Origin of the sequence: Apibacter mensalis (assembly GCF_001418685.1) — a bacterium.
GTDB lineage: Bacteria > Bacteroidota > Bacteroidia > Flavobacteriales > Weeksellaceae > Apibacter > Apibacter mensalis.
In genome coordinates this window covers 173015-230685 of sequence record NZ_LIVM01000001.1, presented here as the reverse complement: position 1 = coordinate 230685, position 57671 = coordinate 173015, and the positions used below count along the sequence as shown (strand labels likewise).

The following is a 57671-nucleotide window of genomic DNA, read 5'->3' as shown; positions in this document are numbered from 1 at the left end:
TCACCTTGCTGTTGCTACAAATAAATATTTCTTAATTGGTATGACTTTTGCGAATTTAAAATGTTTTAAGAACAAAAATATAATAAATATATAAACTACTAAAAAAATATCATGAAGAATATCAGTTGTAATTTAGGACGAGTTTTCATGAAGGTTGGTGCTCTGTTATGGGTGTCGGGTTTTTTAACATCATGTTATGTTGGCCAAACTTCTTATGCCGGTGAAGATAGTGTATATTATTCAGATAAAATTCGAAAAAGCAGTAATAAACAAAATTCTTATGGTTATATCTATGATCAGACTACAAGCTCATCCAATTCATACAATGAAAGTCAGGGTCAAAACAAGGTAAGAATAGGCAAAAAATATATTGACCCAACTGCTAATGCAAGTGATTTATTATATGAGGATGAAAAAACTACTGATAATAATAGTATCAATTCTTCCAATAATGTTAATCGTTACAAGGCTGATGACAATCAATCGTATACTTACAATTATAATAGAGATGGATGGGGAGAGGATGGAGGAACTGTAATTAATAATTATTATTACGGAGGCTATAGTCCCTATTATTCCTATTATTGGGGAACCCCATACTGGGGATGGAGAAGTTATTGGAGCCCTTATTACGGCTGGAATTGGGGCGTTTCAGCAGGATGGGGCTGGGGTTGGTCCGGTTGGGGCTGGGATTATCCTTCATATTGGGGACCTTCCTGGGGTTGGAACTATCCTGGTTATTGGAGACCTCATCATCATTATTGGGATAATGGTTGGTGTTGCCCAAGATATTATGCCAATTACGGATCAAGATCTGCGTACTTGAATAGTTCAAGAGGAAATTCATATATATCAAGATCATATGGTACTTCTCGTTCAAGACAGATGCAAGAAATTCAAAGACAAAATAGTAGAAATGCCATTATTTCCGGAAGTCGAAACACTGTTATCGGTAATTCAAGAATAAATAATGGGTCTGTATCTAATATTTCAAGAAATAACGAAGGAAGAAGGAACGGTGCAATTATAGGCGGTTCGAGAGCTAATTCAAGGATAATTACTACTGATAACTCAAGAAACAATTCAGGGGCAGTAATTGGAGGCTCAAGAAACAATAATGTGGCTAATACTGATGGATCAAGATCCGGTGGAATAATAAGAGGTTCTAGAAATAATGTCGGGATACAAGGGGGATCAAGAAATCAGGTGGGTATTGAAAACTCTGGAGTTAGCAGAGAGTCAACTAATAATAATACCGGTACAATAAGAGGATCAAGAAATAGCACCGGAATTTTTGGTGGATCAAGGAATTATAAATCAGGATCTTCTAGAATATCTTCTCCAAATTACCAATCAGGTAACCGCGAAAGTTCTCGCGGATCCATAATTGGAGGAAGTAGTCGTGGCGGCTTTGGAGGAGGCTCCATTGGAGGAAGTCGCGGTGGCTCTATAGGTGGTAGAAGATAATATATAATAATAAAACTTAAATTATGAACAAGAAATTGTTATACGGATTTATCCTTTCATCAATAGTTTTGATAGGTAAATCTCAAACAAGCAGATTTTATCCCAATGATGTATTCGATGCTTTTAATATATTTGGTGATAATTCTAATAATACATCAGGTACAGCTCGATATATTGGAATGGGTGGATCTATGGGAGCTTTAGGGGGTGATTTAAGTGCCGTAGAGACAAATCCAGCCGGTTTGGGTATTTTTAGAAACTCCGTAGCAAATATTTCTATGAGTGTTTTGTCAAATAAAAATAAAGCTACTATGGGTAATGGGGTAAATTCCAATACCGATACCAACTTTAATATACCCGGAGCAGGTGTAGCATTAGCCTTAGGTGATGAATCGGATATGTTTAAAGTAAATGTTGGAGTAAATTTTTCTTATCAAAGAGTCGATAATGACGTAAACTTCTCTAGAAATACCCAATTAAATTATTTATACCCTAATAAAGATAAAGTAGATCAAATGTATGAAATGGTCAATTATGATCAATATACCAATGGATATAAATCAAAAATGAAATTTAGTCTTGCCACAAATTACATGGACAGATTATATTTCGGTATTGGTTTAGATTGGCATTATTTGAATATTGATCGAAATTCTGAGTATGGTCATAGAAACACAATGGATGGGGAATATATGAGATTTAACGAGCAATTAACACCTTATAGTCAAGAAGCCAACGGTTTTGGATTAAATGTTGGGGTAATTGGTAAAATTACACCTGAAATTCGTTTAGGGGCAGCATATCATTCACCTATTTGGTGGTCAGATATGGAAGATTACAGATGGATATATGGTTATAATGATAAAGGACAATTTGTAAAAGATTATGTATATTACGACCATTATAAAAATGTATCTCCCGGAAAATTAGTACTGAGTGGGGCATTTGCATCCAATATTATGGATGACGACAATTCATTGGCATTTAATTTCGATTTCATTAATTACTTCAATAAAGATATGGAATTTAAAGGTGATGTTGACTATAGGTTAAATAATAACTTTGTAAATGACTATGTAAGAAATTCTCAAGAGTATCGCGCAGGTATTGAATATAGATTTAAAGAGCTTAAATTAAGGGCAGGATATGCCTATGCCTCTTCTCCTGTAAAAAATAACTCTATAGCAGGAATATGGGATACAGATGCTAATCCTGTATATGTTAAAAATTACTTAGTCGGAGAAAAAAATAAGTTATCATTTGGAGCTGGATATGATATAGGACAATTTTTTGTAGATTTAGGATATCAATATATGAAGACTGATTATCGCACCACTTTATCAGGAGACTTTTATACTATGGATGGCTCAAATCTTACGATCAGCTTAGATAAGCCTTACTTTGGAAAAGTTAATAACATACAGAATAATTTTATATTAACCTTGGGTATGAGGTTTTAAAAAATATTTACATAAAAAAAATCCTAACTTCTGTTAGGATTTTTTATTTATTTATTTTTAAGTAAATCTCTGATTTCGGTTAATAGCTCTTCTTGAGAAGGTGGTTTAGGGGTACTATCTTGTTCTTTTTCATCTTTATCTTTCTTATTAAGTTTATTGATAATTTTGATCATCATAAATAAACAAAAAGCTATAATTAAAAATGAAATACAAGTGGATAAAAAGTTTCCATATTTAATAGCTGTTCCGGGAATTGTCAATTTAGCCAAATCAGTTAAATCTGCCATTTTAAGTGCAGGATTGAGAACAAGAGGGGTAATAATATCTTCCACTAAAGATGTGATAATTTGATTAAATGCACCACCGATAATCACACCGACTGCCATGTCAACGACATTTCCTCTCAGGGCAAATTCCTTAAATTCTTTTATTAAACTCATAAATAATAATTTTAATTACGATTGCAAAAATAAATTAAATTTCAAAATAACATTATAAATGCTAACTAGGTGAATTTTCAAATACTATTCCGAAATTTTCATTAAATAATAAACTACCCTCCCTTTTCTCATTAGATTCCGGAAATATAAAACCTTTTATTTTGGATGTTTTACCTTTACCTATTATATCGGATATTTGTTTGAAGGTTAATTTTTTACCATAAACTTCGAAAGGAATAGTGAAGTTGCAATTTTTAAAATCTGAACAACCATAAGCAGATTTTCCTTTTAATAACTTATGAGTTTTGCATTTAGGACAGAATAGATCTTCCACAGACCGTAAACTTTGGCTTTGCTTTTTAGAGTTATCGCTTATTTCCATATTTTTTTTCTCCTGGATAGAGATTCGCCTGTATTGACTATTTTTTACTTCTTGGATAAGACCTGTTACCATTTCAATAAGCTCTTTTTTAAAAAGCTCATAAGAATATTCTCCTTTTTCAATAAGTCTGAGCTTTTTTTCCCACAGGCCTGTAAGCTCAACACTTTTCAAAATTTCACTTGGTATAATATCTATTAAATCTATTCCGGTTGAAGTGGCGTAAATATGTTTTCTTTTTTTCTCAATGTACTTTCGATGAAGTAAAGTTTCAATAATATTTGCTCGAGTAGAGGGACGTCCAATTCCATTATCTTTTAATAATTCTCTCATTTCTTCATCTTCCACATGTTTACCGGCTGTTTCCATGCTTCTTAGTAGTGTGGCTTCGGTAAAATATTTAGGAGGGGTAGTTTTTCCTTGATGTATGAATGGATCATGAGGGCCAACTTCTCCAGATTCAAAAATTGGAATTAAATTTTCCTCTTTTTCATTTTTTTTATCTTGTTCATATATTGTTTTCCATCCTGGTTCCAAAATTTGTTTACCACTTGCTTTAAAGATAATTTCACCAACTTTCGAAGTTACGAATGTATTGGAAATTTTACATTCAGGATAAAATACGGCGATAAATCTTCGGGCTACTAAATCATAAATCTTTTTTTCATCGGACGAAAGACTTTCCGGAAGTATATCGGTGGGTATAATAGCATGATGGTCTGTGACTTTAGAATCGTCAAAAACTGCTTTTGATTTGGGAATTGGATTTTCTAAAAGGGGAGAGATAAGATTTTCATAATATTTCATACTGGAAAGAATTCCATATATTTTTGGATACAGATCTTCAGAAAGATAGGTAGTATCTACCCTTGGATAGGTAACGTATTTCTTTTCATACAGGTGTTGAATATATTTTAAAGTATTATCAGCGGAATAGCCGTATTTCTTATTTGCCTCTACCTGTAAAGATGTTAGATCGAATAAGCGGGGATTCTTTTCTTTTCCTTCTTTCTTTTCAAAAGATATAATTTCAAAAGAATAGTTCTGTAAATATTCTAGCCCTTTTTTAGCTCTTTCCTCGCTTTTCAAACGGTCCATATCTGCAGTAAATTCTACATTTTTGTAAATGGTTTTTAATTCCCAATATTCTTCCGTTACAAAAGAATCAATTTCTTTCTGACGTTGTACAATCATTGCTAACGTAGGCGTTTGAACTCTACCAATTGATAATAAAGTTTTATTTGTGGCAAATTTTTTTGTAAAAAGTCGGGTAGCATTTATTCCCAAAAGCCAATCACCTATGGCACGAGCACTTCCCGCAACATATAGATTTTCATAGTGTGAAGAATCTTTGAGATTTTCAAAACCTTCTTTTATCGATTCTTCGGTCAGGGATGATATCCATAATCGTTTTACAGGAACTTTACATTTCGCTTTAAGCAATACCCACCGTTGAATCAGTTCTCCTTCCTGACCGGCATCCCCGCAATTGATAACCTCTTCACATTCAGCAATCAAACTTTCTATCACTTTAAATTGTTTTTCCACTCCTTTGTTAGAAATAAGTTTAATTCCAAAATTGGCAGGGATGATAGGAAGGTCTTCCAAATACCAGTATTTCCAGTTTGGGTTATAATCATGAGGTTCTTTCAAGGTAAACAAATGGCCAAAAGTCCAGGTAACCTGATATCCATTACCTTGGTAGTATCCGTCTTTTCTTTCTTGAGCACCTACTATTTGAGCAATATCTTTGGCGACGCTTGGTTTTTCAGCTATACATACAATCATTAATTATGGAAATTTTTACCTGCAAAATTGCAATTTTAGTATATAATATGTAATAAATATTTTAAAAATAGTCTGTTTAAAATTTGAAAAAATTATACATAAAATTTTGCCTAAATCATAGTAGAATCCACTTTAAATTTACATTAAAAAAATAAATAAGAGTTTTAAAGATTTTTTTAGTATTAATATTTTAAATTTGTGTAATTATGCTTAACCTATTATAATAAGTAAGTTTTAAAATCATTTGAGCATACTTAAGAATTTTACAAACAAATCTATATGTTAGAAGTTAAAAATCTATTTTTTTCATATACAACAGATAAAAAAATAATTGAGTCTTTGTCTTTTACCTTAAAGCAAGGGAATATGTTAGCTTTAGTAGGCGAAAGTGGAAGTGGTAAAAGCACCATTTTAAAGTTAGTTTACGGTTTATTAGAATGGGAGAGTGGAGAAGTTTTTTATAAAGGAAGAAAATTAGAGGGATTTAAAGGAAATTTAGTTCCGGGTGAGCCCGAATTTAAGTATTTGGAGCAAGATTTTGGACTTATGCCTTATGCTACAGTTGGAGAAAATGTAGGAAAATTTCTCTCCAATATTGATTTAACAGAAAAGCTAAACCGAATTATGTTCTTGCTTGATTTAGTAGGTATGGCGAATTATATTGATAAAAAACCTATATCATTAAGCGGAGGACAAAAACAAAGAGTAGCGTTGGCTAAAGCTTTAGCTCAAACTCCTTCTGTGTTATTGTTGGATGAACCCTTTTCTCAAGTCGATACCTTTAAGAAAAATATCCTAAAAAGAGCGGTTCTAGATTTTGCCAAAGAAAATAATATTTCCATTATTTTAGCAACTCATGAAATAGAAGATGCTCTAGCTTATGCAGATGAAATGATGATTGTAAAAGAAGGGAAAATTATACGACGCGGTAATCCTTATCAAATATATCGAGATCCTCAAAATACATATGTTGCAAATTTATTTGGTGAAAATACCATTTTAACAAGACGAGATTTTCCGGAAATATTTGAAGATATAGAAACAGATAAAATTTTAGTCTATCCCCACCAATTTATAATATCTCAAACGGGAATACCCGTTAAAGTTATAAGAAGCTATTTTCTGGGTAGTCATTATCTGGTGGAAAGTATTTCTCAATTTAAAAGGTTTTGGTTCGTTAGTGATGAATCGTTTTCAATAGGAAAAGAATGTTTCCTACAACTTTATGAATATCAGAAACTTTCTTAGGCTGAATTTTTTTTAATATAATTTCTAATAGTTTTAATCATTTACCCTAAAAAAACTAATATTTTTATCCAAAGTAATCACAAGCCTCATTCAGCTTAAATTTCAATTTCAGTCATATATAGCAAGAAAAGTGATTCTTGAGCATTTATGTTTTTTAAACTTATTAATAAGGATAAAAAAATATAAAATGTAACAATTTTGCTAAAAAAACAATGATATTTTTGCTATTGATTTTTTATGTGCATTTAATAGCAGTATATTTGTATAAATCAAATTAATATGAAAAGAATATTATTTACTTCTTCTTTTTCAATTCCGGATGATTATGATCAGGAATATGAAATTGATTATATTCCTTTTATATATGTAGAGATATATCCTTATTATGAAATCATTAAATATATTCCTCTCGATGTAGATTCGTTTATTGTAACCAGTAAAAATTCTGCAAAAGCGATAAAGGATATAAAGTTGGAAGGAAAATTTTTTGTGGTAGGGAAAAGTACTGCAAAAGAATTATACGGACAGAATAGGGAGATTACATTTATATCGAATTATGCTGAGGATTTGTTGGAGAGAATGCTTGAAACTGATATAAAAAAATATGTATTCTTTAAAGGAAACTTGTCACTTACTATTTTACCGGATACTTTACGAAAGAATGGAGTGGAAGTTATCGGAATTGAAAGTTATAAAACAATTTTGACTCCCCATAAAATAGATAAAATATATGATGCTATTGTTTTTACAAGTCCCTCTGCAGTAAGATCTTTTAGTTCCATGAATGAGATTCCAAAGGAAACCATTATATTTACAAGCGGTAAAACAACAGCAGCAACTGTTAGAACATTGGGAGAATACAAAATATATTATCCGGAAGATTCCACTAAGGAATCCATACTTGAACTAATAAAAAAGATAATAAATGATTAAAAATACTTTATTTCTAGATGCTTTAAAAGGTAAACATGTTGAACGTCCACCGGTATGGATGATGCGCCAGGCAGGAAGATTTTTACCTGAATTTAGAGCATTGCGAGATAAGTATGATTTTTTTACCCGTTGTCAAAATCCGGAATTGGCAGCAGAAATTACTCTAATGCCGGTAAAAAGATTTCCTATTGATTCGGCTATTTTATTTTCAGATATTTTAGTTGTTCCCCAAGCTATGGGATTAAATTTTGAAATGAAGGAATCCATAGGACCTTATTTGCAAAATCCTATAACTTCTCAATCAGATATTGATAAATTGATAACCCCCCCGATAGAAGAAAGTTTAGGGTATGTATTAGAAGCCATTACTATTACTAAAAAGTCATTGAATGATGAAATTCCCTTGATTGGCTTTTCCGGAGCTCCATGGACGATTTTATGTTATGCAATAGAAGGAAAAGGCTCTAAAACTTTTGATAAAGCAAAATCTTTTTGCTTTAAAACCCCGGAAAAGGCTCATTTATTACTGCAAAAGATTACCGATTATACTATTCAATATTTGTTAAAAAAGGTAGAGTATGGAGTAGATGCCATACAAATTTTTGATAGTTGGGGAGGTTTGCTATCACCTAAAGACTATGAAAAATTCTCATGGAAATATATAGATCAGATTGTTGAATCATTAGCACCCAAAGTTCCGGTGATAGTTTTTGGAAAAGGGTGTTGGTATGCATTGCAAATGATGTCCCGCTCAAAAGCTTCTGCTATAGGTGTAGATTGGACAATCACTCCGCAACAAGCTAGAGAGTTTACAGGAGACATCATTACACTGCAAGGAAATTTTGATCCGGCTAAGTTGTTATCTACTCCTGAAATAATTTATTCTGAAGCTCAACAAATGATTCGCGATTTTGGTGTTCAACGATATATAGCCAATTTAGGCCACGGAATTTTACCGAACGTTCCATTGCAAAATGCTGAAGCTTTTATTAAAGCAATAGTGGAATTTAAAGAATAGAAATCAGCTGAAATTCTTATGTTATCTAAATATTGTTTTTAACTATATTTATTGTTCAGGAATAGATAAATCAAACATCAAATAAAAAATAATTATTTGGATTACAAATTATAGTAATAATTTTTTATTTATACTTCATATTATTTATTTAATTGGTCGTAAATAATTTATACATAGTAATTAAGGGTACAATATTTGTAACTTATTTTATAACCCCCTACATCTAAATTATCTGTCTGGAAAGTTTTAAGACTTTCTACTTTTATCTACAATAGCATATTTAAATTTAACATTATGAAGAGAATGGTATCAATTTTTGTTTTTGTTATACATGCAGTTATCCTTTTTGGACAAGTAGGTATAGGAACAGAAAATCCGGATAGTTCATCAATTTTAGAAATAAAATCAAGTAATAAAGGTTTTTTACCTCCTCGAGTAAATATTAAGTCTATTATTGATACCGTTACAATTAAAAATCCGGCAACCGGTTTGATCATTTATGAACCTGATGGATTTACAGAAATGATAAATAATAAAGCTTATACTAGAGAGGCAGGAGTATATATGTTTAATGGGCATGAATGGCAACGTCTTTATGCCAGTAATACCAGTAATAGTATTGATAGTATTTCACCTTCTGATGGAAAAAACTTAGTTGGGGTAAAAATAAGAGTTAATCAGTCGGGTTATATTCCTCTTTCAGGATTTCAATCTTATGGATTATTACTTCAAAATAATTTAGTCACAGTAAATCCCCAGTATGCAAACGGTATTTGGCCTCCTCAATCAAGTTCGCCATCGGATATACTTAGTCCTGGAAACGGTGATTCAGGAAATCTACTTTTAGAAAATAAAGTATCACAACAAGCTAACTTTTTTCGAATTAATTTTGAATATGTAATTTTGAACAGACAACCGATTTCAAACGGTATTTTTTATGTTTCCATTGTTTCTAATGCTACGCAAGAAACTATTTATTCAGATGCAGTTATTGTTCCCTCCGGAACCAATGTCGGAAGTAATGTAAAATTTCAAATAGCTTTTCCTACACTTTCTGACAGTGAATCAATAAATCAGGGATATAAGATTATGTTTCGTGCCGATACGGCTTTGCCCGTAATGGCCGGTAACGTTGGGGTAAAAATTATCGATATTGTAAGGATAAATTAATCAAAAATAGATACAGGATAAAATATAAAGTCCTTTTTTCAAATTTTATCTTCGATGATGTTTTAAGTATGATATCAATTTTTTTACGCTAACGTTTGGCGTATGCTTTGAACTACGGTAGTATAACTGTGGTTATGATAGCAAAAAAACGTTTTTGTTTATTTATTAATGTATAACAATTAAATATTATTTAGAATTCTGATTTTCAAATGTTTGTTTTAAGTATAGTTCCCGTAAGCCTTTTATGGTGTGAAAACGATCATATATATGAATTTTAGTTGTTAGTGGTGCGAATAGATGACCGAGCCCACCGGTTGCTATTACAAAAGTGTCTTCTCCAAGTTCTTTGTTTATACGGTCAATTAAGCCTTCCACCATACTTAAAAAGCCAAATACCATTCCGCTTTGCATAGACTCTTCCGTTGTTTTTCCAAGAACACTTTTAGGGGTCCTCATTTCAATATCAGAAAGCTGAGCGGTCGCTCCTATTAAAGAATTTAAAGAAGTGATGACACCTGCAGCAATAATAACGCCTTTAATATCTCCGTTTTTATCAACACAGGTTAAAGTTAGAGCAGTCCCAAAATCAACAATGATTTTAGTGCCTTTATATTTTTTATAAGCATAGTATGCATTAGCATATAGATCGGTACCCATTTGCGGAGTACTTGAAGTTAATTCAGTAGGGGTATTTCTGTTAACTTGAACTGTTTTTATATTATGTAAACGGGTTAACGATTTTCTTACGGGATATGTAAGATGTGGTACTACGGAACCTACTGCTATTTTTGTAATATCGTTAGGATTAATTCCATAGTTTTGATAAGTCATTTTAAATTGAGAAAATAGCTCATCTTCACTTTTATAGGGTTTGGTATTCATTACCCAGGAATTAATACACTCTTCACCCTGAAATATTCCAAAACGAATATTACTATTTCCAATGTTCACGACTAAAAGCATACTTGTATATTATTTAGGATAAATATTGTTTTCTCTGTTGATGTCTGCCATGCGATAGGTAGCATCAATTTCAATAGTTTTAATGTTTTCAGGAGATACATTAAGACTAAATTCATATTCCTTTTGCGTCCATTTCCAGTAAGGTAAATTTATTTGATTAAGATCAGATTCTTGTTTCTTGTAATTATGCATCATATTTAAAGGAATATTATATATTTGTTTGGATCCATCCGTATATGTTACATAAACATCTATTGGCATTGGGAAATTACCAAGATTTTCAAGTGTTACCTTTGTGTTTTCTCCTTTTTTTTCTACACTTTTAATAGCATAATCAATGGATCTTGTGGTATAAGTCATATAATTCCAATACCATTTTAAATCCATTCCGGATATTTTTTGAGCAATGTGTATAAAATCTCTGTCGGTAGGATGTTTAAATTTCCATGTATCAAAATAATTTTTCATTATTTTAGAAAAAGTTTGTTTACCTACTATATATTCCAATTGCAATAAAAATAACTCTCCTTTTATATATGCAGCAGTACTATAGCCTTTATTGGTTTTAAAATGATCGGAAAATATTCCCATCACTTCCTCTTGTCCGGATTTGTTGAAAACAGTATATAGTTCAACACTGTTAATGTGTGGGTTAGGATAATTTTTTGCACTTTCAGGAAGTATTTTTGCCATCATCCTATGTTCTGCATAAGATGTAAATCCCTCATCCAACCAAGCTCTCATACTTTCATTACTGGCAAGTATATGCTGAAACCAGGAATGAGAAGCTTCATGGAACATCAACCCTATAAGTGATTCAAGAGATTTTGCATTGCCTAATATCATGCTGCACATTCCATATTCCATGCCACCATCTCCGCTTTGAATAAAAGAATAAGTGGGATATGGGTATGCTCCGAAGTTTTCCTTCATAAGAGCAAAGTATTTTTTGATATAAGGCTTAGCTTGATGCCAGTATTTTGTTTGCCCGTTATTTTGATAAATTAGATACACTAAAGGACCGTTTGATATAGATATTGAATCAACCGAATAATCAGGATCGGCGGCCCATGCAAAATCATGAATATTTTCAGCTTTAAAAATCCATTGAGTCTTATTTTTTTTTACCATCGGTTTAGCATCTGTAAGATACCCTTTGACATCTTTTGGGTTTTGGAGGACCCCACTAGCTCCTATTATATAGTTTTGATCAATAGCTATCGTTACATGATAATTTCCAAAAACGCCTTGAAATTCTCTTGATATATAATCAAAGGTATGCCAACCTTCATAGTCGTATTCAACTACTTTCGGATACCATTGAGTCATGGTCAGGTCAACTCCTTCTACATTGTTTCTACCTGCCCTCCTTATGATTGTTGGAATTTGAGACGTCCATTCCATTTCAAATTGAGTGGTTGTATAGGGTAGTATAGGTTTTGCCGGTTGTACTTTTAAAATAGTCTCTTCTACTGTGTACTTCACTGGAATACCCTCTTGCTTTAAAGATTTTATTTTTTGATATCCTATTTCATTATTTTTCAATAGTGAAATTCGTGAAGTTCCTTCAGGTGTAATCATTCTTTTATCAGCAGTTTTACTTAACTCTTGTAATTTCTGATCCATCATTGAGTTAGGTTGAAATGCATTCCAATACAGATGGAAATAAAAAACAGAAAGAGTATCCGGAGAATTATTAGTATAGGTAATTTTTTGATGCCCCGTATATTGATAATTTTTAACATCAACATCAATATTCATTTTATAATCTGCCTGTTGTTGATAGTATTTATTTATTTGTGAATTAGATAATATTCCTAAAGTTAGGAAGTAAATAAAAAATATTTTTTTCATTAAAATAAATTTAACGCAAGTTAAAGATTAATTTCATTATTGGTAATAATAAATACTATTGAATTGTTTTTCAAATAAATATAAATTAAATTTATGCATAGATATTTGAAATTTTATTGTAGATGTATTTTTTAATAATCAGAGAATATTTAATTCAGAAAGTAAATACTTTCATAAAATACAGCTAATATTTCTTGATCTTACCACCAATGATAATCAATGAATATAAAAGCCGCATTTTTTGGTGCTTTGAAATATTTAATTGTTTGGTTATTAAATTCTAAATCTAGTGTTGGAAATAATATCATTTCGGAAATTACATTTCTTATAACAGGAAAGGGGGAAAATAGAATTCAACTTTTTCATTGGTAGGATTAATAATTTCTTTTATTTTAATTCGGAAAACTTTTTTATATTTTTGAGTATAACCGGTTAATGCCTTTCTTCTTGTATTTATTTTTTATATTTTAACACAGCTTGTTACTTTTATTTATTCATGGTAAATGGTTATATGATTATTTTATATTGTAAAAATATGTGTTTATTCGATATCAATTATTAGTTTATAGTAAAGGGGAATCCAACTAATACAGTAATTTCGGTTTTATACTTAAATTAAAAACTATTAAATGTAGATCCACCTATAGTTAAAATTGGGATGAGTTTTAATATATAACGGGGATAAACTTAACGAATTGATGATTGAGTGTATGGATAGATTTTAATTCATTTTAATTATATTAAATAAATTTATTGACTTGTTAATAATGATTTATGAGAAAATTAAAATAATAGTTTATAATAAATTATTAATACATATTTATAAATCCATAAATTCAGAATCAGAATTATTATTTAGGGATCGATTCTTTTTTTCATTTCTTTTTTCCTTGTTTAACCTGTATGTAAATGATAAGGTAAATTGTCTTGGTCTCCATTGCATTTCTGAATATCTGTAGAAATTGTCTCCGTACGTATTGGTTTTTCTTTTTTTAGAATTGAAAATATCCTGTACGTTAAAGAGAAAAGTACCTTGACCTTTTAATATATCTTTACTGAGGCCTAAATCCATTCCGTACATTTCTTTACGTTTATTTTGCCCACTTTTAAAAGGAGCCATATAATTTCCTTGTAATTGAAAATTGAAGTTTTCAGGGAGTTTTAATGTCATATTCATACGAGTTCTCCATGTAAATCCTTTCTTATCTAAATTCTCAGTGATCAAAGTTGTATTCTCAGTTAATGAATTTATTTTTTCATACCTATAATTTCCATAGCTCTCGTATTGGAAAAGATTTACATTTCCAAAAATTCTCCACCATTTGTATGGGTTTACGGAATAAGACAATTCTCCCCCATAGCGATTTTCATGGCCTAAGTTGGTAGGTATTGTATTTAAATTCCCTAACGGATCTGAGGTAGTTACAAATTGTAATGGGTCTTGGGTTCGCTGATAATATAAGGAAGGAGTTATGTCCCAATTACTGTGTTGAAGGTTGTAACCAATTTCGAAAGAATTGGTATAAGAAGGGTCTAAATCAGGATTTCCTTGACGAGTATTTCTGTCATCAGAAATGTTTTTATACGGGATAAGCATTCTGCTGTCTGGTCGAAAAATCCTTCTGCTGTAACTGATTTGCAATTGGCTTTTTTCTGTTATATCATAAGTAAGGTGAAGAGTAGGGAAAAAATCCGTATAATTTTTAGTAGTGGTTGAATTAGCTTGACGAGAAACAACTTTGATAATTGACGTTTCTTCTCTTAATCCGGCTAAAAATGAAAATCCCCTCCATTTATTTCCATATTGCAAATAAGAAGACAAAATGTTTTCTTGATATACTGTATTGTCTGTTTGGTTCGGGTTCATTATCCATGAATTATTTTTAAATTCATTTAGAGAAAAATCTGATTTAATTTTAGAATAATCTGCTCTCATTCCGGCTTCTAATTGAGAACCTTCTTCAAAAGGCAGTACATAATCAGACTTCAACATTATTTTAGTTTGCGTATTGTCGTTGGTATTTAAACCAGGAATTCGGTCAAAAATTTTAGAATCTGAGTCTTTAAGATTATAGGAGTAGAATCCGTCAACCGTTAGTACATTCCCTTTTTTTAGAAAATTATGCGTAAAATTTAGGTTTCCGTCGATTCCGTAATTATTTTTGTTTTCTCGTTCTTTTCTTTCTGTAAGGCTTTGAATAAGCGAAGGATATACGGTAGTATTATAGTGAGTGGTACTTAAATTGTTGCTGGTATTATAATTATAACCTATAGATGTAGATAATGAGTTTTGTTCATCAAAAGTAAAGTTAAATCCCGTACTTGCATTTATGGAAGTTCTTTCTCTATTCCTTTTAGAATCTTGTAAGGAGTTTTCATCCATTATCTTGTTTATATCATAACCGATATAATTTTTTTTCTCTTTACCTTTATTTTTACCATATCTAAAACTTACATTAGTAAACCAATTCCATTTTTTTTTCCCATAACCCAGATTAATGGAAGTACCATACGATTGCGGTGATCCCCCAGATACCAGAATGCTTCCGGTTAACCCTTTTTTTCTATTTTTTTTGGTGATAATATTAATAATTCCTGCTGTTCCGGAAGATTCATACCGAGCAGAAGCATTGGTAACCACTTCGATTTTTTCAACCATATCGGCAGGTATGGATTTTAATGCTTCGGCAGTATCATTAATTCCCAGCATGGCAGAGGGTTTCCCGTCCAGCAAAATTTTAACATTTTCATTTCCTCTTAAACTGACTGTTCCGTCTACATCTACATTAACAGAGGGTACATTTTGCATTACATCCGAAAGAGTTCCGGATTTTGCGGTTATATCTTGAGTAACGTCGTATATTTTTTTATCTAACTCAACTTTATATAATGGTTTTTTCCCCTCTACGATAATTCCTTCCAGCTCTTTAGCAGCTTGTTCTATTTTTATATTTCCTAAAGAAGTAGATTGAAAAAGCAATTTTCGATAGATATACGAATCAAATCCGGCCTGATTTACTTCCAATTCATATTCCCCCGGTATTATTTTAATATTGAATTTACCTTTCTCGTCGGTTAATCCTCCAAATATTTGAGAGGTATCTTCTAAATTGGTGAAAGAAATACTACTGTAGGGAATTGGGCGATTATTATCTGTAGTTATAGTTCCGGTTATAACAATGTTTTGTGAAAACATAAATGTACCTAGTACTAAATAAAATATAGATAGTAAATTTTTACTTGAAGACATTTAAAAAGTTTATTTTCAGTATAGACAAGACCAAAACTGAAAGGTTACACGATAAAGTTAATAATATGAATTATTATTTTTAGTGTTATTTTCTGATTCGAAAATTATTATTTTCAATTAATTCGAAAGGATTTTCTGTTTTGGTTTTTATAAAGCTCTTGCCAAAAATAATAATGCCAAATATGATAAGGGTAATACCAACTATTTTTTTTATTTTATAGGCAAGTTTATCCGTAAGTTGATGCTTAAATTTAGAAGCCAAAAATATTTTTAATAAATCAACAGAAACCATAGTAATTAATAATATGGTTATATATAAATAAAAATCTGATGGTTTAGAATATTGTGCTGAGATCAATACAACAGTTGTTAACCAAAAAACTATGACTCCAATGTTAACCAAATTAAGTAAAAAACCATTCATGTAGGTTTTAAAATAGTTAGTTGTTGCAATATTGGCATCTGTCTTAATGTGTAAGTTGCCTTTAGAAAGGGTATTATACAGTCCATAAATAAATATTACGAAACCGGCAATCATATATACCGACGGATGAGTATCTATAAATTTTAATAATCCTTTACTTCCTGTATGTGACACATATATACAAAGTATATCTGCAGAAATTACACCGGCTTCGAGAGCTATTGAAGGTTTTATACCTTTAGTAAGACTGGTTTCAATCAGTAGAAAAAATACGGGACCTATTAATACGAGACTCAGAATTAGTCCAAGTAAAATTGCAGATGTTATGAGAGAAATCATTAAATTATTATAATAAACTGCAAGGTACGTAATTTTGTGTTAATATAGCGTGATTGATATTAGCTAGTAGAGATTATTTTAATCATATATTATTATATTAATTTATGATGAATCGTCTTATTTTATTCTATATGTTAAAAAATAGAAAAAATTATTCTTTATAATAATAAAATTTATTTAGTTGTTTTTAATATAAAATAAAGGGTTTTTTCCCCTTTATTATTTATTTATCAAAATTTATGGAATCTCTTTTTATAAGATTCTGATTTATGTTTTCCTGTTTATGAGAAATGTCGCCTTCATGGGGTGTATTATAGTATCCATCATCATCTGAAGAATAACCTCCATCATAGGTTCCATAAGATGCTAAATCGTCACAACTAAAATTATTTTTCATAGTTTCCGGCCTAACAAACTTGTCTTTTTGAGTTATTTCCAATTTAGGATCAGCATATATTTTTTGCATAAAATAAGCCCATATAGGTAAAGCCATACTAGCTCCTTGTCCTATAGAAGTAGATTCAAAATGCGCATATCTGTCTTCCCATCCAACCCATATGCCGGTTGCTAATTTTGGAGCAATACCTATAAACCATCCGTCAGCATTTTTATTGGTAGTTCCTGTTTTACCTGCTATTTCAGCATCTATCCCCATGTTCCTAATTCTTCGACCTGTACCTTGGTCAATAACTCCTTTCATTAATTCAATCATGGTATAAGAATATATTTCATTCATAACTTCTCTAACCTGAGGTTCATATTCTTTAATTACTTTATTATTGCTATCTTCAATACGCCAGATCATTTCCGGTTTTGTATAATTTCCAAAATTCGCAAAAGTACTATACGCTCCTACCATTTCATAAATAGTTAAGTCTGCAGAACCTAAAGCTATAGTATTATTTCTGGGAATGGGACTTTCAACCCCTAAATCTCTGGCCATTTTTATTACTGCATCATATCCGGTAGCATCAATGAGTCTTGCTGTAACAGCATTTTTGGAATACGCAAGTGCTGATTTTAAGGGCATGGTAGCACCATTACCTGAAACTGTCCATTTCCCTTTGGTATAGGTTGCGTTTGAAACCTGAGTACAAGGTGTATAATTAAGGTTTTTAATAGCAGTAGCGTATACGAAAGGTTTGAATGTGGAACCAACCTGTCTTCGAGCTTGTTTAACATGGTCGTATTGAAAATGTTTCCAATTTATACCCCCTACCCAGGCTTTTATATTTCCTGAATGAGGCTCCATTGCCATAAGACCGGATTGAATAATATACTTATGGTATCTAATGGAATCCCAAGGAGATAGTAGAGTATCCTTGTCGCCTTTCCAGGTGAAAATTTGTAAAGTAATTGGTTTTTTGAATTCCGTTAAAATTTCCTCATCCGACAACCCTTTATTTTTTAAATTTTTATACCTTCCGGTCCTTTTCATCGCATCTGTCATAAGCTTATTGTATAAAACATCAATCTTAGGGTCACCCGGATAGGTGTAAAATGGTGCATATTTCCTGTGTTTTTGTTCCAGGAAGAATGATTTTTGAAGATTTTTTAAATGTTTTTCAATGGATTCTTCAGCATACTTTTGCATTCTTGAATCTAAGGTTACATATATTTTTAATCCGTCTTTATAAAGATTATATTTTTTCCCAGTTTGGTTTTCATAATCGCTTAAGATGGCATTTACTTCTTTTTTTAAAGCATGTTTGAAATAAGCCGAATATCCTTCACCTATTTCTTTTACGGGTTTGTAGTTAAGCTCAATAGAGATATTTTTTATCGAATTGAATTCTGTTTCAGAAATATAACCCTGGTCTTTCATTAAACTTAAAACAACATTTCTTCTTCTTTTAGCATTTTCAGGATTAATTTTAGGATTATTTACCACCGGATTTTCTAACATTGCGACCAGAGTTGCGCTTTGCAATAAATCAAGATCTTTTACATTCTTATTAAAATATACTTTTGAAGCGGTTGCAATACCATTTGCATTATATAGAAAATCAAATTTATTCAAATAAAGAGTTATAATTTCATCTTTAGTATATAATTTTTCTAGCTGAACAGCAATTATAATTTCCTTTATTTTTTGAAAAGAACGTTGGAATTTATTTTGTGAAACCCCTTTGTAAGAAAAGTTACCCTCATCATCATCTTTTTGTGTAAAAAGAAGTTTAGCTAATTGCTGGGTAATAGTACTTCCTCCCCCCCTTTTTCCTCCATAAAAAACTGCTCTGAATAGGGCTTTTTTATCAACTCCTGAATGATAAGGGAAGCGTTCGTCCTCTTTAGACATTAAAGCATAGATAAGGTAGGGTGGTAAATCCTGATATTCTACCGGTATTCTTTTTTCTTTTTCAAACTTTTGAATTACAACACCATCTGCGGATATAATTTCAGAAGCAACAAATATATCCGGATTTTCCAAATCTCTAACGTTAGGCATTTCACCAAAAAAACCATAAATTGTTAATAGGAAAAGTAAAAAAAATGATGAAATCCCGGCAAAAAATATTCCCCAAAAGAATATAAGAAATTTTCTAATAAATTTTTTATAAGAATTGAACTTCTTTATTTTATTTATAGTACTAGTCTTATTTTTATTCGTTGATGCCATATTTAGTATTCTATGGTAAATTTATTCAATATTTACTCCAAAGTCTATAATTCCTTTTAATGTATCTTTTCTCATACCTTGCACAATGGAAAGAGTATAATCTCCGGTTTTAGAAAATAAAAAATTTCTTTTATATTGAAAATAAATTTCTTTAATGGAACCCACGCCTGAGCCGAGCCATTTTCCTGTTTTATCTGCTAATTTATAATTTAAAGTATCGGTGCTGATCACTTTTTTCCCTTGTTTTAGTTTAATAAATAAATAGAGATTACTAAATTGATAGTCCTCATTATTTCTTACCACAAAATTTATATTTTTTTTGACAGAAGTATTTTCAATTTTAAAATTAAAATTTAAGGTATCTTTTTTACTCCATGTATTAGAGATACTTTTCATTTGTGAGTATTCATATTTATGATTACAATTAGTAAAAAGGAGAAGTAAGCAAAGAGGTATAAAAAAGAATTTTTTCATTTAAAAACAGATCTAAAAAATTATTTATTTTTTTTAGGAGGTCTTTTCTTTTGTTGATTAGAATTGGCATTATTAGCTTTAGCTTTTGGTTTAGGCTTCTCAGCTGTATTTTTTAAATTGGTTCGTTGTTGATTTTTATTTTTGCTTTTCCGTTTTGTATTTGTATTAGATTTAGATCTTTTTTCAAACCTATGTAAATTATTTTCTTCAATTAAGTCAACTTTCAATTCTTCTTTTTGCTGTAGTTCATCTAATGGTTTTATATTTATACCTTTTTTATTGAGATCAATTAATCTTTTAACTTCATAAATATTTATGGGATGCCAAGATATCGGATTGTCTGTATAAGTAAACCACATTTGATTTCTGAAAACATCCACTTTAATACAATATGCTTTTCCTTTCTCGGTTTCTAAAACAGTTTGGCTGGAAGGGAATTCAGCTAATGCATCCACGTAAGTATCTAATTCAAAATTAAGGCAGCATTTTAATTTACCACATTGCCCTGCTAATTTTTGCGGGTTAATAGATAATTGTTGATATCTTGCCGCAGCAGTGTTAACGGACCTAAAGTCTGTTAACCAAGTTGAACAACATAACTCTCTTCCACAAGATCCTATTCCCCCAACTTTTGCACTTTCCTGCCTATATCCAATTTGCCGCATATCAATTTTTGAGCGAAATGCCATGGCGTAATCTTTAATCAGCTGTCGAAAATCAACTCTTCCTTCTGCAGTATAATACAAGGTAACTTTAGATCCGTCACCTTGGTATTCCACATCACAAATCTTCATTTGTAATCCCAAACTCCTGGCAATTTTTCTTGCATCAAGCATAACAGTATGCTCTTTATTTTTATAGTTTTGCCAAATTTCAATATCTTTATGTGAAGCCTTTCTGTACACTTTAAACAACTCATCGATTTTTGCTCTTTTTTTTCTCATTTGAATTTTGACCAATTCTCCGGTTAAGGATATAATTCCTACATCATGCCCTGAATTAGCTTCTACAGCAACGATATCTCCTATGCAAAGAGATAATTCTGAATCATTTATATAAAAATCTTTTCTATCATCTTTAAATCGTACTTCAATATATTGTGGCTCATTTTTTATGCTAGGGGGGTGTATGTCGGATAACCAATTGAATACAGAAAGCTTACTGTTGCAATTTCCAGTTCCACAAGCTCCATTATTTTTACATCCTTTAGGTAGTTCTTCTGAACTACAAGAACTGCATGTTTCCATATATTGATATTAATATAATTTGCAAAGATAGATATTTTTAAAGTTATAAGTCTTAAAAATATTATTACTATTACCATTCTTATATAAGGCGCTTATTCAATTATTTAATAGAAAAGACTTATTTTTGAATAAAATTTACAGAAATATTTACAAATATTGTGGAAACTCCCAAGAAAGTTGATTATTCAAAATTAATTTCCCATATACCCAAGGATGCTATCGTTTATATTGAAAAATGGTTAAATCCCTATTGGTTTCATTTGGTTATAAAAAAGCCTCGTTCAAGTAAATTAGGTGATTATAAGGTTCCAATAGAAGGTAAGCCTCATATAATTACAGTAAATTCGGGGATGTCAAAATCTTTATGCTTTTTAACCTTAACTCATGAAATAGCACATTTAAAAGCATTTGATATATATTCAAAAAGAATATTACCTCATGGTAAAGAGTGGAAAAAAATTTTTTCCGAGATGATTTTTGAAAGTATTGATGTATATGAAGAAGAATTAAAATTATTATTGGCTGATTATATGCTGAATCCCAAAGCAAGTTTTTATGCGGATAGAAAATTATCTGAATATTTTATAAAAAAACAGAATCCGAATGCGTTGTTATTGAAAGATTTAAAATTAAATACTTTATTTAAAATTAATAATAAATGTTTTTATAAATCAAAAAAATCAAAAACTCGCTATATTTGCATTGAAAAAAATACAGGTAGAAAATATTTGATAGCGGAAAATGCTCCAGTTATTGAAATAGATGTTTTATGACAAAGAATAAGAACTATTATTGTGTAATTATGGCCGGAGGAATAGGAAGTCGTTTTTGGCCTATAAGCACGACAAAATTCCCGAAGCAGTTTCATGATATTTTAGGTACAGGGAAGACATTAATTCAGCAGACATTTGAAAGAATAAGTAAGATTATCTTAAAGGAAAATATTTTTGTTATTACCAATAAGGAATATGTAGGTCTTACTTTGAGTCAATTACCTGATATTTCAATTGATCAAATTATTGGTGAACCTAAAATGATGAATACAGCTGCCTGTAATATTTATATGGCAGAGAAAATACATAAATTAAATCCAGATGCGAGTATTATTGTAGCTCCGTCAGATCACTTAATTATTAATGAAGGACAATTCATTAACTATGTGTTAACAGCTTTAAAACAAGCTAACCATGAAAATATATTGGTTACGCTGGGTATTGCTCCTACTAGACCTGACACAGGATATGGGTATATTGAGTATGCTAAGGAAGCAAAAGAAGGCTTATACCAAGTAAAATCTTTTAAAGAAAAACCGAATCTTGAAACAGCAAAAGAATTCTTAAAAAGTAAGAATTTTTTATGGAATTCAGGAATTTTCATTTGGTCAAGTCAAAGCATTTTAAGTTCGTATCAAAAATATCTCCCGGATATGTATCAAACATTTGAATCCGTAATTCCTGAATATAATACAGATAAAGAATCAAATGCAGTAGAAAAGATTTATTCGAATATAGAAAAAATTTCAATTGATTATGGCATTTTAGAAAAATCTGATAATGTTTGGGTGATCCCCTCTACTTTTGGTTGGAGTGATTTAGGTACATGGAGTGCATTGTATGAAAATTTTAATAAAAATGAAGAAGGAAATGCGGTTCATGGTAATAATATTTATACATACGATACGAGTAATACCATTATAAAAACAGATCTCTCTAATAAAATATATATTATTGATGGGCTTACGGATTTTATTATAGTGGATACTTCTGAAGCATTATTGGTATGTCCTCGAAATAATGATCAAAAAATTAAGGATTATTTAGAAAATATTAAAAAATTGGAAGAAAATAAGAAGTCTTCCAATTAATAATAAATTTCCTATTTTTTATTTTGATAATATAACATGGCTTCACGGGCCATTTTATATATTTTAGAAGAGAACACAAAATCTAATAATGCCTGATTATCAGAGGTTACTATGGAATTTTTATCCCCTTCCCATTCTTTTATTCCGTTTTTTAAGTAGACTATATTTTCACCTATTTCAAGAACAGAATTCATATCATGCGTATTTATGATAGTAGTTGTGTTGTACTCACGTGTGATTTCATGAATAAGCTTATCTATGATTAGAGAAGTTTGAGGATCTAATCCTGAATTAGGTTCATCGCAAAATAAATATTTTGGATTATTAACTATAGCACGAGCAATAGCTACTCTTTTTTGCATTCCTCCGGAAATTTCAGATGGGAATTTTTTACGTGCATTCGTAAGATTTACACGTTCTAATACTTGGTCTACACGCTCTCTCATATCCTTTTCTGATATGTTTGCAAACATTTCAAGAGGAAACTTTACATTTTGTTCTACTGTCATGGAATCAAATAAGGCACTTCCTTGAAATACAGTTCCTATTTCACTTCTTAAATTTTGCTTTTCAGATACAGATAATTTAGAAGCTTCAGTATTTTCGTACAATATTTGTCCGGAAGTAGGTTCAAACAGTCCAAGAAGACATTTAAGAAAAACGGTTTTTCCGGAACCACTTTGTCCAATAATTAAATTTGTTTTTCCTTTTTTAAAATTGGTAGTAATCCCTTTGAGGACTTCTACTCCATCAAATGATTTAGTAACGTTTATTGCTGAGATCATCGTTTAATCTAGTAAAAGTTGAGTTAACATTAAATTTGTAATTATGATAAGGACTGTTGTCCATACCACAGCTGAAGTACTATTACGCCCAACTTCCAATGATCCGCCTTTTACTGTATAACCGTAGTAAGAAGGTACAGTTGATATGATAAAGGCAAATACGATAGTTTTTATAAAACAATAGTAAATAAAGAAATCAGGTGAAGCCATTTGCAGCCCTTGAACATAATCTACTGGAGCCCAGCTTCCTGAAAAACTTCCCGCAAAATAACCTCCAAGTATACCCATCAAAAGACTAATCATGATTAAAATAACATTAAAGAATAAAGAAGCCACCACTTTGGGAAGAATCAGATACGAAGGACTGTTTACCCCCATAATTTCTAGAGCATCAATTTGTTCTGTCACTCTCATAGTACCAATACTGGATGCAATAAAAGATCCAACTTTTCCGGCTAATACGACACTGATGATTGTAGGACAGAACTCCAATATAAGCACAACTTTGGTTGCATATCCTACATAATAATCGGGAATAGGGAAAGCTGAAGTTTTAAAATTATTATACATTTGGATGGCAACTACTGCACCAACAAAAAATGATGTAAAAGCAATTAATCCGACTGAATTAACTCCTAAATCATTTATTTCCCTAAGTAAGCTTTTTATGAAAATTTTTCTTTTTTGGGGTTTTTTAAAAACCCTGGACATTAAGAAAGAGTAAGCTCCAATATTCGAAATCATCCCCATAATGGTGCGAAGTTACTATTTTTTTATTTTTAAAAAAAGAAAGATTATTTTTAAAGGAAGCTGTTTTAATGGCAACAACTTTTAGTGTGTGATCTTGGTTCCAGTTTTAAAGCTTTATCTGAGGGAGATAGCATATGAATGCCTAAGCCTAGTCCTCTTAGTATAAATAAAATACCGATTAAAATTATAAAATAGGGGAAAATTTTTAGGATTTTGAATCTAACTTTAGCTCCAATGAATTTACCGGTCAATGTTGTTATAAACATGAATGGAAATGTCCCTAATCCAAAAACAGCCATAAAAAGCATTCCTTGAAGGATTCCACCTGCAGCTATTGAGGAAGTTAATGCCACATACACGGCGCCACAAGGGAGAAATCCATTAAGTATTCCGGTAAGATATCGAGAAGTATTGTCTTTTCTTTGAAGAAATCTACCTAAAAATATTTTAACTTTTATCATAAGCTTATTTACCGGTTTGAAATTATCACCTATCTCAGTTGTTTTTCCCGGTAGTAATACCATAAGAATTAAAAGAATACCTGCAAAGATGGATATGTATTTTTGATATCCGGCTATATTAAAACTTTTACCTACTATTCCCAAAATACCACCTAATAATGAATAAGTAGTTATTCTACCTAATTGATATAAAATATTTTGTGAGTAAAATTTAAATTTACTGTTGGCATCCAGTCCAATAGAAAAAGCTATAGGACCGCACATTCCTATGCAATGGAATCCTCCTAATAATCCTAAGCTGAGTGCTGTATATAAGTAAACAATATCTAATTCCATGTTATAGGTATTTCCATCTGATAGTTAATTTTATCTTTTTTCCAATATAATTTCAATGTATAATTTCCATTCACTAAAACTTTAGACGGTATTAATAATGTATTAGAAGGAGATAAATCAAGTTCATTCTTGTTAATATCCAAAGCCTGAGAATTGGCTCTAAAAAGTTTAAATTTTCCGGTGGTATTTGTATAATTAAATTCTTTGGGAAAAATTATTTTAATTCCGGATTCAGAAATTATTTCAATTTTAGGTTTTTCTTTTAGTAAAGCTGCATTATGGGTAGCATCTATTTCCTTTTGATAATTTATTTCCTCTTCATAATAATTATCAGTTACAAGATCAAAAGTATTTTTTGAAAATTCAATGGTGAATATCAATGTACATATAAATATGATAAAGCAGGACAGAGCTAAAATTACTCCATGCCCCCAAGTAAATTTGAATTTCATATTTAAAATCGTATTTTGGAAGGACCTATAAAATTGGTTTTATACTCATTTACTTTTTTACCGTTTTCGTCAAATATACCAATAATAATTTCTTCTTTTGTTTTAACTAAATCAGATTGAGGAATTTTAATTGTAGCAGTACCTTTGAGAGTTTGTTTAGGTTGAATTGTAAATTGTGTACCATATCCTACTAATGTTATGGTGGCATGATTAGGTTTAAGTATTTTTACATTTAATTTTTTCTTTTCTGTAGTTTTATTGATAAATATAAATTGATATTCGTCAACAACTAATTGATTTTCGATAGTAAATTGAGTACCTACAATCTTTAAAAATTTCGTTTCCACGTTTGATCTAATGAAAAACATTGATATACAAATAGATAGTAATACAAATAAAGCTAAGGTATATGCAATTAGTCTCGGAGTAAATTTTAAATCTGTTCTTTTTTCAATCATATTTTCCGAAGCATATCTGATTAGCCCTGTCGGCATTTTCATTTTGGACATTACCATATCACATGCATCAATACAGGCGGTACAATTAACGCATTCCAATTGACTTCCGTTTCTTATATCAATACCTGTTGGACAAACTTCAACACATTGTTTGCAATCTATACAATCACCTTTACCTAAAGCTTTTCTATCTTCATTCTTTCTCCAGCTTGCTCTACCGGCAGTTCCTTCTCCTCTCACAAAATCATAAGCAATATTGATGGTATCTTTATCAATAAGAACTCCTTGAAGTCTACCGTATGGGCATACAAAGGTACAGGCCTGTTCTCTAAACCATGCAAATACAAAATAAAATAAAGCAGTAAATATAATATAAACAATAACTAAAGTTATATTTTTTGAAATTCCTTCTTTACATATTTTTATAATTTCATCTGTTCCTACAATATAAGAAAATAGTACGGCACATATAATCAGGGAGGCTATAAGAAAAATGGACCATTTTAAAATCCTTTTTTTAATTTTTTGACTGTTCCATTCTTGTTTATCAAGACGTATTTGCATATTTCTGTCTCCATCAATAAGAAATTCAATTTTTCTGAAAACATGTTCCATGAATATGGTTTGTGGGCATATCCAACCACAAAAAATTCTACCATATGTTACGGTAAAAACAATGATGAATACAGTAGTTGTAATTAAACCTATTCCGAAAAGATAAAAATCAGATGGGGAAAAATAAGCTCCGAATATATAAAATTGCCTATTTAGTATATCAAAAAGAAAGATGGGATTTCCATTGATTTTTATAAAAGGAAATATAAACATAATTATGAGAAGGAAAGCACTGACTATATTCCTGTATTTAGTGAATTTACCATGAGGTTTTCTAGCATAGACCCATATTCTTTCTCCAGATACATCTGCTGTTGCAAGATTCTCTCTAAATTCAACTTTTTGCTGTTTTAGATCAGGAATTTTTTTAACATCCGTTTCCTGAGACATGGTATTTTATTTATTTAGTTGATTATTAAGTTTTGTATCTATAATTATACTTTATTTTATTAAATTATACATTTATAAAAAAGTAAAATTATATTTAAAAAGAAAAAGTCTGTCAATTTTTTGATTGAAACTAAGCAGACTTTGATATAATTTTTATTTTTACTTTACTGAGTTTGATGATGTTCGTGTACCTTCTGCAGGAGCAGATCCACCTTTATATGCTTTAGACCAAGGGGCTAAATTTCCTTGTGGTTCTTTAGCGGTTTTATCAACAGATCGACCTTCAGAATCTTTAGGTGAATTCTTATTAAGTTGGTATAGATAACTGGCAACTTTAACAATATCATTACCTTTTATTTCTCCGGTAGCTCCAAATGCTCTCATAGTAGGATTATTTTTACTACCGTTCCATACTGTATAAAATATATTTTTAAATTCAGAATCTTCTTTTGCGTTATTATATTCTTCTTGAATATTAATCCAATAATCATCTGTTTGGTTAGGGCCTGAAAGTCCTTTAGCGCCATCACCATGACAGGTTTTACATATTTGTTCATAGATTACCTTTCCGTCTGCTACCGCATCCGGATTAAATTGAGCGGTCTCGATAGTGGCTTGAGGAGCAATTTTTTCATATTCGGCTATTTCAGCTAGCTGAGTTTTATATTCTTCTTCATATTCAACATCCGGATGTGCAAAACTAGTAAATGCATAGGAGAAGAGATATACTAATCCGTATGTAATAGTTACGGCAAATAAACCGATATACCATCTGGGTAATTGATTATCCAACTCTTTTATATTATCATAGCCATGATCTATTAATTTAATTTCACCGGCTTCTTCTGCTTTGCTTTGTTTAAATGCATCTCTCCAAATTCTGGTTAAAAAAGGTGTTTTTACTAGTTCTAAATATTCTTTTTTTTCTTTATCTGAAAGCAACCTAAATTTTTCAGCATCTATTAAAGCATTTAATGAATTGTTAATAAGTAATAACACAAATGAAATGGCAATAGTGGCTAAAAATATAGGATTTGTGATGAAATCAAAGTTTTGCAAGAACATATAAAATGCTCCGGTAATTAAAAATACCGATAAGATAGCATTTATGACAAAAGGTGTTCTAGGTTTCATATGATGATCATTTAGTATTTATATTATTAGTTCTTTGTTGATTATCTTCTAAGGGGAGATTGCTCATATCGCTATAGTAATTTTTAGGTTTATTCATTACTATAAATATTACTCCTAGAAAAAATAGGACAAAAAGCAGAAGAGCTAAGCTTTGATAAATTATAGCATTATCTACTCCTGCAATTATTTTGGTATAAAATTTGAGCATTTTTTCTAGTTATTTGCCGTTTCTACTTGTGTTTTTTTAATGTCAACACCAAGTCTTTGTAAGTAAGCAATTATTGCTACGATTTCTCTTTTTTCCAGTGGAACAAACTTAGCGCCTTCGGCCTTTGCAGAGGTTTCAAATCCTGCCTTATAGTCGGGCCTGTCTGTAAATATGCTGGCTGCAATTTCTTTAGCTTGTGCATCCATATTTGCTCTATAATTGTCAATATCCTTTTGTTCATAAGGAACATTAAACCAATTTTTCATTAACTCCAATTTCTCTTTGGTTTTAGATATATTTAGTTCATTATAAATTAACCATGGATAGCGTGGCATTATGGATCCTGGAGAAGTTTCTCTAGGATCAAATAAGTGAGTGAAATGCCATGAGTCTGGATTTTTTCCTCCTTCTCTGTGTAAATCTGGCCCAGTTCTTTTAGAACCCCAAAGGAAAGGTCTATCATATATATACTCACCTGCTTTAGAATATTCACCGTATCGGACCACTTCATCTCTAAATGGACGTATCATTTGTGAATGACAAGCATTACAACCTTCACGGATGTATAAATCTCTTCCTTCTAATTCTAGTGGTGTATAAGGTTTTACACTTGTAATTTGTGGTATATTGGATTTCACGAAAATAGTAGGTAATATTTCGACTGCTCCTCCAATTGCTAAAGCAATTATTGCCAAAATAGAGAAGAAAAGAGGCATTCTTTCTAACCAGGAATGAGTTTTTTCATTAGCGCCTTTTGCAGGAGAAACACGTAATGCAGGTGCTTCAGTTTCTTCATTAGCTACAAACGTACCTTTTCTAACCGTTCCAATAATGTTTATAACTAATAATATGGCGCCAGATAAATAAAATATTCCACCGATAAATCTAAAAATGAAAAAATATCTTAACGAAGTAACTGTTTCAAGAAAATTTTTAGTAACAAGGGTTCCGTCAGGATTAAATTGTTTCCACATTAAACCTTGAGTAAAACCGCTCATGTACATAGGAATAACATATAAAATGATACCCATAGTGCCTAACCAGAAGTGCCAGTTTGCTAATTTTACAGAATATAAATCAGTTTTATAAATTCTTGGGACGATATAATAAATAACTCCAAAAATCATGAATCCATTCCAACCTAAAGCTCCTAAATGTACGTGTCCTATTACCCAATCGGTAAAGTGTCCGATTTTGTTTAAAGTTTTAGTAGCTAATAATGGTCCTTCAAAAGTTGCCATACCATAGCAGGTTACTGCCACTACAAACATTTTAAGTATTGGATCTTCTCGTACTTTGTCCCATGCTCCTCGTAAAGTTAATAATCCATTTAGCATGCCTCCCCATGATGGAGCTATTAGCATGATGGAAAATGCCGTTCCTAACATTTGTGCCCATGCAGGCAATGAAGTATATAATAGGTGGTGAGGACCTGCCCACATATATACAAATATTAAAGACCAGAAATGTATAATAGATAATTTGTACGAGAATACTGGTCTGTTTGCAGCTTTGGGTAAATAGTAATACATTAACCCTAAGATAGGAGTGGTTAAGAAGAATGCAACCGCATTATGACCAAACCACCATTGCACCATGGCATCCTGAACACCCGAATATATGGAATAACTTTTTGCTCGTAAAATATTTGAATCTAAAGGAATTGCAAGGTTATTAAATACCCATAATAGGGTGATACCTCCCCAGGTAGCTATAAAAAACCAAATGGCAACATACATATGACTGATTCTCCTTTTGGCAATGGTAATAAACATATTTAATCCGAATAATATCCAGATAATGGCTACCATAATATCTATTGGCCATTCATGTTCTGCATATTCTTTAGAAGTATTTATTCCCATTAAGAAGGTTATTACCACAGATACAATAATTAATTGCCATCCCCAAAAATGAATCCAGCTTAATAGGTTATTGGTTCGAGATTTTAATAATCGTTGGGTGGCATAATAAAAACCTGTAAAAAATCCATTGCCTACAAATGCGTAAATTACAGCGCTAGTGTGTAGCATTCTTAATCTTCCATATCCCATAAAGCCTTGTGACCTGGCTAAGTCGACTCCTTCATTTCCAAAGAAAAATTCAGGTAATGTAGGAATGAACAATAATGAGGCTACAGTTAATCCGACTATGAAACCAACAACCCCCCAAAGTATGGTTGCATAGGCAAATGCTCTAGTAATTTTATTATCATATGAAAATTTTTGTGTTTCCATTTGTGTTATGTAGTTACTTTATTATTTTTCTTTATTATCGTTTTTCGATTCTTTTGAAATATCTTCGTTGGAATCAAATAAAATTCTTACTGCAGGTGATTCATCGTCATCAAATTGGCCCTTCATAATCCCATAGATAAAAAGGATCAAAAATATAACAGCTAATGAAACACTGCATAATATCATTAAATATAATATTTCCATACTGACTGAACAAAAATACATTTTATTTGATTTGAATGATAATGATTTGTAATATATTTTTACTTTGCATCTTTAATTTAGAATATTTCTAAAGTTAGATATAAATTCTATCAATAGGTAAATTATAATGTTAAAAATTTATTTTATCTACTTTTAAATGTTTGATAACCGATAATTTTACTTACTAAAGTTGTTAATAGTACGACAGAGATTGAACTTACGGGCATAAGTATGGCTGCAACTAAAGGGGAAAGCCTATTGGAGACTGCAAAACTTAATCCGATAATATTATAGCAGAAACTTATAATAAAACAAATAGAAACAATAGCTAATGCTTTTTTTGATAATTTTAGATATAGAGGCAGATAAGCAAAATTATTTCCATCTAAGATAGCATCTGATGAAGGAGTAAAGCTGTTAATATCATCTGATATAGCAACACCTACGTTAGATTGCTTTAAAGCTCCTGCATCATTAAGACCATCACCAAGCATCAATACATTATGTCCTTTGTCTTGTAAGTTTTTTATATAATCCAGTTTATCTTGGGGAGACTGGTTAAACTTAATAACAGTATCTGTAGAAAATATTTTTTCTAAACTAAGCTTTTCTGAATCATTATCTCCACTTAATAAAGATATTTTATAATTTTTAAGAGAGCTTATAATTTCTTTTAAATCTTTTCTATACTGGTTTTTAAATATATAATGACCTTTGTATATGCCATTAATAGAGATATGGACGGAAGTATTGGAACTTATATTTTTCTCATTTCCTACAAAGTTGGATGAGCCTATTTTATATTCAACTTCTTTAACGACCCCTTTAATTCCTTTTCCTATAATTTCTTCATAATCTTTAACTTTAATAGGTACATACTCTGTAGTCATTGGTATAGTTTCATAAAGTGATCTGCTTAACGGATGATTGGAATTTTGAAGTAGGGCTTTTAAATTTTTTAACTCTTCAGGGGTAAGTTTTTCACCTTCATAGCTGATCTTACTGGCTTTATTAATAGTTAGAGTACCTGTTTTATCAAAAACTATATGATTAATTTTTGCCAGCTTTTCAACTGTGAGAGCATCCTTTACATAAAATTTTTCTCGACCAAAAATCCTCATTATATTTCCCAATGTAAAAGGTGCGGAAAGGGCTAATGCACAAGGACAGGCAACTATCAGTATGGAAGTGATTACTTGATACATTTGAGATGTGTTTTTTTCAATGAAATACCAATATAAACCGCTTAGAATAGTGATGATCAGAATTACCATAACAAAATATTTACTTATGTTATTAGTAATTGAATCGATAGTAGAAGTGTCTTTTTTGAAAGCTTCATTGTTCCATAAACGAGTAAGATAGCTTTGATTAACCTCTTTAATGATCTCAAGCTCTATAGTGGTACCGGATTGTTTTCCGCCGGCATATATTTTTTCTCCTACCTTCTTTTCCACAAGTTTGGATTCTCCGGTAATAAAGCTATTATCGATGAATGCTTCTCCATGTATGAGAACAGAATCGGCAGGAATTATTTCCTGATTCCGTATTAATATTCTGTCGCCAATTTTTAAATTTGAGATAAGAATATTTTCATGGATCTTATTAGAAGTAATTTTGGTTACGGCGATGGGGTAAAAGGATTTATAATCTCTATCGAATGCTAGGGTTTTATAAGTTCTTTGCTGAAAATACTTACCAAGGAGCATAAAAAATAAAAGCCCACTTAAAGAATCAAAGTAACCATTACTTATTCCTGTATAAGCTTCAAAGCAGCTACGAAAAAATAAGGCAAATATTCCGATAACAATGGGCAAGTCTATATTTAAAACTCCATGTTTTAAAGCTCCCCATGCAGATTTATAATAATCTGAAGCACAATAAAAAACAACGGGCAAAGAAAAAAGAAACATAAGAATTCTGAAAAAATAGTTGTATTGTTGCAGCCAAAGGTCTTTTTCGTTTTCGAAAAATTCGGGAAAGGCAAATAGCATAATGTTTCCAAAGGCAAATCCGGCAATACCTATTTTAACAAGCAAAGAATGGTCTACTTTTTCAGGTTTTTTTTCAGTAGTTTCAAAATTAATTACAGGTTTATATCCTAAATCTGTAAGAAAGTTAGCTAATTCACTTAGCTTGAAGGATTCATTTTTATAAGCAATCTGAACCGTTTTTGATGAGAAATTAACAGTGGAATATATAATATTTTTATTAATATTTTTTATACTTTCCAACAACCATATACAAGCGCTGCAATGAATAACAGGTATCTTAAAAGTAACAAGTATTAGTCCATCTTCTGAATAATCAATAATTTTATCAAAAACTTGTTGAGTATCCAAAAATTCAAAGTAATTCTGTCTTTTTTCGGGTTTTATTCCTGCTTTAGAATTTAGGCTATAGTAATTTTCCAGTTTATTTTGATTTAAAATTTCGTATACAGATTTACATCCCTTGCAACAAAATAATTTATTATCAAAATCAATTTGAGTGTCCTCAATGATCTGTCCGCAATGAAAACAATGCTCACTCATAGATATGCTGTTACTAAACGTACAAAGTTATATCCTTTTATTTAAAATAAAGTATTATTTTTGTTCGTAAATTATTAAAAATATGAGTAATATCATGTCTAAAAATTCAGTTGATATACTAATATCAGAATTAAAAAATAAAGATGTTTTAAGCCAATTTACTAAAGAAGAACATCATATATTGGATAAAGAAATGAAGGAGATTCGTTATGAGAAAGGCCAAGAAATAATACATGAAGGTTATAAACCTACCGGAATATATGGAATTTTAAGCGGTACAGGTAAAATTTATAGAAGGGGGTTTAACGGTAAAGAACAAATATTACGTTTCGTAAAAAAAGGGGAAATAGTTGGATATCGTTCTTTATTGGGAGGAGAAACTTTTAGTGCATCTTGTACGGTTATAGAGGATATTACTGCTGTATACATTCCTGAGATTATTTTTCATCGTTTGTTAGAAGTAAGCTCTAAGGTTTCATTCGATGTATTAAAGAAGATATCTCAACATTTAGGTGAAGCAGGAAGAACTATTACGCTGTTAGCACAAAAAACGGTTCGAGAAAGATTGGCAGAAATTCTACTTTTTTTAGAGAAAAAACTTGATGTTGATCATGAAGGTTTTATCAAAATCACTCTTACTCGTGAAGAAATGGCAAATTTAATCGGTACTGCTACAGAAAGTGCAATACGACTAATTTCAGAATTTAAAAATGATGAGCTAATAGAAGTAGAGGGGAGAAGAATAAAAATTCTAAACCATCAAAAATTATCCCGATTAGGACATGTAATGTCGTAAAAAATGAAAAAAGAAATTTATTTTTTAAGATTTAAGTTCACTGAGTTCCAGCCATCTTGATTCTTTAAGATCTAAACTTTTTATAAGATTTTCTAACTTGTTGCTAATTTCTTGAATTTCATCAAAACTTAAACTTGAAGAAGATAATTTTTCAGTTAATTTGATTTTTTCTTCTTCTAATTGAGGAATTTCTTTTTCCAACTTTTCTAATTCCCTTTTTTCTTTGAAAGATAGTTTGGGAACTTTGTTAACAACAGTTGGATTTATATTTTTTATCTCTTTTTTAGAAACATCCTTAGTGGGTACGATTTCTTTTTCTTTTGATTTTAAATAATAATCTGTATAATTTCCTATAAACCAGGATATTTTACCATTACCTTCAAAAATCATTAATTCATCTACTACTTTGTCCATGAAATATCTATCATGGCTTACAATCAATAAACAGCCTTGGTATTCGTCTAAGAAATTTTCAAGAACAGTTAATGTAGGTAAATCCAGGTCATTAGTAGGCTCATCAAGTATTAAAAAATTTGGATTTCGGAATAAAATAGAAAGTAATTGTAATCTCTTTTTCTCTCCACCGCTTAACTTGGATATGTAAGTATATTGAGCTTCCGGAGAAAAAAGAAACATTTCTAAAAATTGACCGGCTGTAATTTGTTTGCCATTAGATAAAGGGAAATAATCTGCTATTTCTTTTACAAAATCAATAACTCGTTGGTCTTCATTAAATGAAAGACCTTCTTGTTTAAAATGTCCTATTTGTAAAGTTTCGCCCCATTCGATAGTCCCGGAATCAAATTCTTCCTTTTTTTCAAGGATCTTTAAAAAAGTGGTTTTACCCACTCCGTTTTTACCAATAATCCCAATTTTTGATCCTCTGGCAAAAGTATGGGAAAAGTTGTCCAGAATTATTTTATTTCCAAAATACTTAAAAACATGTTCCATTTCAATAACTTTTTTTCCCAAACGAGTCATTTGCATGTCTAATTGAACTTGAGCATCAGAAGTACTTTTTTTAGCAATTTCTTCCGTTTTGTAAAAACTTTCAATTCTACTTTTTGATTTAGATGTTCTAGCCTGGGGTTGTCTTCTCATCCATTCTAACTCCTTTCTATATAAGTTCTTAGCTTTATCGGTTTGAGCTATTTGATTTTCAATTCTTGAAGATTTATTGGTGACATAGGTTTCATAATCTCCATTATGGGAATATAGGGTTCCGCCTTCCAGTTCTAAAATTCTGGTGCAAATCGCATCCAAAAAATAACGGTCGTGTGTAACTAAAATAAGCGTTTTGTTTTCTTTATTAAGAAAAAATTCCAACCATTCTACCATTTCAATATCTAAATGATTGGTAGGTTCATCAAGGATCAACAAAACAGTCCCTTTTTCAAAACTTATATCGATCAGAAATTTAGCAAGTGAAATCCTTTTTTGTTGTCCTCCTGATAAGTTCTTTATCTTTTGATCAAGAAAATCTATTTTTAGTTTAGTTATAATTTCTTGAATTATCGGTTCAACTTTCCATCCATCCCATTGATCCATTTTTTCAATAAGACTTAGCAATTCAGGATGGGTAGGGGCATTCTGTACCATGGTATCGTATTGATGAACGATATCTAATACCGGATTGGAATGGGTGAAAATGTATTCTTCAGCGGTTACATCTTGATTAAACGTTTCAGATTGTTCAAACATAACAACTTTTATGTCTTTATTGAATATCACCTTACCTGAATCAGGAGATTCCATTCCGGATAAGATTTTTAATAATGTAGTTTTTCCACTTCCGTTTTTGGCAACTAAAGCAATTTGATCCCCTTCATTTATATGAAAGGAAACATTGGAAAATAACGTTCTTATTCCAAAAGACTTGCTGATGTTTTCTACTGAAAGATAATTCATAGGATAATAATAGAAAGGCAAAAATACGCTTTCTAAATTATTTTATAAAGGTCAATTTGAGTTTTAGTATGAAGATTTAAATAATATCATATGACAAACCAGTAAAAGGTATGAAAAACATTAAATATAATTTCTACAGAATCATTTTTAAATTCTTAAACATAGGTACAACGGCTAAGCAAAAGACCCAATAATTAAATCCTAGCAGAATTGTAATTTAGCTAAGATAAAATAAAACAAAATAAATTTCCTAACAAAAAGCTAGTAGATTTAAAATAAGTATTCCTATAAAAAATACGAAAATAACCGATCTTATTCCTAATTTATTTAAGTTAAAAAGTTATCTAGAAAAGATACAATCTTTAATTTATTTACCCAATTTAGTAAGTAAAAGAAATCAATGATTTATACATTTAATCTAATTTTACTTCAAAATTTAGCAAATCAGCTAAGTAATGAGGAAGTGTTTTATAAATAAGTAACATTAACATTTTTCTACTGAGGAAATTTTTAATAATCATAAAGGAGGAACAATCAGTTATTGAAAGAACATTTATTAAAAAAAAACAATTTATTACATTTTAAATATGATCTCATACTATAATTAATAATTTAATTTTTTATCCACAAAATTCACCAAAAGGAGATAATAAAAAAATATAGGATGACAACTTATTGATATAATATTCTATATTCAAAAAGGACATATTAATAACGATTTTTTCATTTATTTGATTTTTATCAGGAATTTACATAAACCTAATTCATACCGGTTTGGAATTGAAGAATGAACTAAAGCAAATAAATCTGATCTGTATTTAATAACTGGTATTGTAATATGATGATTAAAAGTAATTTGTTAAATAAAGACTTGTTGTAATACTTTTAATATAAAATAACAAAAAATCCATAACCTTATCTTGTATATTTGATTATGGATTTTTAAAGTGGTACCTCTTGGAATCGAACCAAGGACACAAGGATTTTCAGTCCTTTGCTCTACCAACTGAGCTAAGGTACCCTTTGTTTGGGATTGCAAATATAAGGTATATTTTTTAATGACAAAACATTTTAAAAAAAAAAATCAATTTTTTTAATGATCTAAATATTTTACAAAGAATTTTTACTTACAATTATTTTTATAATCGGTACAGAATTAACATATTTGTACTTTGTATATAAAACACACTGAATGAAAATTAAATTTTTCTCAATATTATCATCATTTATCTTTTTTCTGAGTGCAGCTTATAGTCAACAAACTTCTACCTCCCCTTATTCCTCATTTGGTTTAGGAGAGAGTAAAACTAATTCTGATATTATGATCTCTTCCATGGGGGGAATTGGAACCTCATATATTTCAGATTTTATCAATGAAGCAAATTTTGTAAATCCGGCAGCTAACAGAAACTTAAGATATACCAGCTATAATATTGTAATTAATACAGATTATACCCATGCTAAAACTTCTGACATAAGCAGTGATCGATCCACTACTTATCTAGCTAATTTATCGCTAGCCTTTCCTGTTGGTACTAAGTCTAGATTAGGAGTAAACTTACAACCTTACACCAACATAGGATATGATATAAATACTGAAAATTCTGAATCAGTAAATCAAAGATCCTTATTTAAGGGAAGAGGAGGACTCAATGCATTCAGTGGTATGTATTCATATAATATATCCGATGAATTTTCTTTAGGAGCTAAAATCGGTTATGTTTGGGGAGATTTAAAAAAAGATCAAGAAGCATCATTACAAAATGCAAATTTGATTTCCGGTATTTTTAATAAGCAAGAATATGGTTTTTTCGATTATACCTTGGGAGTTGCTTATCGCAAAAAATTAAGTACTAATCACTTACTAAAAATTGGGGCCACCTATACTATAGGTCATACCGTAGATGCTGATATAAATTATTTATATTCAACATATTATTATAATAATAATAATGAAAAAGTATCAATAGATACGTTAAACTATGTTAAAGGAACTCATGATGCAAAATTACCTTCTTCATACTCTATTGGAGTTGCTTATGGAAAAGAACATAAATGGTCATTAGGAGCAGATCTTAAATTTACAAACCAGTTCAAATTAAAAATACCGGAAGAAAATTTTGATTATAAAAATAAGTACCGTATAGCGGTAGGGGGATGGTATTTGCCTAATATAAACGGTTTTAGGTCTTATTTTGAAAAGATCATTTATCGATATGGGTTGTATTATGAAAATACAGGTCTAAATGTAAGTAATAAAACTATTGATCAATATGGACTTACTGCAGGATTAGGTCTTCCTTTAGGAAAAGCAGGAAAACATGATCCCTCAATGCTTAATTTGGGGATAGAGTTAGGGCAAAGAGGATCAAAATCTAATGGTTTAATTAAAGAAAATTTTGTGAATTTTAAAGTTGGATTTAATTTTGATGATCTTTGGTTCAGAAAGAGGCAGTATGATTAAAATTAATAAATATAACTGTCATTTTTTTTAATTATTGAAAGATGGTAAAAATTAAAAAAAATAGAAGGTGGTTTTATTTTATACTTTTTTTAGTTATTTTTATATCATGTTCGGATGAAAAGGGGGGAGATTTAGGAGAAAAAAATACCAATTTTGCCTCTAGAAGAATATATAATGCAACTATAACTTTGACTGATTCGATATATGCAATTATTAAATTAAGAACGCCTGTTATGGATGAATATGAATTTGTTCAAACTCCATATACGGTTTTTCCTAAAGGTTTGGATATGGATTTTTATCAAAAAGGTAAAGATCCGGGACATTTAAAAGCAGATTATGCCAAAATAATTGAAACAATAGGGTGGTATGAAGCAAGGAAGAATGTTGTTATTATCAATTCAGATAAAGATACATTAAAAACCAATCAAATTTTTTGGAATAAAAAAGAAAGAAAAATTTTTTCTAAGGATACCGTTAAAATTTATAGAGCAGATGGAATAACCACCAATATTTCAGTTAATGGAATCGAATCTTCAGAAGACTTTAAGAATTTTAAATTGAAAAAAAATAAGGGTACTCTGCCCTATAATAATGATTTAAAAATAGATAGTAAATAAATTTTATTTCTGGTAAAAATAATATAAATATTCATGACTAATAAAATATGAAATTATTAAATAAAAAAAACGTATATTAGTAGCTTGAAAATTTATATTTTTAATCAAAATAGCGAACAATGAAAAAAAAGTATACTGTTTTTCTTTTATTACTTACGCTTTCTGTTTATGCTCAAAAGGGAAAGATAAAAGAAACTTCTGAAAAAGGAGTTTATTTTGAACAGAATGGAGAAATGATTTTAGTTTATAGGGGGGCAAGGGATGGTAAAGCTAATAGTGGTTATATATTCTCCTATGGAAAAGATGGAACAATAGAATTAAAAGGAAAAGCATCAGTTCCTACCTTTAAATCACCCAATGAAGTGGTAATAGTTCAAGATGCTGCTGGAAATCGATATTGGAAATTGATAGATGGAACTATTGTAAAAACAGAATCAGCAGGAGAAGTTTCTACTTTACCGGCAGCTAAGGAAGCTTCTATAATTAAAAAAGAAGAAGAAAATAGTACGGTTCATGAAGTTCCTATAAAAATTATTGAAGAAAAAAAGAATGAGATTGTCATACCAGAAAAAGAAATTGCTTTACCGGAAAAAGAAATGGAAATAGAAATAGAAGAAGCGAATGTGGCAGAAGAAAAATCTGAAGTAGAAACACAAGCTCCGGAAGTTCAATTAGAAAATGAGCAGAACTTAAATGAAATTATAGAATCAGAAAAAACTGAATCTACAGCTGCTCCTATTCCGTCTACATCTACAGAAGAAATTGAAAAAACCGAAGTTGAAACTACTCCAATTCCGTATATGGAAGAAGATGAATCAAAAAATGTAGAAGCAAATCCAACCCCTCAACAAGAAGAAGTAAAAACCGTCGAAGTTGATTCTGTTTCTAGTTCAGATGTTAATTCTGAGGTGTCTAATCCTTCAGAAGCAGATGCTCCTAAAGAAGATAAAACAATAATTTCTACTATAGGGAAAGATGGAATTGAAGAAATTCAAGTTATAGATGAAGAAGTAGGAGATGTATCTGATATGTTTGAAAAAAATTATGAAGATATGTCTAGAAAGGAGAAGAAATTGTATAAAAAGAATGAAAAAAAGTTAATGAAGCAATTAGAAAAAGAGCTTAAAAATTAGTTGATAAAATTTAATATAAAAAATTGAGCCTATTCGGTTTACCACTGAATAGGCTCAATTTTTTTTGAAGTTAAATATTCATTAGTGCGAGTAAAAGGTTTTGAACCGAAAAAGCCTCTATGCGCAGATAAAGGAGAAGGATGAACGGATTTTATTATGAAATGTTTGCGAGTATCAATTAAATTTATTTTTTGATGCGCGTAACTTCCCCATAAGATAAATACAATGTGTTCTTTTTCTTCAGATATTTTATATATTATAGAATCAGTGAAAGTTTCCCATCCTTTTTTTTGGTGTGAACCTGCTTGGTGTGCTCGCACCGTTAAAGTAGCATTAAGCAAAAAAACACCCTGTTTTGCCCACGGTGTTAAATCCCCGGACTTTAATTCTATACCGGTATCATTTTTTAATTCAACAATAATATTCCTTAGAGAAGGAGGATATACAATTCCATTGGGCACAGAAAAACATAAACCCATAGCTTGTCCTGCTCCATGATAAGGATCTTGTCCTAAAAGTACTACTTTTACCTGATCAAATGGAGTTAATTCAAAAGCTTTAAAAATGTTTTTTCCTTTTGGATAACAGGTATGTTCTTTATATTCTTGTTTTACGAAATTTATTAAAGAAGAAAAATATGGTTTTTCAAATTCAGTCTTTAATAAATTTTTCCATGATACTTCAATATCTATATTCATTCGGTAAAGGTAAAAATAAATAAAAAAAATATTATAAATAAAAATGTATATTAAGCTGAATAGGTATTGAAATTTAATACTTTAATCTTATTTTCTGAGATTAAATCCTGTAAACATTCATGAATTTTCTCAAAAGAAATATTTCGAAATTCAGCATAAATGTCCTCTCTACTTCTAGGTTGTTGTTTTATAAAAGTAAAAATATCTTTTAAATAAGATTGTTCATCTAATTTGGATTTACAACATACATCACACATTCCGCATGTATGGTTAGATTTTTCGCCGAAATATCCAAGAATTAATTTCATCCTGCAATATTTTTTATTTTTAATAAAAAATTCCAATTCCTTATATTTAACTAATTTATTTTGTTGTATAAGTTGAAATTCATTCCAATATATGCCTAAGAGTTTTTGATCGTTCCGTGGTTCTAAAAAAAGAATTTTTTGCTTATTTCCATCGACATAAGAAATATCTCCGGATTGATTATATTTTATAAGTATTGTATGTAACACGGAAAGAGGTATTAAAAGATTATCAGCTAATTTCCTTTCATCAAATTTTATTTGATAAGAAAAAACACCGGTTATTTTTCTGGCAATTTTTTCAAATATTATAGAATCTTTACCATAAAAATTGGTATCAAGTCTTTCAATTGGGAAGTTTATTTTAAGTAAACTATCCGAAGGTTCGTATTTCCATTGAAGTATTGAGCTGTTATGAAGAAATTCCAAAATAGGAATAATTTTACTTTTATTAATTTTTGTACGTTGTTGGAATGATTTCAAATCAAGGTCAAAAATAGCATCCGGTAGTTCATTAGGAACAATACTATACATTGAAAATAAATATCTAATAATTTTATCATATTCAGACTTTGAAGATAGGGTTTGAGTTAGCGAAGAATAGATATCTGTAAGCTCTGCTTCATTCCACAGTAAAAATGTATGTGCCAAAAGTCCGTCCCTTCCTGCACGACCAACTTCTTGATAATAATTTTCTAATGAATAGGGAGGAGAAAGATGAATTATTAAACGAACATTTTTTTTATCAATACCCATTCCAAAAGCATTAGTTGAGATAAGGACTTGGGTATTGCTTTCCATCCAATCTCTTTGTCTTTGAATTTTTTCCTGCGCTGATAATCCTGCATGAAAGAATTCAACATCGAATCCTTTTCTTTTTAGAGTTTCGGATAAATTTTTAGTTTCATTTCTAGTCCTACAATAAATAATCCCAGAGCCCTTATATCTATGTAATATCCTTTCAATTTCTCCAAATTTGTCACCTACGTGTAATATTTGTAAAGAAAGATTTTCTCTTTTAAAAGATTTTTTAAATACCTGAACATTCTTTAAGTCTAACTTTTTTATAATTTCAAATAGGACCTTATCGGTCGCCGTTGCTGTAAGTGCCATACATGGAATTTGAATACCGATATATTCTCTGAACTTTATAATTTGTTGATAGGATGGGCGAAAATCATTACCCCATTCAGAAATACAATGAGCTTCATCAACGGCGATAAACGAAATCTTTATATCTTTTATAATCTCTAAAAAGGTTTTATTTAATAATCTTTCCGGAGATACATATAATAATTTCAATTCATTATTTCGCAACTTATTAAATACAGATATTTGTTGATCCGCTGTTTGATCAGAAGAAATATACTCTGCAGGAATCAATTTCTTTTTTAATAAATTAACCTGATCTTTAATAAGGGCTAATAATGGAGAGATAACAATGCAGGTACCTTGAGCTAAAATCGAAGGGATTTGATAACAAATAGATTTTCCTGCTCCGGTAGGTAAAAGAGCAATAGTATCATGGCTCTCTAATATAGTAAGAATAATCTCTTTTTGAAGAGGTCTGAATTCTTTATACCCCCAATAAGATTCAAGAATTTTATTTGGTAATGAGAAATCCATTTAGACTAGAATTATTATTGGTAAATAACAAATATATAAAAGAAAAAGTTATTCGAATTTAAAATGGCTTACTTGTTTGGTATTGATTTTATGTAAGATAAATGAAAAAAAATTATATATTTACAGTTAAGATAAACGAGGAATAAAAAAAATACATAAAAAAAGTGATTTTTACGTAACAAAATTTGTTATCATAATACAAATTATAATGAAATTAGTTGTCATGAATAATAAGGTTCTAAAAATAGTTTTATCTGTTGCTTTTATTGCACTTTTGTTGTATTGTATATGGTATGTAATAATAACTAATACACGATCTAATGATAAGTTTGAGACAGAGTCTCCGGTTACTATGACTATTCAGCAAAAAGCTGTGGCAACCGGAAAAATTAATCCCAAAGAAAAGATAGAAATCAAACCTAATATTTCTGGGATTATAAAAGAGATTTATATTAAAGAAGGCGATGAAGTAAAAATAGGGCAATTATTGGCTACGATTAAAGTTGTACCTGTAGTATCAACGGTAAATACTGCCATGCAGAATATAAATTCTGCTGAAATTAAACTATCCAATCAGAAAAGAGTTTTCGATCGTCAAAAATTATTATTTGAACAAGGAGTAATATCTAAGCAGGATTACGAAAGTGCAGAAACAGAATATAAAATTGCAAAACAAAATTTGAATCAGGCACAGAAAGATTACGATATTGCTAAAACAGGTATAACTTCGGGGTTAGAAGATTTAGCCAGTATCCAAGTTCGTTCTACCGCAAACGGTCAAGCTCTAGAGGTGCCTGTAGAAATAGGAGATCAAGTAATTGAAGCCAATACTTTTAACGCAGGAACAACTATTGCAAGTATTGCAGATGTTAGTAAGATGATATTTGAAGGTAAGGTGGATGAGTCTGATGCAGGAAAAATGCATGAAGGAATGAAATTAAAAATAATTATCGGTGCCCTTCAAGATAAAGATATAAACGGTGTGTTAACTTTTATTTCACCTCAAGGTAAAGAAGAAAATGGAGCTGTTAAGTACGAAATTAAAGCAGATATTATTATTCCTGAGGGAGTTTACATTCGTGCAGGATATAGTGCCAATGCTGAAGTAATTCTAAGTGAAAGAAAGGATATTCTAGCAATGAGAGAAGCTTTAATGCAGTATGATGGGGAGAAATCTTTTGTTGAAGTTCAGCAATCTGACGGTAGTTTCAAAAAAGTTTATGTAAAGCCGGGACTTTCAGACGGAATATATGTTGAAGTTGAAGGTATTTCTAAAAAGGATAAAATCAAGATTTGGAATTCTTCAGATGAAGATAAATCATCAAGAAAAAAGTAGTTTAAAAAAATATAATTTTAAAAGAGCACCTGATTTTAATCAGGTGCTCTTTGTTTTTAGGTAAAAATTAATTTTATTTATCAATGGCTTATCAGGATATAAATAAAAAAAGCATCTGACGGCAATATAATTGAAGTCTTTAGTCATTTAAATAGCCAATTAAAAATCTAATTGGTAAACATTTATACTTGTGTATATAGGGTATTAAAATATCGGTGAATAAATAAGTATTTAAAAACTTAAAAGTAATCATATAAAGATTTTTTTCAAAAATGGAAATTTAAATTAACGTATTTTTGTATCTATGATTTCTAAAGAGACCATAGATAAGATTTTCTCTACGGCAAGAGTGGAAGAAGTAATATCGGATTTTATTAATCTGAAAAAATCAGGGAGCAATTACAAAGGATTAAGTCCATTTGTTGACGAAAAAACGCCGTCGTTCATGGTTTCACCTTCCAAGCAGATTTGGAAGGATTTTTCATCCGGTAAAGGAGGGAATGTAGTAACCTTTCTTATGGAACAAGAACATTATACCTATCCGGAAGCCTTACGTTATCTGGCTAAAAAATACAATATCGAAATTGAAGAAGATAATAAAGAGCTGTCTGAGATTCAAAAAGAAACACAATTAAATAAAGAAAGTCTTTATCAATTATCAGAGGTTGCCAATGAATATTATCAAAATCAACTCTGGAATACCGAAGAAGGCGCTAATATAGGAATATCTTATTTTAGGGAAAGAAGTATACGGGACGACATTATAAAACAATTCCAATTAGGTTATTCACCTAAAGATTGGGCTGCTTTTACTGATTTTGCATTTAATAAAGGATATAAAAAAGAAATACTTGAGCAATCCGGTTTAGCCATTTTTAAAGAGAGTTCGGACCAAGGATTTGATCGATTTAGAGAACGAGTAATATTTCCAATTCATAGTTTTTCGGGAAGAGTATTAGGATTTGGAGGTAGGGTTCTGCAAAATAATGTAAAAACGGCTAAATATATAAATTCGCCTGAAAGTGAAATATATCATAAAAGTCAAATTTTATATGGTTTATTTCAGGCAAAATCTTTTATCATTAAAGAAGATAATTGTTTTTTGGTGGAAGGATATATGGATGTAATTTCTCTTTATCAAAATGGTATTAAAAATGTAGTAGCCTCATCAGGTACTTCCTTAACCGTCGAACAAATAAGGTTAATAAAAAGGTTAACCAATAATATTACTGTTTTATATGACGGAGATCAAGCAGGAATAAAAGCTTCTTTTCGAAGTATTGACATGATTCTTAATCAAGAAATGAATGTTAAAGTATTACGGTTTCCAGAGGGTGAAGATCCGGATAGTTTTGCAGGAAAACACACGGCTGATGAAATAAAAATATTTTTTAAAGAAAACAGTAAAGATTTTATTCAATTCAAGACCGATGTTTTATTAAAAGAAACTAAGGGTGATCCCATAAAAAAAGCCAGTTTAATTAGAGATATTGTTGGAAGTATAGCCTTAATAAAAAATCTTATTCAAAAAGAGATCTATATAAAAGAATGTTCAAGAATATTGGATATTTCAGAGCAAGTTCTATTTAGTGAATTAGCTCAATTAACACAGCAAAACGTTCAATCAGGAGATCGTAATAAAAAACAACAAGCAGTATTGCAGCCTGTTAATAAATCTCAACAAGAAGAAATTGATTTTATCTGTAAAATTGAAGAAGATATTCTTGAGTTGATGCTTTCTTATGGAGACCATGAAATTGTAATAAACTATGTTGAAGAGGAAGAACCCTATACTACTACTGTAATAGAAGAAATTGTTCACAGGTTTAATGAAGATGATTTACAATTTACTGTAGAGTTTTACAATAAAATTTATTTGGAAATCATTGAAGGTATTGAAAATAATCAATTAAGAACAGGAGAGTATTTTGTTAAATCCCAAGAGATTGATATTACAGAATTTGCCGTAGGAAAATTGTTGAAAAAATATTCAATAAGTAATAATTGGGAACTTAAAGAAATTTATGTTCCAACATTAGAGCAGAATCTATCTAAAAATACAAAAGATGTAATACTTAAGTACAAAGCGATAAGAATTACAGAAATGAATAAAAATTTAGCTAAAGAATTAAGTTCAGGAAATATATCAGAAAAAAGAAGATTAGAAATATTTAAACAGATTATAATGTTGGATAAGCTTCTAAAACAAATACATAAGCTAGAAAATCGGATAATTTAAAAAAAGATATATGGGTTAACTTAAAATTCGATATATTTGCTTACATAAAGTAAACTAAAAAGCAAACTATGGGTATTAGTGCATTTTTTAGGTTATTTCAACCGAAAGATAAGGTTTTCTATTCTTTATTCGAACAGGTTGTTGATAATCTGGCTTCCATGTCGAAGGATATGGTAGAAGGAATGAAATCACGAGAAACTATAACTGAAGCATTTTATAAGAAAATGGAAGATTATGAACATGCTAATGATAAGTTGTCTCATAATATTTTTATAGAATTAGGTAAAAATTTTATTACCCCTTTTGATCGTGAAGATATTCATCAGTTGACTTCTGCACTTGATGACATTGCTGATATCTTATTCGCATCCTGTAAATATATATTACTATACAAATCTCCTTATATACCGGCATATTATACATTTGCAAATCTTATATATGATTGCGTATTAGAGCTACAGAAAGCTATCTATAACCTTAGAAACTTTAAGAAGCCTAAAGAAGTATTGGCATCTTGCGTAGAAATAAATAGGATAGAAAATGTTGCTGATGATTTTTTTAGTAAAGAAATGGGGGATTTGTTTGAAAGTAAAAGAGATGTATTAGATATTATAAAACTGAAAAATGTGTTGGAATATTTAGAAGACGTTACAGATAAATGTGAAGATTCAGCTAATATCATAGAATCTATTTTAGTTAAATATTCATAACCTTTTTTCATGACTTTACTAGTAACCATTGTCATATTAGCATTAATATTTGATTATATTAATGGTTTTCATGATTCGGCAAATTCAATTGCCACCATTGTATCGACAAAAGTATTAACTCCCTTTCAGGCAGTTTTGTGGGCAGCATTTTTTAATTTTGTTGCCTATTTTGTTTCTTTATATATTGTTGGAGAATTTAAAATCGGGAATACTATAGCAAAATCTGTTAATGAAAATTTTATTACTCTCGAAGTAATCTTTTCCGGATTGGTAGCTGCTATAATATGGAATTTATTTACCTGGTGGGCCGGTATTCCTTCATCTTCTTCCCATACATTAATTGGGGGATTCATAGGGGCAGCTGTTGCTCATGTGGGAGGATTTAGCAAAGCAGGAGAGACGGTAGTCAATTATCCTATAGTCATACCAATCATTTTATTTATATTCATTGCTCCTATAATAGGAATGATTGTTTCTTCAATTATTACATTATTCATTATGAATATTTGTAGAAATGCCAATCCTTACAAAGCAGATAAATGGTTTAAAAAATTACAATTGGTGTCTTCAGCAGCTTTCAGTATAGGTCATGGAGGTAATGATGCGCAAAAAGTAATGGGAATTATTGGAGCAGCCTTTATCTTCTATGAAGTGAATATTGCACACTCTACAGAATATGTTAATATGACTAGTGCGGAAAGATTTCAGCATTTCACTACCGACTATTGGTGGGTGCCCATCAGCAGTTTTATAGCAATTGCATTAGGAACCATGTCTGGAGGATGGAAAATAATTAAAACCATGGGAACCCGTATTACTAAAGTAACACCTTTAGAAGGAGTAACCGCAGAAATATCCGGTGCAATCACCTTGTTTATGAGTGAACATTGGGGAATTCCGGTTAGTACGACTCATACTATAACCGGTTCTATTATTGGTGTAGGATTAGTTAAGAGAGTTTCTGCCGTGCGTTGGGGAATTACCATTAAGTTATTATGGGCATGGGTTTTAACCATTCCGGTTAGTGCCATATTGGCAATGATAGTTTACTCAATTGTTAACTTATTTTTTAGGTAGTAAACTAAACAGCTATCTTTTTGATCCAAAAAAATTTTTTAATAATAAAGCACATTCATCTTCCAAGATGCCGGATACATATTCGGTTTTGGGATGAAGAGATAAACCTTTGGATTGAAACCCCCTTTTTTCATCTGAAGCCCCAACAACTACCCTACTTATTTGAGACCAATATAAAGCACCGGCACACATAGTGCAAGGTTCTAGAGTTACATATAAAATACAATTAGTAAGATATTTTGCACCCAGAACATTACTGGCGGCAGTAATGGCTTGCATTTCTGCATGAGCCGTAACATCTACTAATAATTCTGTTAAATTATATGCTTTAGCTAAAATTTTATTATCACTAACAATAATAGCTCCTACCGGCACCTCATCCCTTTTAAATGCATCCTTAGCCTGTTGTAAAGCAATTTTCATATAATATTCGTCTGTAAACATGATATATTATAAATTTAAAATCAACTGTTTGTTTCATTATTTTTTGCAGGCATATTCAAATTATGTCCACATTGTTTACAGTATATGGCATCAGCTTCGTTAGTTATGGTATTACAAAAATTACATTTTTTGCAGTTTAATTGATTTTTTTTTTGTCTGGTATATTCAGCAGAAAGCAAACCTGCCGGTACAGAAATAATAGAATATCCTAAAATCATAATACCGGATGCAATAATTTTACCTAAAACGGTTACGGGAGCTACGTCTCCATAACCAACTGTGGTCAGTGTAACTACAGCCCAATACATAGACTGAGGAATGCTTGAAAAACTTTCTCGATTTTGTCCCCCTTCAATCACATACATTAAAGAACCTAAAATTAGAGTAGTAATTATTATGAAATATAAGAATACGAAAATTTTACGTTTACTTTTTCGTAATGAGATTAAAAGAGAATTACTTTCATCGATATAAGTACCCATTTTAAAAATCCTAAAAATTCGTAAAAGCCTTAGTATACGTATAATGGCTAAATAATGAGATTGTACAAAAAAGATACTTAAATAGGTAGGAATTATAGATAATATATCAATAATTCCATAAAAGCTGGTTGAGTATTTTCTCGCTTTTTTTGCACTGGATACTCTTAAAATATATTCAACTGTAAAAGAGATAGTAACCCACCAATCCAATATATAAAGCCAAAAGCCAATCTTAGAACTTATATCCGGAACACTTTCAAGCATAATAATTAGAGTGCTTAGAGTGATGAAAAAGAGAAGAATAATGTCAAATATTTTACCTTTTACCGTATCAGATTCAAAAATAATTTCATAAAGTTCTGCCTTCCAGATTGCGGTCCCTTTTTTACATTCAGGAGATTTACCTATAAAAAATAATTTTATTTCTTTTACAATTTTTTTCACAACTAAATTATTAATAGTAAAAAAATTATCTTATTATTAATTAATATGATAACAAAGATAAAAATAAAATTAATTATACTTAAAATCAATGTATGGAATTGTTCATTTAGTAGCGAATTTGTTTATATTTTAAAGAATTTATATAAAAACATGTATTGGTTGAAGATTAATTTTATATATTTGTAAAATAAAGATAAATTAAATTAACAAACAATAAAGTTTTTTACCATGAAAGAGAAATTTTATATAGATGAAACTGATAAGAAAATTTTACAATTTTTGTCTATTAATACCAGAATGCCTTTTACTGAAATTGCAAAAAAAATGGATGTATCCGCCGGAACTATACATGTAAGAGTAAAAAAGATGGAAGATGTGGGGGTTATAAAAGGGACTTGTTTAAATATTGATTATAATATTTTAGGTTACAGTTTTATAGCTTATGTCGGAATTTTACTGACCAAATCAAGTAAAACCCAAAGTGTACTGGAAAAATTAGCTGCTATACCCAATGTAACTACAGCTAATGTAATTTCCGGGAAATACAATATTTATTGTAAAATTAGCGCTAAAGATGCTGAAGATGCAAAAAATGTTATTTATAAAATAGATGATATTGACGATGTATTAAGAACGGAAAGTATGATTTCTTTAGAAGAAAGCTTGAATGATCAAAACCGATTAATGGATGCCTTGTTTAAATAAAAATAATGCTTCCCGAAGAAAAAGAAATTTATTTTAAAGTAGCAATTTCTGTTTCTTTGGTTTTATTTGGTTTTGATGGTGAAATGCTGCGTATTTTACTTAGTAATGACACAAAAAAAGGACCCTTTCCAGGGGCTCCGCATCTTCCTTCTGTCTATGTGAAAGCCCATGAGGGTATTGATTCTAATGTAGAAAAATTAGTATTCTTACATACACAAAAAGACCACATATTTGTTGAACAGCTAAAAGCTTTTGCAAAAGTTTTTAATAATCCATTAGGAAGAGTAGTTAACATTGCTTATTATGCAACGGTAAAATTAGATGATGAGCTTCTTCAATACTCTAAAGAGAGAGATGAAGAATGGGTTGCATACTCTAAAATTCCAGATTTAGCTTTTGATCATAATGAAATCATTGATTATGCAAAAGAACGGTTAAAGCGTAGAGTTAAAAGAAGACCCATAGGATTTTATTTATTACCGAAGCATTTTACCATATCGCAATTACAAAAATTGTATGAAACCGCATTGAATCGAGAAATGGATAAAAGGAATTTTAGAAAAAAAATTGTTAATTCTCAATTGATTGTAGAAACAGGCTTAACTGATAATTCTTCGTCAAGAAAATCAGCAAAATTGTATAAATTTGATGAAGAAAAATATCAGAAACTTAGCTTAAAAGGATACGATTTTTTATTTTAAAATTATTACAAAAAATACATTCATAAAGATTTACAGGAGGAATATTATTCCTCCTGTATTTATTATATCTCGTTATAAAATGTTGTATATTTACTTAAGTTACTAAATAAAAAAATATGAGTAGTGATGAAGAAATTTTTGGGAAACGCCCTAAAGAATATTTTGAAGTAAGAGAAAAAAAATCAGTGGCATTTATTTTTTCTTGTCTGTACATGACTTTTATGGGGTTTATACCTATCTTCCTCGGAATTCTAGGCTTGATGAAAATTTATTTTCCCGGTGCTGATCATTGGTTTTTTATTTTAAATATCTTTTTAGGAATACTTATGATTATTGGGTCTATAGGCACATTTAATTTAAAAAAAAAGGGATTTTATCTTTTTGGAATAACCTTACTAGTTGATATTTTATTTCATTTGTCCTTAGGATTTGAAGAGCTCGACGCAATCAATGGCCTGTATTTATTTATAGGTTTTGCTTTAGTTCCCATAGTACCCAGATGGAAATTTTTTAAGTAAAATCCAGGGATTGGATTATTAGTATAGTATATAAATCATCATTCAGCTCATAAAACTAATTCAATAAATAATAATAACTATATTTTATTTTTTTCTTAGCAAGTAGGCTGCAAAAATAGATAAAGCGTATAAATTCTTTTAATTTACAGATAGAAAATTATAGTAATCAATAGTTCGTTAACAGCTATATACAAATGAAGATAGTATTTATATTTATTAAATGAATCAATAAAATATTGTAAAGTTTGTTATATTGACAAAATAGCAGACAAACAACTTTAATTATAATCACAAGTTGATACGATTAGTAGTTTAGTACTAATTTTGTGTCGATGTTATTGCCTAATAAAAAATGTATGAGAATAGATATTATAAGTGCAGTACCCCAATTATTAAAAAGTCCTTTAGAGGAATCTATCATGAAAAGAGCTCAAGACAAAGGATTAGTACAAATATATTTCCACGATTTACGTGAATATGGACAGGGAAATTATAGACAGATTGACGATACTCAATATGGAGGAGGTGCCGGTATGGTTTTAATGATCGAACCGATAGACCAATGCATTACCCAATTACGATCCGAAAGATCATACGATGAAATTATATATATGACCCCCGATGGGAAAACATTAAATCAAAAAATTTGCAACGCGCTTTCATTAAAGGAAAATATAATTATTCTTTGCGGACATTATAAAGGTGTGGATCAAAGAGTACGAGATTTATTTATAACCCGTGAAATATCTATAGGAGACTACGTATTAAGTGGGGGGGAATTAGGAGCCTGTGTACTAGTAGATGCCATCGTTAGATTGGTACCGGGAGTTCTCAATGACGAAACATCTGCTCTATACGATTCTTTTCAAGATAATTTATTGGCACCCCCGGTTTATACCCGTCCGGAAGAATATAAAAACTTGAAAGTTCCGGAAATACTTTTGAGTGGAAATTTTGCAAAGATTGATGAATGGCGAGAAGAAATGTCATATAAACACACACAAGAAAGAAGACCCGATTTATTAAATGAAAATTAGTACATAAAAAAATACCATGGATGAAATAATTAATAAAATCGAAAAAAGTGGACTCATTACTCTAGATTTAGAAGATGTGTATCCCAAGGAAAAAAGAGTATTATTCGACTTAAAAGACTATTTATATGAAGGCTTAATTTTGAGAGAAAAGGAATTTCGAGAGAATCTTTCAAAATTGGATTGGAAAATATATGAAAATACTTATGTTGCAGTAACTTGCACCTCTGATGCCATTGTACCTTCTTGGTCTTATTTATTAATCGCTACTTATTTAACAGGAGTTGCAAAATTAGTATCATTTGGCTCATTGGAGGATCTTGAGAGAGATATTTATACTGAAATTATAAAAAAAATGGATCTCGAAATCTATCAAGATAAAAAAATTATTATTAAAGGCTGTTCCCGTAAGCCTGTTCCTCAAAATGCATATTTACAACTTATTCAAAAACTTAAGCCGGTTGTCTCATCCCTAATGTTTGGAGAAGCTTGCAGCACAGTTCCTATATATAAAAAGAAAGCGTTTTAAATTATAAATTGCTGAAAATTAGGTTATTTTAAATAACTGCTTATGTTTTAATTTTAATAGAAATACGGATTAGTAAATACATACTAAATTCATCTATTTGGAGTTGAATGGAAAAATAGTAAGATAATAAAGATGTAAGAAAAATAAAACTTTTAATAGCTAAAGTTAATTACTTAAGAATTATTTTTTCTCTAATTTATCATTTATTCGATTCGCTTCTTTTATGAACTCATATAAATGTTCCATTTCTCCTCTTTCCAGATAAGATTTAAATTCTGTGAGCTTATCCAAATAAGTATCTAAGATAGGTAAAATATATTTGGAATTTTGCTCAAAGATAGGAAGCCACATATCAACGGAACTTTTAGCTAATCGGACAGTGGATGCAAAACCTCCGGAAGCTAAATTGAATATAGCAGCATCATCTTTTTCTTTTTCAAGTACAGATACCGCCAAAGCATAGGAAATAGCATGAGAAAGATGGGATACATAGCCCACATGCTCGTCATGAGCTTCAGCATCCATAAGGATTAGACGAGAGCCTAAATGATCATATACTTCGGAAACAAGGTGAACCGCCTTTGGAAATGAATCTTCGGAATTGCATATGATGGCCGCCCGATCTTTAAACAAACCGTGAAAGGCAGCAGATGGACCGCTATATTCCGTTCCTGCCATCGGGTGAGAAGGAACATAAAATTTTCTATTGGGATGATCTTTAACTTTTTCTATCAAAGAGGATTTGGTACTGCCAACGTCCATAAGTACAGAATTTGAAGGTAGTATATCCAATATATGAGGTAGAAGTTTCATGCTTGCATCTACCGGGGTGGAAAGAATTGTTAAGTCTGACGCACGAATTGCTTCTTCTATAGGCATTATGGTATTGACAATCGATAATTCCATAGCTTGTTTTTCATGAAACTTAGACTTATCAACCCCTATAATTTTGGATGCAAAGCCGCTTTTTTTAAGGTCCAGAGCCATAGACCCTCCAATCAAACCTAATCCGATGACACTTATTGTTTTTGACATATCTATGACTTCAAAGATAAAAAAAATCAGTTCTTAAAAAAAGAAACCGATTTAGTATTTTAAAAGTATGCAGTTACGGCCTTATACGGTCATGATTTCTTTCTCTTTATGGGAAAGATGTTCTTCTGCCAATTTTACATATTTATCTGTCAAGGATTGTATTTGCTCCTCTCCATTTTTCTTTTCATCTTCAGAAGCACTTTCTATCTTTTTTATGTCAGCATTAGCTTCTTGTCTCGCTTTACGAATACCTACTTTAGAATTTTCGCATTCGGCTTTTGCTTGTTTAACCAAATCTTTTCTTCTCTCTTCCGTTAAAGGAGGAATGTTGATAATTATATTTTCACCATTATTATTAGGTGTAAAGCCTAAATTAGATTGAAAAATAGCTTTTTCAATGGCACTTAAAGTTGATTTTTCCCAAGGTTGTATACTTAAAGTCATACCATCGGGAACGGAAATATTGGCAACCTGAGACAAAGGAGTAGGAGTTCCGTAATATTCAACTAAAATGTTTTGAAGCATGAGAGGATTAGCCCGACCCGCTCGTATTTTATTAAAAGCAGATTCTAAATGCTTTAGGGAGGATTCCATACTTTCTTTAGTTGTATCAATAATTAAGTTTATTTCTTCCATAATTTTCAGATAACGTTGCCTTGCAAATATAAAATATTAATTAATTAAATAGAAACTAAAGTACCAACTTCTTTACCTTCTATAATTTTTCTTAAATTTCCTTCTTTGTTCATATCGAATACAATGATAGGAAGTGAATTTTCCTGACTTAAGGTAAAAGCTGTCATATCCATGATTTTGAGGCCTTTTTTATAAACTTCATCAAAAGAAATGCTATTGAATTTTACTGCATTTTTATTTTTTTCAGGATCGGTATCATAAATACCATCTACACGAGTTCCTTTTAAGATGACTTCAGCATTAATTTCGATTGCTTTCAAAGTAGCAGCTGTATCGGTAGTAAAATAAGGGTTTCCGGTTCCGGCACCAAATATTACAACTCTTCCTTTTTCCAAATGTCTGTCGGCCCTTCTCTTAATAAAAGGTTCAGCTATCTGGTCCATTTTTATTGAAGTTTGCAAACGAGTATGTACGCCCATAGCCTCCAATGAACTTTGTAAAGCCATTCCATTAATGACAGTAGCAAGCATGCCCATATAGTCCCCTTGAACCCTGTCAATACCGGTAGCAACACCCGCAACACCTCTGAATATATTTCCGCCACCAATTACTATTGCAATTTCTACTCCCATTTCAGAAATTTCCTTGATCTGTTTAGAGTAACTTTGAAGAATTTCGGAGCTTATTCCATAGTGTTGATTTCCCATTAAAGCTTCTCCACTTAACTTTAAAAGTATTCTTTTATATTTCATGATTATCTAGCGTATTTATTATTTTTTTGACAATGAATTCGAAAAGAGGCTTGTAGCACTATATGCTTAAATAGAAGAGAAAAAAGAAAGTAAATAGATACAGAAAGTAGTATAAATAATAATGAATTCATTTATGTTAAATTTCTGTATGCAAATATAATAAGGAATTTTTTAAAATGTTATGTGAATTTTATTTTTCTCTATATCTGCCATTTTCATTTCTATGTAAGCATTAATATATTGCATATCATGTTACTTATTCATAAGAAATGTTTTTAAATCGGAAAAATTATTTTCGAGAGGTATAGCCGAACCTTTTTTGTAGTCAAGCTGTTTTACTTGCTCCGGTATACTAATTTTATTTTTTAAATTTTCAGGATATACATCCATGAATTTACAGGGATGAGCCGTAGATAAAAATAAGGTGAAATCTTCCGGTTGATTGTATTTCTTGGCTGCTAAATAAGCCACTGACGTATGAGGACAGGCTATGTAGTTATATGTATCATATAATTCTTTAATGCCGCTCATGGTTTCAGAATCGGTAAAAGAATAAGCAGATATAAAATTACGTAATGAATCTAAATTTTCATTAAATAAATCGGTAATACGTACCCAGTTGCTTGGATTACCCACATCCATAGCGTTGGATAAAGTTTGTACAGATGGTTTGGGTTCATACAAACCTTTTTGTAGATAAACGGGAACCGTATCGTTTACATTGGTAGCCGCAACGAAATGTTTTACAGGAAGACCGGCTTTATAGGCAAGTAATCCGGCACCTATATTACCGAAATTTCCGCTGGGAACTACGAAAACTATATTTTTTTTATTTTTTTTAACCGCTTGTGCGTAAGCATAGAGGTAATAAAAAGTTTGAGGCAGTAACCGTGAAATATTTATGGAATTAGCTGAAGTTAATCTTAGCTTTGAGTTAAGCTCAGGATCATTAAAAGCCATTTTAACTAAAGCTTGACAGTCATCAAAAGTTCCATTTACCTCGAGGGCTCTTACGTTTTGCCCATTAGTGGTCAATTGTTTTTTCTGTATTTCGCTGATCTTTCCTTTTGGGTATAAGATAGTTACTCTGGTACCTTCAACACCTAAAAAACCTAAGGCAACTGCACCTCCTGTGTCACCCGAAGTAGCTACCAGAATGTCCAGCATTTTATCGTTTTTATCGGATAAATATGCCATAAGTCGACTCATAAAACGTGCACCGAAATCTTTAAATGCTAAAGAGGGGCCGTGAAATAATTCTAATACCGCCAGATTGTCCTCTAATAACACCAAAGGAGCATCAAAACTGATAGTTTCATTTATAATTCTTTCTAAGTCTTTTTTAGGAATATCCTCTCCAATAAAAGAGTGGGCAATTTCTAAAGCCATTTCCTGGAAAGAATATTCCGTAATATGCCGAATAAAGAGATCCGATAACTTTGGAATTTGTAAAGGCATATACAATCCTTTATCAGAAGGAAAGCTTGTAAATACGGCTTCTTTAAAAGAAATGTTAAGATTTTTATTATTAGTGCTGTATAGTTTCATGATAGAGTAGATTATATATGATGTGATTTATGAAAGGGCAGTTGCACCCTCAGTATTTATGAATGAGAAGTAACCATTGCTTTCTATTTCGTGATCTTTAAGAAGTTCTGTAAGTTTTATTGTAATCGTTTTTGCCGTATCGATTCCTTTAGTAAAAGCAACTACCGAAGGTCCGGAACCGGAAATTCCAAAACCTAAAGCCCCACATTCCATAGCAATTTTTCTCATGGCTTCAAATTCCGGTATCAGTATGGAGCGGGTGGGTTCAATCAGCTTGTCTTGAAGACTTCTGGATAATAAATTATAATCTTCCGTAAATAAACCTGTTATCAAGCCGGCAATATTTCCCCATTGTGAAACGGCGTCTGTTAATTCAATTTTATTCTTTAAAATTTGTCTTGCTGCACGAGTCTGAACTTCTACATGAGG

General features: G+C 30.5%; 50 protein-coding genes and 1 tRNA gene (1 of these 51 cut by a window edge). 21 read left to right on the top strand and 30 right to left on the bottom strand.

All coding sequences use genetic code 11. The features are described from left to right. The first annotated feature begins 111 nt into the window (after positions 1-111). Positions 112-1467 (top strand): hypothetical protein, encoded by a 1356-nt coding sequence (locus ASC36_RS00965; RefSeq protein WP_141656161.1) that lies wholly within the window; start codon positions 112-114, stop codon positions 1465-1467. A gap of 23 nt (positions 1468-1490) precedes the next feature. Then, positions 1491-2927 (top strand): OmpP1/FadL family transporter, encoded by a 1437-nt coding sequence (locus tag ASC36_RS00960; protein WP_082435366.1) that lies wholly within the window; start codon positions 1491-1493, stop codon positions 2925-2927. 47 nt (positions 2928-2974) lie between these two features. Here ASC36_RS00960 and mscL read toward each other — a convergent pair whose 3' ends face one another. Both mscL and ASC36_RS00950 read right to left on the bottom strand, forming a co-directional pair. Then, complete coding sequence (mscL, locus tag ASC36_RS00955) at positions 2975-3367, bottom strand: large-conductance mechanosensitive channel protein MscL (protein ID WP_055424606.1); 393 nt, start codon at positions 3365-3367, stop codon at positions 2975-2977. Between the two features lie 61 nt (positions 3368-3428). After that, positions 3429-5534: a type IA DNA topoisomerase gene (locus tag ASC36_RS00950; RefSeq protein WP_055424605.1), complete on the bottom strand. Its 2106-nt coding sequence runs from the start codon at positions 5532-5534 to the stop codon at positions 3429-3431. Positions 5535-5813: 279 nt separating this feature from the next. Here ASC36_RS00950 and ASC36_RS00945 point away from each other — a divergent pair, with 279 nt between their 5' ends. From ASC36_RS00945 to ASC36_RS00930, 4 genes are all read left to right on the top strand, one after another. Then, on the top strand, positions 5814-6782 hold the full coding sequence (locus tag ASC36_RS00945; protein ID WP_055424604.1) for an ABC transporter ATP-binding protein: 969 nt from the start codon (positions 5814-5816) through the stop codon (positions 6780-6782). Positions 6783-7061: 279 nt separating this feature from the next. Next, entirely contained in the window at positions 7062-7715 is a 654-nt protein-coding gene (locus ASC36_RS00940) for a uroporphyrinogen-III synthase (protein WP_055424603.1), read from the top strand. Then, on the top strand, positions 7708-8733 hold the full coding sequence (gene hemE, locus ASC36_RS00935; RefSeq protein WP_055424602.1) for a uroporphyrinogen decarboxylase: 1026 nt from the start codon (positions 7708-7710) through the stop codon (positions 8731-8733). The genes ASC36_RS00940 and hemE overlap by 8 nt, the downstream gene beginning before the upstream one ends. A gap of 294 nt (positions 8734-9027) precedes the next feature. Continuing rightward, entirely contained in the window at positions 9028-9903 is an 876-nt protein-coding gene (locus ASC36_RS00930; RefSeq protein WP_055424601.1) for a hypothetical protein, read from the top strand. Positions 9904-10089: 186 nt separating this feature from the next. Here ASC36_RS00930 and ASC36_RS00925 read toward each other — a convergent pair whose 3' ends face one another. The 7 genes from ASC36_RS00925 to ASC36_RS00895 form a co-directional block, all read right to left on the bottom strand. Beyond that, positions 10090-10866, bottom strand: a complete 777-nt coding sequence (locus ASC36_RS00925; protein ID WP_055424600.1) for a type III pantothenate kinase — start codon at positions 10864-10866, stop codon at positions 10090-10092. A gap of 9 nt (positions 10867-10875) precedes the next feature. Next, entirely contained in the window at positions 10876-12720 is a 1845-nt protein-coding gene (locus ASC36_RS00920; protein WP_055424599.1) for a M1 family metallopeptidase, read from the bottom strand. A gap of 820 nt (positions 12721-13540) precedes the next feature. Then, a complete protein-coding gene (locus ASC36_RS00915) occupies positions 13541-15970 on the bottom strand; it encodes a TonB-dependent receptor domain-containing protein (protein ID WP_055424598.1) in 2430 nt (809 codons plus the stop codon). A gap of 85 nt (positions 15971-16055) precedes the next feature. Continuing rightward, complete coding sequence (locus tag ASC36_RS00910) at positions 16056-16733, bottom strand: LysE family translocator (RefSeq protein ID WP_055424597.1); 678 nt, start codon at positions 16731-16733, stop codon at positions 16056-16058. A 223-nt stretch (positions 16734-16956) separates the two neighbouring features. After that, positions 16957-19353 (bottom strand): transglycosylase domain-containing protein, encoded by a 2397-nt coding sequence (locus tag ASC36_RS00905; protein WP_055424596.1) that lies wholly within the window; start codon positions 19351-19353, stop codon positions 16957-16959. Between the two features lie 21 nt (positions 19354-19374). Beyond that, positions 19375-19827: a gliding motility lipoprotein GldH gene (locus ASC36_RS00900; protein ID WP_055424595.1), complete on the bottom strand. Its 453-nt coding sequence runs from the start codon at positions 19825-19827 to the stop codon at positions 19375-19377. Between the two features lie 20 nt (positions 19828-19847). Beyond that, a complete protein-coding gene (locus ASC36_RS00895; RefSeq protein WP_055424594.1) occupies positions 19848-21074 on the bottom strand; it encodes a PSP1 domain-containing protein in 1227 nt (408 codons plus the stop codon). 158 nt (positions 21075-21232) lie between these two features. On the opposite strand from ASC36_RS00895, the gene ASC36_RS00890 reads away from it, so the two are divergent. Next, the gene (locus ASC36_RS00890; protein ID WP_082435365.1) at positions 21233-21847 is read left to right on the top strand and encodes a SprT-like domain-containing protein; all 615 of its coding nucleotides are present in this window, start codon (positions 21233-21235) and stop codon (positions 21845-21847) included. After that, positions 21844-22938 (top strand): mannose-1-phosphate guanylyltransferase, encoded by a 1095-nt coding sequence (locus tag ASC36_RS00885; protein WP_055424593.1) that lies wholly within the window; start codon positions 21844-21846, stop codon positions 22936-22938. Before ASC36_RS00890 ends, ASC36_RS00885 begins: the two co-directional genes overlap by 4 nt. A gap of 11 nt (positions 22939-22949) precedes the next feature. Here the strand turns inward: ASC36_RS00885 and ASC36_RS00880 are convergent, their stop codons facing one another. The 10 genes from ASC36_RS00880 to ASC36_RS00835 form a co-directional block, all read right to left on the bottom strand. Then, complete coding sequence (locus ASC36_RS00880; RefSeq protein WP_055424592.1) at positions 22950-23723, bottom strand: ABC transporter ATP-binding protein; 774 nt, start codon at positions 23721-23723, stop codon at positions 22950-22952. Positions 23724-23726: 3 nt separating this feature from the next. After that, positions 23727-24473: an MlaE family ABC transporter permease gene (locus ASC36_RS00875; RefSeq protein WP_055424591.1), complete on the bottom strand. Its 747-nt coding sequence runs from the start codon at positions 24471-24473 to the stop codon at positions 23727-23729. 65 nt (positions 24474-24538) lie between these two features. Next, positions 24539-25270 carry a sulfite exporter TauE/SafE family protein gene (locus ASC36_RS00870; protein WP_055424590.1) on the bottom strand — a complete coding sequence of 244 codons (732 nt, stop codon included), beginning with the start codon at positions 25268-25270 and terminating at the stop codon, positions 24539-24541. Then, positions 25261-25722: a FixH family protein gene (locus ASC36_RS00865; RefSeq protein ID WP_055424589.1), complete on the bottom strand. Its 462-nt coding sequence runs from the start codon at positions 25720-25722 to the stop codon at positions 25261-25263. The genes ASC36_RS00870 and ASC36_RS00865 overlap by 10 nt, the downstream gene beginning before the upstream one ends. Positions 25723-25724: 2 nt before the next feature. Continuing rightward, positions 25725-27185, bottom strand: coding sequence for a cytochrome c oxidase accessory protein CcoG (ccoG, locus tag ASC36_RS00860; RefSeq protein WP_055424588.1), 1461 nt, complete (start codon positions 27183-27185; stop codon positions 25725-25727). A 159-nt stretch (positions 27186-27344) separates the two neighbouring features. Next, the gene (locus tag ASC36_RS00855; RefSeq protein WP_055424587.1) at positions 27345-28319 is read right to left on the bottom strand and encodes a cbb3-type cytochrome c oxidase N-terminal domain-containing protein; all 975 of its coding nucleotides are present in this window, start codon (positions 28317-28319) and stop codon (positions 27345-27347) included. A gap of 7 nt (positions 28320-28326) precedes the next feature. Beyond that, entirely contained in the window at positions 28327-28527 is a 201-nt protein-coding gene (locus ASC36_RS00850) for a hypothetical protein (protein ID WP_055424586.1), read from the bottom strand. A 5-nt stretch (positions 28528-28532) separates the two neighbouring features. Further along, complete coding sequence (ccoN, locus tag ASC36_RS00845) at positions 28533-30764, bottom strand: cytochrome-c oxidase, cbb3-type subunit I (protein WP_055424585.1); 2232 nt, start codon at positions 30762-30764, stop codon at positions 28533-28535. Between the two features lie 21 nt (positions 30765-30785). After that, positions 30786-30968, bottom strand: coding sequence for a cbb3-type cytochrome oxidase assembly protein CcoS (gene ccoS, locus ASC36_RS00840; RefSeq protein WP_055424584.1), 183 nt, complete (start codon positions 30966-30968; stop codon positions 30786-30788). Between the two features lie 143 nt (positions 30969-31111). Next, positions 31112-33502 carry a heavy metal translocating P-type ATPase gene (locus ASC36_RS00835; protein WP_055424583.1) on the bottom strand — a complete coding sequence of 797 codons (2391 nt, stop codon included), beginning with the start codon at positions 33500-33502 and terminating at the stop codon, positions 31112-31114. A gap of 94 nt (positions 33503-33596) precedes the next feature. Here ASC36_RS00835 and ASC36_RS00830 point away from each other — a divergent pair, with 94 nt between their 5' ends. Further along, positions 33597-34298: a Crp/Fnr family transcriptional regulator gene (locus ASC36_RS00830; RefSeq protein ID WP_245630712.1), complete on the top strand. Its 702-nt coding sequence runs from the start codon at positions 33597-33599 to the stop codon at positions 34296-34298. A 24-nt stretch (positions 34299-34322) separates the two neighbouring features. On the opposite strand, the gene ASC36_RS00825 is transcribed toward ASC36_RS00830, so the two are convergent. Next, positions 34323-36206, bottom strand: coding sequence for an ABC-F family ATP-binding cassette domain-containing protein (locus tag ASC36_RS00825; protein WP_055424581.1), 1884 nt, complete (start codon positions 36204-36206; stop codon positions 34323-34325). 948 nt (positions 36207-37154) lie between these two features. Continuing rightward, positions 37155-37227: transfer RNA gene (locus ASC36_RS00820), tRNA-Phe, on the bottom strand. Positions 37228-37398: 171 nt separating this feature from the next. On the opposite strand from ASC36_RS00820, the gene ASC36_RS00815 reads away from it, so the two are divergent. The 3 genes from ASC36_RS00815 (at position 37399) to ASC36_RS00805 (ending at position 40423) form a co-directional block, all read left to right on the top strand. Next, positions 37399-38670, top strand: a complete 1272-nt coding sequence (locus ASC36_RS00815) for an OmpP1/FadL family transporter (protein WP_055424580.1) — start codon at positions 37399-37401, stop codon at positions 38668-38670. Positions 38671-38711: 41 nt separating this feature from the next. Further along, complete coding sequence (gene lptC, locus ASC36_RS00810; RefSeq protein ID WP_055424579.1) at positions 38712-39290, top strand: LPS export ABC transporter periplasmic protein LptC; 579 nt, start codon at positions 38712-38714, stop codon at positions 39288-39290. 119 nt (positions 39291-39409) lie between these two features. Further along, the gene (locus ASC36_RS00805; RefSeq protein ID WP_055424578.1) at positions 39410-40423 is read left to right on the top strand and encodes a hypothetical protein; all 1014 of its coding nucleotides are present in this window, start codon (positions 39410-39412) and stop codon (positions 40421-40423) included. A gap of 38 nt (positions 40424-40461) precedes the next feature. On the opposite strand, the gene ASC36_RS00800 is transcribed toward ASC36_RS00805, so the two are convergent. Together ASC36_RS00800 and ASC36_RS00795 are read right to left on the bottom strand one after the other, a co-directional pair. Beyond that, positions 40462-41121, bottom strand: coding sequence for a uracil-DNA glycosylase (locus ASC36_RS00800; protein WP_055424577.1), 660 nt, complete (start codon positions 41119-41121; stop codon positions 40462-40464). Positions 41122-41171: 50 nt separating this feature from the next. Further along, complete coding sequence (locus ASC36_RS00795) at positions 41172-43052, bottom strand: RecQ family ATP-dependent DNA helicase (protein WP_055424576.1); 1881 nt, start codon at positions 43050-43052, stop codon at positions 41172-41174. A gap of 208 nt (positions 43053-43260) precedes the next feature. Between ASC36_RS00795 and ASC36_RS00790 the strand changes: the two genes are divergently transcribed. The 4 genes from ASC36_RS00790 (at position 43261) to ASC36_RS00775 (ending at position 48414) form a co-directional block, all read left to right on the top strand. Beyond that, entirely contained in the window at positions 43261-44388 is a 1128-nt protein-coding gene (locus ASC36_RS00790) for an efflux RND transporter periplasmic adaptor subunit (protein WP_055424575.1), read from the top strand. Between the two features lie 304 nt (positions 44389-44692). After that, positions 44693-46627 (top strand): DNA primase, encoded by a 1935-nt coding sequence (gene dnaG / locus ASC36_RS00785; protein WP_055424574.1) that lies wholly within the window; start codon positions 44693-44695, stop codon positions 46625-46627. Positions 46628-46695: 68 nt separating this feature from the next. Continuing rightward, the gene (locus tag ASC36_RS00780; RefSeq protein WP_055424573.1) at positions 46696-47337 is read left to right on the top strand and encodes a DUF47 domain-containing protein; all 642 of its coding nucleotides are present in this window, start codon (positions 46696-46698) and stop codon (positions 47335-47337) included. A 9-nt stretch (positions 47338-47346) separates the two neighbouring features. Further along, complete coding sequence (locus ASC36_RS00775) at positions 47347-48414, top strand: inorganic phosphate transporter (protein WP_055424572.1); 1068 nt, start codon at positions 47347-47349, stop codon at positions 48412-48414. Positions 48415-48426: 12 nt separating this feature from the next. Here the strand turns inward: ASC36_RS00775 and ASC36_RS00770 are convergent, their stop codons facing one another. Both ASC36_RS00770 and ASC36_RS00765 read right to left on the bottom strand, forming a co-directional pair. Beyond that, positions 48427-48858, bottom strand: coding sequence for a nucleoside deaminase (locus tag ASC36_RS00770; RefSeq protein WP_055424571.1), 432 nt, complete (start codon positions 48856-48858; stop codon positions 48427-48429). A 20-nt stretch (positions 48859-48878) separates the two neighbouring features. Continuing rightward, entirely contained in the window at positions 48879-49784 is a 906-nt protein-coding gene (locus tag ASC36_RS00765; RefSeq protein ID WP_245630711.1) for an ion transporter, read from the bottom strand. 228 nt (positions 49785-50012) lie between these two features. On the opposite strand from ASC36_RS00765, the gene ASC36_RS00760 reads away from it, so the two are divergent. From ASC36_RS00760 to ASC36_RS00740, 5 genes are all read left to right on the top strand, one after another. Further along, positions 50013-50489, top strand: a complete 477-nt coding sequence (locus tag ASC36_RS00760) for an Lrp/AsnC family transcriptional regulator (RefSeq protein WP_055424570.1) — start codon at positions 50013-50015, stop codon at positions 50487-50489. Between the two features lie 5 nt (positions 50490-50494). Further along, positions 50495-51190, top strand: a complete 696-nt coding sequence (locus tag ASC36_RS00755; RefSeq protein ID WP_055424569.1) for an NUDIX hydrolase — start codon at positions 50495-50497, stop codon at positions 51188-51190. Positions 51191-51306: 116 nt separating this feature from the next. Continuing rightward, positions 51307-51708, top strand: a complete 402-nt coding sequence (locus ASC36_RS00750) for a hypothetical protein (RefSeq protein WP_055424568.1) — start codon at positions 51307-51309, stop codon at positions 51706-51708. 356 nt (positions 51709-52064) lie between these two features. Further along, a complete protein-coding gene (gene trmD / locus ASC36_RS00745; RefSeq protein WP_055424689.1) occupies positions 52065-52745 on the top strand; it encodes a tRNA (guanosine(37)-N1)-methyltransferase TrmD in 681 nt (226 codons plus the stop codon). A gap of 16 nt (positions 52746-52761) precedes the next feature. Next, positions 52762-53271, top strand: coding sequence for a DUF2480 family protein (locus tag ASC36_RS00740; protein WP_055424567.1), 510 nt, complete (start codon positions 52762-52764; stop codon positions 53269-53271). Between the two features lie 180 nt (positions 53272-53451). Here ASC36_RS00740 and ASC36_RS00735 read toward each other — a convergent pair whose 3' ends face one another. The 5 genes from ASC36_RS00735 to ASC36_RS00715 form a co-directional block, all read right to left on the bottom strand. After that, a complete protein-coding gene (locus ASC36_RS00735) occupies positions 53452-54306 on the bottom strand; it encodes a prephenate dehydrogenase (RefSeq protein WP_055424566.1) in 855 nt (284 codons plus the stop codon). 81 nt (positions 54307-54387) lie between these two features. Further along, the gene (gene frr / locus ASC36_RS00730; RefSeq protein WP_055424565.1) at positions 54388-54942 is read right to left on the bottom strand and encodes a ribosome recycling factor; all 555 of its coding nucleotides are present in this window, start codon (positions 54940-54942) and stop codon (positions 54388-54390) included. Between the two features lie 44 nt (positions 54943-54986). Beyond that, complete coding sequence (pyrH, locus tag ASC36_RS00725) at positions 54987-55694, bottom strand: UMP kinase (RefSeq protein WP_055424564.1); 708 nt, start codon at positions 55692-55694, stop codon at positions 54987-54989. 252 nt (positions 55695-55946) lie between these two features. After that, positions 55947-57242 carry a threonine synthase gene (thrC, locus tag ASC36_RS00720; RefSeq protein WP_055424563.1) on the bottom strand — a complete coding sequence of 432 codons (1296 nt, stop codon included), beginning with the start codon at positions 57240-57242 and terminating at the stop codon, positions 55947-55949. Between the two features lie 27 nt (positions 57243-57269). Further along, on the bottom strand, positions 57270-57671 hold the final stretch of the coding sequence (locus tag ASC36_RS00715) for a homoserine kinase (RefSeq protein ID WP_055424562.1). Its footprint extends 561 nt past the window's final position; 402 of the gene's 963 nt are visible here — the last part of the coding sequence; its start codon lies beyond the right edge, outside the window; it ends in the stop codon at positions 57270-57272.

Coding starts and splice junctions, on each gene's coding strand:
- ASC36_RS00965 (WP_141656161.1), top strand. CDS start 112: ATGAAGAATATCAGTTGTAATTTAGGACGAGTTTTCATGAAGGTTGGT.
- ASC36_RS00960 (WP_082435366.1), top strand. CDS start 1,491: ATGAACAAGAAATTGTTATACGGATTTATCCTTTCATCAATAGTTTTG.
- mscL (WP_055424606.1), bottom strand. CDS start 3,367: ATGAGTTTAATAAAAGAATTTAAGGAATTTGCCCTGAGAGGAAATGTC.
- ASC36_RS00950 (WP_055424605.1), bottom strand. CDS start 5,534: ATGATTGTATGTATAGCTGAAAAACCAAGCGTCGCCAAAGATATTGCT.
- ASC36_RS00945 (WP_055424604.1), top strand. CDS start 5,814: ATGTTAGAAGTTAAAAATCTATTTTTTTCATATACAACAGATAAAAAA.
- ASC36_RS00940 (WP_055424603.1), top strand. CDS start 7,062: ATGAAAAGAATATTATTTACTTCTTCTTTTTCAATTCCGGATGATTAT.
- hemE (WP_055424602.1), top strand. CDS start 7,708: ATGATTAAAAATACTTTATTTCTAGATGCTTTAAAAGGTAAACATGTT.
- ASC36_RS00930 (WP_055424601.1), top strand. CDS start 9,028: ATGAAGAGAATGGTATCAATTTTTGTTTTTGTTATACATGCAGTTATC.
- ASC36_RS00925 (WP_055424600.1), bottom strand. CDS start 10,866: ATGCTTTTAGTCGTGAACATTGGAAATAGTAATATTCGTTTTGGAATA.
- ASC36_RS00920 (WP_055424599.1), bottom strand. CDS start 12,720: ATGAAAAAAATATTTTTTATTTACTTCCTAACTTTAGGAATATTATCT.
- ASC36_RS00915 (WP_055424598.1), bottom strand. CDS start 15,970: ATGTCTTCAAGTAAAAATTTACTATCTATATTTTATTTAGTACTAGGT.
- ASC36_RS00910 (WP_055424597.1), bottom strand. CDS start 16,733: ATGATTTCTCTCATAACATCTGCAATTTTACTTGGACTAATTCTGAGT.
- ASC36_RS00905 (WP_055424596.1), bottom strand. CDS start 19,353: ATGGCATCAACGAATAAAAATAAGACTAGTACTATAAATAAAATAAAG.
- ASC36_RS00900 (WP_055424595.1), bottom strand. CDS start 19,827: ATGAAAAAATTCTTTTTTATACCTCTTTGCTTACTTCTCCTTTTTACT.
- ASC36_RS00895 (WP_055424594.1), bottom strand. CDS start 21,074: ATGGAAACATGCAGTTCTTGTAGTTCAGAAGAACTACCTAAAGGATGT.
- ASC36_RS00885 (WP_055424593.1), top strand. CDS start 21,844: ATGACAAAGAATAAGAACTATTATTGTGTAATTATGGCCGGAGGAATA.
- ASC36_RS00880 (WP_055424592.1), bottom strand. CDS start 23,723: ATGATCTCAGCAATAAACGTTACTAAATCATTTGATGGAGTAGAAGTC.
- ASC36_RS00875 (WP_055424591.1), bottom strand. CDS start 24,473: ATGGGGATGATTTCGAATATTGGAGCTTACTCTTTCTTAATGTCCAGG.
- ASC36_RS00870 (WP_055424590.1), bottom strand. CDS start 25,270: ATGGAATTAGATATTGTTTACTTATATACAGCACTCAGCTTAGGATTA.
- ASC36_RS00865 (WP_055424589.1), bottom strand. CDS start 25,722: ATGAAATTCAAATTTACTTGGGGGCATGGAGTAATTTTAGCTCTGTCC.
- ccoG (WP_055424588.1), bottom strand. CDS start 27,185: ATGTCTCAGGAAACGGATGTTAAAAAAATTCCTGATCTAAAACAGCAA.
- ASC36_RS00855 (WP_055424587.1), bottom strand. CDS start 28,319: ATGAAACCTAGAACACCTTTTGTCATAAATGCTATCTTATCGGTATTT.
- ASC36_RS00850 (WP_055424586.1), bottom strand. CDS start 28,527: ATGCTCAAATTTTATACCAAAATAATTGCAGGAGTAGATAATGCTATA.
- ccoN (WP_055424585.1), bottom strand. CDS start 30,764: ATGGAAACACAAAAATTTTCATATGATAATAAAATTACTAGAGCATTT.
- ccoS (WP_055424584.1), bottom strand. CDS start 30,968: ATGGAAATATTATATTTAATGATATTATGCAGTGTTTCATTAGCTGTT.
- ASC36_RS00835 (WP_055424583.1), bottom strand. CDS start 33,502: ATGAGTGAGCATTGTTTTCATTGCGGACAGATCATTGAGGACACTCAA.
- ASC36_RS00830 (WP_245630712.1), top strand. CDS start 33,597: ATGTCTAAAAATTCAGTTGATATACTAATATCAGAATTAAAAAATAAA.
- ASC36_RS00825 (WP_055424581.1), bottom strand. CDS start 36,206: ATGAATTATCTTTCAGTAGAAAACATCAGCAAGTCTTTTGGAATAAGA.
- ASC36_RS00815 (WP_055424580.1), top strand. CDS start 37,399: ATGAAAATTAAATTTTTCTCAATATTATCATCATTTATCTTTTTTCTG.
- lptC (WP_055424579.1), top strand. CDS start 38,712: ATGGTAAAAATTAAAAAAAATAGAAGGTGGTTTTATTTTATACTTTTT.
- ASC36_RS00805 (WP_055424578.1), top strand. CDS start 39,410: ATGAAAAAAAAGTATACTGTTTTTCTTTTATTACTTACGCTTTCTGTT.
- ASC36_RS00800 (WP_055424577.1), bottom strand. CDS start 41,121: ATGAATATAGATATTGAAGTATCATGGAAAAATTTATTAAAGACTGAA.
- ASC36_RS00795 (WP_055424576.1), bottom strand. CDS start 43,052: ATGGATTTCTCATTACCAAATAAAATTCTTGAATCTTATTGGGGGTAT.
- ASC36_RS00790 (WP_055424575.1), top strand. CDS start 43,261: ATGAAATTAGTTGTCATGAATAATAAGGTTCTAAAAATAGTTTTATCT.
- dnaG (WP_055424574.1), top strand. CDS start 44,693: ATGATTTCTAAAGAGACCATAGATAAGATTTTCTCTACGGCAAGAGTG.
- ASC36_RS00780 (WP_055424573.1), top strand. CDS start 46,696: ATGGGTATTAGTGCATTTTTTAGGTTATTTCAACCGAAAGATAAGGTT.
- ASC36_RS00775 (WP_055424572.1), top strand. CDS start 47,347: ATGACTTTACTAGTAACCATTGTCATATTAGCATTAATATTTGATTAT.
- ASC36_RS00770 (WP_055424571.1), bottom strand. CDS start 48,858: ATGTTTACAGACGAATATTATATGAAAATTGCTTTACAACAGGCTAAG.
- ASC36_RS00760 (WP_055424570.1), top strand. CDS start 50,013: ATGAAAGAGAAATTTTATATAGATGAAACTGATAAGAAAATTTTACAA.
- ASC36_RS00755 (WP_055424569.1), top strand. CDS start 50,495: ATGCTTCCCGAAGAAAAAGAAATTTATTTTAAAGTAGCAATTTCTGTT.
- ASC36_RS00750 (WP_055424568.1), top strand. CDS start 51,307: ATGAGTAGTGATGAAGAAATTTTTGGGAAACGCCCTAAAGAATATTTT.
- trmD (WP_055424689.1), top strand. CDS start 52,065: ATGAGAATAGATATTATAAGTGCAGTACCCCAATTATTAAAAAGTCCT.
- ASC36_RS00740 (WP_055424567.1), top strand. CDS start 52,762: ATGGATGAAATAATTAATAAAATCGAAAAAAGTGGACTCATTACTCTA.
- ASC36_RS00735 (WP_055424566.1), bottom strand. CDS start 54,306: ATGTCAAAAACAATAAGTGTCATCGGATTAGGTTTGATTGGAGGGTCT.
- frr (WP_055424565.1), bottom strand. CDS start 54,942: ATGGAAGAAATAAACTTAATTATTGATACAACTAAAGAAAGTATGGAA.
- pyrH (WP_055424564.1), bottom strand. CDS start 55,694: ATGAAATATAAAAGAATACTTTTAAAGTTAAGTGGAGAAGCTTTAATG.
- thrC (WP_055424563.1), bottom strand. CDS start 57,242: ATGAAACTATACAGCACTAATAATAAAAATCTTAACATTTCTTTTAAA.